This is a genomic window from Bartonella sp. TT119HLJHH (assembly GCF_042193385.1).
Taxonomy (GTDB): domain Bacteria; phylum Pseudomonadota; class Alphaproteobacteria; order Rhizobiales; family Rhizobiaceae; genus Bartonella.
In genome coordinates, this window is the sequence record NZ_JBHILS010000005.1 from 16,901 (window position 1) to 60,302 (window position 43,402).

Consider the following 43,402-nt stretch of genomic DNA (forward strand, 5'->3'; position numbering starts at 1 on the left):
GAAAACCTCAGAAAACCTCAGAAAACCTCAGAAAACCTCAGAAAACCTCAGAAAACCTCAGAAAACCTCAGAAAACCTCAGAAAACCATATGAAAAGCTTTTGAAAAAAAATTCCTCATCGAAAATTTTTACAAGGTATTTTTTTAGATTATACTCTGTTTTCCACCTAAAATGATGATTTTACCACCTAAAACCAAAGAGAAATGCATGTCACCTTGCATGCTGTGTCAGCTTTCCCAAAAGGACAAAGCCCACACCGGTCTTTAAATAATGGCAATCAATAAACAATGGTTTGTAAACAATCTGGCTTCTTATCTAACAGATTTGACTTGGCTTCCCCCTTCAAATGCATCCTTGTAATGTATCCCCTGTCCAGAGTTATTCTACAAAAAAATGCTGCGTTAGGAATACGCACAGATGAAAAACACCCCATGCATAAAATTTTAACCACATCTCAAACAATGGTATTTTACAACACAACGGGATAAACTATTGTCTTATAGATTTTCTCGTATCACTCTCATCCTGTTTCAAGAAGTTGCCTGATACGCACAAAATGCCATCTCAGAGGGTTCAATGCCTCACCATGTACTACAACGCATCGCCAACCTGCTGCTCTTGCCAACAGTGCACCCATTTTGAAAACAAAGAGTGGCTTTTTTCCTACACGCTTTGCCAAAAAAGGGAGCGCTCCATTTTGCTTTTTCTCGCTTTAAATAAACATATCCGTTGACCTCTTTCCGCCACCCTCAAAGGACAAAGGTTTTAGCCCTACATCGGTTTGTAAACAATCCAACTCTTCTGAAAGGATTCCGTCTGCTACTCACTTATATGGTTCACTTGCATGAAAACTCTACGAGCAAATCCTCCCCAGAACATTTGCTAATGTATTAAATACTTTAAGCTATCTTACTGATATCACCACCTTCAATAATAGTGTTTTAATGACGATGTTTTACAGTATAATAGGATAAAATTTACCCATGGGTTTTTTGTCATCGCACAGCAGCGGTTTAAACCCAGCACTTGAAATACTGTATCACGACACCACAAGAGAGAGGCATTTGGGATAAAATCTTTATTCCTCAGCAAAAAGCGCCATGAATAAAGAAAGGTTTTTTGTTCTCCCCCTACCTTCAATAATCACTGTCTTGATCCTCTAAAGAACAATAGGCAAACTTACCTTTAGACATCCAACAAAGGCAGCACAAAAAATAAAAGAATAAAGAGAATTGAGTTTTTTCTAAAGCGCCTCAAAACTTTCTACACAATATATTCTATAAGACTTTATATTCTATAAGACTTTTTCTCATAACAGATATTTTGCAAGCATTTTTATCTTTCTCTCACACAGCTTTCATTCTCAGGCTTTGACGGCATAAACCACCGCCATATTGACGGGGCGTGTTTCATCACCCCCTGTTTTTTGCAACAAGACCTTATGTTCATGCTCTCCCGCAGCCTTCGTTAACCGATCTTTATTGTAGACTTGAGCCAGATGTCTATAATATTCACCGTGATTCATATCCCAAACTACCTCTTCAATCATTGGATAACTATGCTGGTGGTTACCTGCTGAATCTGTTTTTCCCTCATGGGTATGGGATTGAAAAGACTCTTCTTGTCGGCTTCCCAAGCGACGTCCTTTATCAATTTCTTTTCCACTATCGAGCCCCCGTAAAAACATTCCACGCAAATCGGGAACATTGAATGTTGTTCTCCCGTCTCCTTTTCCCCATGTTTCTCCCAGAACAGCAAAGAGATTAGCATAGTTCCTTCGCGAATATTCTTTACCATCACACAGTAACCATCCAGAGGGTATTTTTTCTGTAGCAAAAGTCCCGATAAATCCAGAAGAAAAAGTTTCAGGCAAAGGAGGAAAGGGCGGAATTTCAGGAAGTTTTATAGTAGGATTGGTTAAAAACCAGCCATCAGCATTTTTTCCGGCAATATCACGCGTATAGACGATCTCATAAAGCCCCCCTTTTTGAATTTCCCCGCCCTTTAAAGGCATAATACCCTCTGGCGTTGCCATATAAGTTGGTCTTGGCGGCAATTGATTTAAAGAAATATTTGTTATTCCTCTGTTGACGCCTTGTGCTTTAAAGCGCACAACAATGCCATCCATATAAGTCTCAAAAAAAGACTTTGTTGCCAAACGAAGTGACGTTCTCTCATTTTTCACATCGACAGTAAACTGTGTTTCAATCACGCCCCCATTATCCAACAAATATTCTTTGATGCGTTGCATCATAGCGCGAGCACTATCATTGACTGTGCTTGGCGGTTGCCCTTCTGCCCAGTTTATATTCTCGTCGACATAAGCATTTTCTGATGCAACAATTGACCAATCATAAATTGAACTCATAGAAGATACTCTTTTTTCAAAAAGGGAAAACGAGCAAAAAATGAAGAAAAGAAAGCCGCAATTTTATTTTTAGATGCCGGCATTTTCTCCATTTTCATTTTTTCCATTTTCAGGCCTATTTTGTCATAATCAACATGCAATAACTTTGTTTTCGCATTGACATAAACAGCTTCAGGGTTCACACGCAACACGTCTTGCGCCATAACGCCCTGATAACGTTGTGGATTTCCCTTATAATTAAAGGTATAAAGTGGATATCCCTTTTTCTGCCCCACAGGGATAATATTTTCTTTTGCTCTCACATCACAAAGCCCTAAAATTCCTCCGACCAATCCAAGCACTTGCTGCGCATCACGCAATGGATCTTTTGTCACAGAAGGCATTGTCGTGGATTTTCCTGAAGTCGTTCCGTAATTTCCAGCAGCCTGTGTTCCTACCTGTAACAAACTTTGCAATCGGTTCCAATCTTGATTATCTTTTTCTGACCATTTTTGGCGTTCAGCATCTAAGACATTTTGGCGGTTTATATCTTGAATCATGCCCCCTTTCAAAGCATTGCTTTGCACGTTACTCTGTCCTTGATAATAGCTATTTGCCGCATTAACTTGATCATTCTGAGAGCGATCAATCATCTGGTTTGCATTCATCATATTGTTAATATCTTGATTATATTGCTGTGCTGCAGCATTTGTTGCCAAGGCGCCTAACTCATCGGCCAGCACACCAGTATGAGCCCCAGAGCCATAACGTCCTGCTCCCGACATCGATTGATTAATTGCATCGGACGTTTTATTCAGAGCATTTTGCAATGCAGTATTAAATTTACTATTGCTTCCAATCCAGCTTCCCTTAGCCATACCGGAAAGATTTGTAGCGCTGTTGGTTGGTGCACTCAACCATTGCGTTACCGTTGGATTGTTATAGAGCCCTGCTGCTTGTTGTAAACCGGTCAGCGCATTTTTTGTCATATTGCTAAGACCAGCGACTCTGTCTCCCTGATAAACGTTTCCGCCAATTCCTTTATTATAAAGTCCAAGTGCATCAGCACTGGCTTGTTTAAGAATATCAGCCGCCCAAGCAGGTGGAGCATTTGTTTGTGTTGTTGTCTGCACTTGAGGTGTGGTTTTTCTACTCATGGGTTCAGAACCTTTCTATATTGAATAAGATTACGAGAATATCCGTGATGAGCGAGCTTTTTCGCCCATCCAGTTCTTCCAAACATGTGCATTTCTTCAGCATTGATTGTTCGCGCCCATTTTTCGACTTCATCAATCAACTTGACCAATTTCAGCCCTCCCTCTCCCGCAAGATCAGCGAGAACGACGCATTTTTTTCCCGTATGGGTTATTTCAACTTTGGTAATTGCAAAAGCACTAAATTGGATTTTATTTTTTAAGACCAGCCACAATTGTGCTTGTCCTGTAGCGATTTCTTCAGCAATTTTTTCCAGACAAACATCATCCGGAAAGCGCTGAACATATTTTTTCAATGCAGCATTGAGTGCCTCTTGATAGGGAGCTATTTTTTCCCATGGCCACTGCTCTGTCAGATGAGCAGAATATAAATCTTGACTCTCTTGCATCATAATTTTAGCTCTTTTAGCTTCATCACTCATCTCCCCTCAAATTACATCCCCCTACGCATTTCACGCATTCCATGCCCCCCGCACAATAAAAGAAAAAAAGCCCCATCATCCCTTTGTCACAACAAAGAGGGAACTTTTTTCTTTATAAAAATAAACCATGGTGCAGCCTATTTTCCTTTATCGCAGAAAAGCATGAAACATAACGCACCACCTTGTTCTTCATATTATAAAGACACAGCTTATCGCATTGTGCCTTTGTTTATAAAGGTTTGGGAAGCCTATGGGGCATTTGTTCTTTAATAATAGAGGCTTGAGCCTATCGCATGGTATTACAAAAGGACATGCCTATCGCATGGTATTATAAAAGGGCATGCCTATCGCATGCCGGCCCGCGTCAATTCCACATCAAATCCAGTGACATGAGTCCAATTCACCCCTTCAGGAATACGCAATTTAAAGCGATAAAACCGTGCCCTTGCACGACAGTGAATTTGTCCAGTATTATAAGAGGGCTGTTTTTCTGGCAACCAAACAGTTTCCTCTTCAAGAGATTGTCGAAAGCGCATTCCCACAGACAAATAAAACTTTCCACTATTGACTTGAGGCATAATATTTTTCACCCGTGTTATCATGCCATTTGTCTGCCCCATTTCTTGTGATGTCACGACACAAGCCATAGGACACCCAGAAAACGAACCCAGTCTCCCCTGTTGATCAAATGCCCCCAGAATAGGCGATTCATTTTTCCAAGCTTTACTATCGAGAGAAAAGGACAAGTCATCAATATTCTTAGTCACAAAATCAAGACCTTCTAGGGTTGTTCCGGCTAAGAAAATAGGCAATATCATTTTGATATCGACGAGAGCTTTTGTCCATTTTTGCAATCCCCAATCATAAATGAGCAAGATACGTTTATGAAGGTTCTCATCAGAATCAACCATCCAATAAACACGATTATACACCCCATCGATAGCCGCAGACAGAGTGTACAGATTATCCTTCCTTGATTTTGCGGTCATCGTTCGATCGACTTTTTCGAACCCAATGGGTATAATCTGTCCCTCATTTGTTATTTGATAAAACCCGCCCTCATCGGCAAAGAATGCTAAATCGCCTCTACAAACAATTGATTCAGCATTTTTTGCGCCTCGTTTATCGTGGATTTTTTGGAAACTAAAAATAATCTTAGAGCCAGGGATAAAAGAACCAGCATAGATTGCAGAACGCATAAAGATAATTGGATTTGTTGTCTCGGTTGCCCCTTGGACGAATCCGCCATCAGGAAAATCTTGATAATCACAACTTTTTTTCCCCACGGTCCAAAATTCAGCATCATTTAATCCAGACCAATGAACCCGTCTTGGATACTCAGTTAATTTCATCAAACAAACGAAATCTCCCCAGATTCGAACAATCCCTGCCTGTGGTGGATTTCCTCCTAAATTTCTAAATGTTTTATCATGATTAATATCAATCACTTGTGGTTTATCATTGGCATTCACAGCAATGATAAAATCACCAAACAAAGCAAAAGACCACGGAGCATCAACATTAGCCAGATAAGGTTTTCCTTTTTGGCTAATATCTTTCCAGTTCATTGTTGTATTATCAAGTAAGAAGATTTTTTCTCTTGTCCCGACAATAATAGAAACTCCATTTTTTGTTTTAACCGCAAGAGTGCCTAAAATTGGCTCCGGACAAGGCTCTGATAAAGGCTCAAAACTTGGCATAGGGATATAGGAGCCATCAGCTGGGAGCACATTAACAAGTTCATCGGTAAAAATTCCATTGATATCCGCCACATCGGGTCGATAATCAGCGATTGGGAAAAAAGCCATCAAGACCCCCATAAAATCTTTGAAGAGCCCAGTGCCATTCAAAACACCAAGGCTTATTGATAAAAAACCACAAAAGCCCTTAAAACTCTAAAGGCATAAAATTCAACAAAATAAACAACCTTAGGTTGTTTAACGCACCAAAAAAAAACGATACCATCAATAATAGCCACCCCAACGCCACCCACCAGCGCCAAACCAAAATCAACTGCCCGCAAATCAACCCCCACAATGACGGGGGAAAGAGCCATCAAAAGCCCCCCATAAAATCTTTGAAAAGCTCAGTGCCATTCAAAACACCAAGGCTTATGGATAAAAAACCACAAAAGCCCTTAAAACTCTAAAGGCATAAAATTCAACAAAATAAACAACCTTAGGTTGTTTAACGCACCAAAAAAACGATACCATCAATAATAGCCACCCTAACGTCATCCACCAGCCCTTCACCATCAACACCCAACGGCGTATCCAGCCATAAGGGACAAACCAGCCACCAGTGCCAAACCAACCTTCAACGCCAACCATAAACGATTTGGAAACAAGTCTTTTAAAAACGCATTGGGCGAATCTTTGAAGAATCTTTTCGGCGCGATGTTTCAATACGCAAAGCTTGAAGCTGTTCTTGAAAATCTCTGAAAGAAACGGCGGCATATTCAGGATCTTTAAGGATATTTTTATAAAGTTCATATTTTGCTCGTGCTTTAATAAGATCAAAAGCATAAATCAACCAAGGGTTATCATCCTCTTTCAGCTGTTCATCGGCAAAATGAACAGGAGCATAAGAAAGCTGTACAGTTTCCACATGTTCTGGTGTTGGAAAGAGTCCTATTTTTTGATCAAGGTAGGTATAAAAGAATGGCGTTCCTAGCGCAGGATGCATACCATATTGTTGATGCAACACTTCCAAGGGCTTAAAGAACAACTTTGTTGGTGTTGCACTCTTTGTTACTAAAAAGACGCCCTCCAAACTCTTTTCTGCTTCAATAAAAACCCCCTCTTCTTGCCCATACCATGTTTTACCACTTTGTGTTTTAAACGTCCTTTCTCTTTTTTCATTAAAGAAAAAGGGTTCGCGTTCACACAAACGCAAAGCCGTAAAAATTGAATCTTGAATTTGCAGGGAATATTCCGCTGTTGTATCATCAATTTCATCTTGAATAAGCGCGACCATATAAGCAAAAGTTTTAGAATGGTCTGAATGTGTAAGGTTTAGATTTTGGGGATCAGTGGATAAAGTGGTCATAAGCCTGTCCTTGTTTCTGGAAGCATTTTAAATTTTTCCCCCAACAGATCCCTCTTGTTGGGGGAAGAGAGCAAGCGTTCGCTTTAAGCTGGCGCTCCATAAGTTGGAATGACAATAGTGCCAAAATCCTGAGCCCCTTGCGTACTTCCTGGCAAGGTAAAGCAAGTTTTTTTCATACCGATAATGGTTTTTGCCGCAACCCCGAATTCTCTTTCATAGTCGAAGAGTTCTTCCACCAATTTATAGCGTGTCGCCCCTCGATCTTTACCAAAAGCAATCACAGCACTCTGTGCACCAAGCAGAACAGCCCGCCGCACATTTGGTACAGCTTTGTTAGCGGTTCCAGCTTCGACCCCTTCGGTAATATGTTCAGCTTCGCGCAAAACCACACCATTATACATGCCCAAAGACCCATCATAGAGCGGATTTTTGATACGACTTCCACTATAGATTGCCTTAGTAATGTCGAGCCATTGCCCCGCATCAGTATTGGTTCGCAATTGTGTCACTTGGGTTGGATGTAGATAAAGCACATAGACATTTTCGCCATCAATCCGCACAGGTCTAATTTTAGGATTTGCCAATTTAGCCCGTTCAACTGCTTTATCAATCAAGCTGAGATCAAAAACATCGTCTTCTTTTAAGTCCTCATCTTTTGCTTTATCATTAGGACGTACCACACGTTTATTGGTTGGTGCCGTTGGCGCATTAAACCCATAATGAACTGGTTTAAGGGTAATCGTGCGTCCTTCAAAGTTAATTGTTTTTGCGGTATACCCGCAAACTTGAATGAAGAACATCATACTCAGACGATCTGCATACCAATCAACCAAACCATTTTTTGCCTCGGTGCGCAAATCATGGAGAATTCGTTGTTGATCAATCGTTCCCTCATTTTTGACACGCACAGCATGAACGAGTTCATTAATTGCCAAGCGATCATTGAGAAACTGTAAAGCTTCTTCATTGCCTTCCAATGTCTGCCCTTCGCTCACCCCATCGCCTAGCAACTGCACACGCAAATTAAAGCTAATAGCATCCCCACTTGCTTTCGTGGTTTCATCTTTTAATTGTACGATACTGTTTGAATCATTTCCAATCAACGGTGCAATTGGAAGTGCTTTTGAGACTTCTTGGTTTAGTAATTTAGACCATGTGCGCACTGCCATTGGATCATTAAGTCCGATATAAGTTACAGTCATTTTGTCCTCTAAAAGTTTTATTGACATAAAAAACCCGGCAAAGCGCCGGTTGTTAAAACACCACATTTCATTTCAAATGGTGAATAGGTTGTTTGTGAGTTTTATCTAATTTCTGTTAGCGTCTGCCTCCCCCTTATAAGAGCTCTCCTCTCCACATCCGTGTTTAAGAAATCCCCCCGCATTCTCCTGCGCCAAAAGCCTCTTAACATTCCCGCAAAAAACACTCCCCCGCATTCTCCTGCGCTAAAAGCCTCTTAACGTTCCCGCAAAAAACACTCCCGCATTCTCCTGCGCTAAAAGCCTCTTAACGTTCCCGCAAAAAACACCCCCCGCATTCTCCTGCACCAAAAGCCTCTTAACATTCCCCGCAAAAAACACTCCCGCATTCTTCTGCGCCAAAAGCCTCTTAACATTCCCGCAAAAAACACCTGCCACATTCTTGTTTTTAAAATTCTCTTCCCCCCATTAAACGATTAAAAGCGGCTTTATTTTTAGGATCAGCAACCCAAGCGCTAAACTCTGCTTCTGACATTTTATCAAGCATATCCAAAGAAATCGGCCCATTTGGCGTCAAGCCGTTATAAGCAGCAAGAGTACGTGCAGAATTGTGTCTTTCCTGTAAATTTTCACCCATGTTATTGGGAACATTTGTGTAGCCAATTTTTTGTGCAATAGAGTAAATCACTTCAGCCGGATTTTGATTTTTTTGCGCACAATCGCGCAAGATCTGCTTCAACTCATCACCAATTATCGCATCAATATTTTGGGGATCTGCCATCTCAGGATAGAGCGAAGCACAAGCTGCCAACTGTTTAGCCCGCGTTTCATAAATAAAATCAGCTGCTTGATCAAAATCATGATGCTTTTGTTTAACACTGGCAACAGACTGCTGAAAAAATGCATGCAACTGTTCTGCTTCGCGAGCAAGAGAAGGCTGTTGTTTTTCATGTACAAGCCCTTGTTTTTGGAGTGTTTTTCCCAACCATTGCATATAGCCCATAAAGTCTTTTTGCGGATCTGGTGGAACATCTTCTCCCCCTTGAACCTCTTTTCCAGCCTTTTGCGAAGAGTCCTGTTGTTGATGCACTTGCCCTTGAAAATTATCTTCAAGAGTTTTTTCTTCTCTTGCAATTTCACCATCTTCTCCCTCTTGTGTTGAGACCAGAAAATCTTGTTTCAATTGGTTTTGTTCTGCCGGCGTTAAGTGTTCTTGATCCATGACATTAGCCTTCTCTTTTTTTAAACAATAAAATCAAATTTTTCAGATAAAACAGCCCATAAGCACTTATCCCCTCAATGTTCTCCCATCATTTGAGCACCAGTATTCCCCCCAATGCTCTCCACCCCACATGACGGCAAAACTCCCCTCTCCACCCTACTTTTCCCAACAACACTGCCCTACAAAACAGTTCTTTTAAGAAAAGGGAGCCCATTGCACTACAAAAATCGATAAGCCCATTCTGCGCCCACCATTCCCACCATGTTCACCCCACATGACGGGCAAGACTCCCTCTCCACCCTACTTTTCCCAACAGTCCTGCCCTACAAAACAGTTCTTTTAAGAAAAGGGAGCCCATGCACTACGAAAATCGATAAGCAATTTATGATATATGGCGTTTATCAGAAGTCACGCATGACAAAGCACCCTATTGTTGAGCCTTTGCTGTCTGCAACATCTGCATTATCTGCTCTGTCCCCACATTATCCCCCATCTGCGCTGAGGCATTTTGCTCTTCTTGAAAAGAGTTTTGCGCCTTTATCGCAATTTTATGAATAAGTGAAGCCGGTAAAGGCGAATAGCGTAAGAGATCGAGCATAATCTCAGGCGTTGTAAAATTTTGCATCAAAGGCAGCAATTGCATGATCAGTGCAAAAGTACGCTCTTTTTCATTAAGACTTGTTGGTGCATCATCCACGACAATATCATATTCCAAACTTGTCACCATTTCGCGTGTCAGCGGCACATACTGGGCATTTTCATCACCAGCAATACGCACCAACCGCCCATCGGACAGATAATTTTGAATAAGATAGAGAATAATTTTTCCCTGTCGTTGCCGATATCGACGCAACCCATCAAAAAAGGAAGCCAAAAGATTAAGTGACGATTGTCGTCGTTGTTGTTCAAGAATACCAGGCTGATTGACAGCTCGCGTCCCAATAAATTCAGAAGACAACCCCGTCACCTGTTCGAGTGCGCTCTTTGCTTCATTAAACAATTGAAAAAAACCTTGCGGAAATTGCGCCACGGGTTTAGGTTGGATTCTTCCGCCAGACACAGCCCCACTTTTCAACCAAGTAATGCTATCGGCTCTAGCCCAACTCTCGACGGCTTGTCGATCATCATCAAAAGCATCGCGTTCTGCCATAACTCCGCCTTTTGATTGGCTATTAAGCAAATGCATCACTTGACTAAAATATTTATTTGCCCACCGTTGCGGATCTTTTGTTGGCTTGACCAGTCCATAAAATTGTCGGCTTAACTTATCAAAAGTACCGGTAATACACTCCCATCCCAATTGATTGGGTGGCCCCAAGGGCTTATCAGGCGCCTCGAGCAGCTTTCTACCTAAAAATGCCCGTTTGACAATTTTTCTGTTCAACCTTGTTGCCTGGACATGAGGAAAGGTTTTGCTTAAATTTTGGAAATCCTGCTCTGAATAATCGACAAACTTTCCACTTTGAGGCTCAAGGACTTTATAAACCACCTCGCGTTCAAACCAGCGACATTCCGCCAATGTCACCATTTTAGGACGTTGATAACAGCTTGCCTCTTCTCCCTCTAGCAGATCCCCTCCCTCTGCTTGATAACTTTGTGTCATTCCATTGCTGGTTGGGTGTAAAAAGCTCTGATATTTAACCCAATCAGCATGAAGATCGCTCCAATGAACATTGGGAAACATTTCCTGCGCCACAGCAAGCGGTTTTTCATCAATATACCATAAGCGTTGAGCATCAATGAGATTAGACTTAACAGCACTAGCATCCCACACCATTTTCATAGGGTCCAGCCGCGCAATGACTGGTTTTCCTTGCGGATCTTGTTCATAATCAAGGCGTGTATCTGTCCAGCCCATTCCGCAAATAATTGCATCTTGAAAGGCATCGGAATCTTCGTATTCCCCGTCAGCTTCATCACGAAACCATTCGGCTGCTCCTGTCAGAATCTGGTTTGCAAAGGCAGCGCCTTCTTGTCGTGGAATAAATTGCACTTGCCTTTTATTATTGCGCTCAGCCCCGATGACAGCATTAATTAAAGGTGCAATACGATTAAAAGTCATCACGGGTCTGTTTTGTTCGTGCAAGACAGCCAAGTCTTGCTCATTCCATTGCCGTCCATTATAAAAATCGTAATCTTCTTGGGCATTTTTTCGCCATTTTTCGACATGATCAATATCATCCTGATACCAACCCACGAGTTTTTTAAAGAGAGCTTGATTTTCAAGCGTTTCGATTTGATTAAAAGAAGAATTTATAGAACTATTCATTAAAAAGCCATCCATGAAGTTTGAGAATGGTGAGAAGAGCGATAAGGTTTTTTTTGCGCTCTAGCATTTGGTTGTTCATAAGCCACACACATCAGTCCAAAGGCATCGGCGCCATGGCTTGCCCAATCATGTTCAGCGCCTAGTCCGATATTGCGCTGTTCATCACGCTTTTCATGATACCAGGCGAGCGCTTTTCTCCCGGCAGATGTCGTTTCACGATTAAACCATAGAGCAGGAAACAACCGCCTTACGGCTTCGATACGCATTTTAACAGCGCCTGTTCCTTGGTTAGGAATTATTTTGGTTTGAAAACCGGCTTGTTGAAGGGCACTTTCAAAACTCACATTATAGACACGATCTTTTGTTGCGCCATCATGAGGCAAAACCATAAGAGCCTTTTCATATCCCCTTTGAAAGACCCAGCCCACATGTTCTGAGAGAGGTTGACCTTGGGCTTCATAATAATCGAGCACTCGGATTTCCCGTCCAACAAATTGCGCGACCCACAATGCGGTAGCATCAGCCTTTGCGCCTGTTCCCCCGATATCCCAAAAGATTCTCACCTGCATCAAAGGATCCCGTGGAACAGTGGTAATCCGCCCTTCCATTTCGGCTTCCAGCAGGCATTTCTGATAATAAGCCCCTTGGACAGCTTGGAGATATTCGCCTTCCCAAATATGGTTATACTGCTCTGGTCTTTGCTGCAAATCGTCCATTCGATCACGATTGAGTTTTTCAGGAAATTGCGGATTATCACGCCAATTGATTTCCACCCCTTTGATATGAGGATTATCGACATTTCGGAAACGTTTTTCCACGGGTGCATTTTCATGGCACGGGTTCCATGTGACCCATAATTCTGCATTCCAATCTTTTCCTTCTTCGCGCAAAGTTGGAATAAGTGTTTGCCAAGCAGTTTCTGTCACGGGCTCGGCTTCATCGACCCAACAAAGGAAAACGCGTCCCATTGATTTAATACTTGCGATATTGCGATCAAGCCCAGCAAACACATAGACGATCCGTCCATCTTTTGACTTAATATATTTATCGCCGATTTCATAATAGTCTTGTAAAAAAGGATAAGCTTCGATAGCGCGTTTAATTTCTTCCAAAGAACTTTCATTAAGAGAATTTTGAAATTGCCGTGCACAAAGAATAATCCCGCGTTCTCCAGCCATTCCATGGCGATATCCCACCACGGCCGACATCAAAGCAAAAGAACGTGTTTTTCCAGAACCGCGTCCTCCCCAAGCAGCTCGCACATCGGCATTTCCAGTAAAAACAGGAATAAGCTTTGGAATAACAGCCACTTGAGCCGTATTCTGCTCCATTTTTTGAGAAATTTTCTGAACAGTTGTCATTATAAATTTTCATACTTGAGCAATAATTGCCTTTAGCAATAATTGCGCTACACCCTTTTATCCCAAGTTTACTTATCCCAGAGCAATTGAATGAAAAGCACCCTTCTCCAAAGCAGCACTTTGTCTTTTCTTCATCCCACATGTTATCCCATGTTCGTTATCGCACATGTTCAATGAATGTCACTTTTTTGTATGGGGCTCCCCTCACCCCACATACACATGATATGCGCCCCTAAGCATGCCTCTCCATCACGCCCCTCAAACACCGCGCCTCTGTCCCCCACAAAGCACGATATCCGCCCCAAGTTCCTCTTCTAAAGCCCCCCAAAGCACACCCTCATAAAAGTCCGCAAAAGCATCACACTTTTTAAATTTCACATCCTCACGCATCCCTTATCAAAGCGGATTTTTCACGTACCACACTCAAAGACCATGCATCCCCCCAGACAGCCATGTGCCCCAAAAACACCATATGCACCGAAGTCTCCTCCAGTCCACATCCTCACACATCCCCCACCAAAGCCCAACAACTTCACGGCTCACACGCCTAAAGCACACGGCCCTTCACCACAACTTCAATTATAAGCTCTCAAACAGGCATAAAGCACCCCCGTTCAAGAGACGATATCCCTCAACCCTCAACAAGCCTCAGCGCAACATTTTCCAATATCACAAGCCTCAGTAGCCGAAGGATCACGCTTCTCTGGTTCGGTATTTTTAGGCTTCACTGGTACAATCTCGATACGTGAAACTGTTTTGACATCTCCCCCTGCTTCTCCCGTCACCTGAAGAGGCAAGACTTTTGCCAGCAGCGAAAAAAACGGTACGGGATTATTCAGCGCATGATATTGCAGATAAGACACCAACCCATCTTCACCATAGTGATATCCAGCCTGCTCAGCAGCTGTCAAAAGAGCTTCATTAAATCGCTTTGTTGTTTTATTCAAAGCCCCTTTTTTCCGCCCTCTTCGACGTAAGGGAAGACAATGTTCATCTACCATCATCATGTTCCTTCCAACTAAAGAGAAACCAAAATCTCAAACACAAAAAATGACATGAAAATCAGCAAAAAAACTTAACAAGCAATCAACAATTAAAAATGAGACCACCCCCTAAAAGACAAAAGCCCACATAAAGCCCAAATCCTCCGCATCATTTTACAGATACACGTTTTTACGCTTTTACGTCTTTAAAGAAATCAGCCAAACGAAACGCTCAAATCACTACCCCGCACCGCTCTGTCAACACGGGTCTATCAACAACCCAGCTACTCACTCTAACGGCTTCTCCTACTAATTTCAGATCACCACACCTTAAAGAGCAAAAATTCTTACAAGTACGGGTCGACAATTCCACTTCAAAAAACATATTTCCTCACTGGATCAAGCGTCCATCCTGCACCGGTTTGTAAACTATAATCCAGCCTCTTACTCAACAAATCCCTCTTATTGACTTCAGATCTCCGTTCCATTCACAAATGCGCGCGCTCTAGTCCTCTGACCACATTCCATGCCATAACAAAAGCATAAATTCTCCACATCATTTTACGAATTCACGTTTTTATGCTTTTCCATCTTTACAGAAATCAGCCAAACGAAACTTCCAAACTAACCCACCACTCGATAAACAAGAGTCTGTAAACAATTCAACTTTTATCACGTATATTGCACTTGGAAAACACCCCTCACCACGCCTCAAAGGATACTGTTTTACCAGAAACGGACATAACCCCTACCCTCCAAATATCCAGACACTCTCACAAAAAGCACCGTATAAATTGATATGCTTGAAGGTCCCTCGACGGCATATCCTTGCCTCTAATGCCCCCATCTCAGCCTACCTCAAATGACAATATTTTACAGCATAAGGCATAAGAAGATAACGAGACAATTTTTAAGATACAAAAAATGCTCTCATTTTCCAAATCTTTTAATTGTTCTTGCCAATCTTCTGAAACTACTTTACTGATAGGCTTATGTTTTTGATCGTCCACGCAACGGTCAAATAGGGAGTTGAAAACCCGAACGCTCGGTACATAAATTTATCCCGCTTTGCGGATATCCCGGAATTCCGGGAGTTTTTGCTATGTCCAAGTGCTTCTCAGCACTAAAAGCAAAAAGCTGATCCGAGTGTCAGTATTTTCAACCTCCCGGAATACTCATGCGAAGGCGCTCGCAACCGGAGGGGAGCTTGAAGTGCAAACTAAAAATCCAGATTTCGCACTTTTTTAAAAAGTACCCAATCTTATAGTCTTTGAAATTATTTTGATTTTTCTTGCCAATCTTCTGAAATTGCCTTATGAATTGATCTGTGTTTTTGATCGTCCACGCAACGGTCAAATAGGGATTTGAAAGCCCGAACGCTCAGTACATAAATTTATCCCGCTTTGCGGGTATCCCGGAATTCCGGGAGCTTTTGCTATGTCCAAGTGCTTGTCAGCACTAAAAGCAAAAGGCTGGCTGAGCTCAGTGCTTTCAAACTCCCGGAATACTCATGCGAGGGCGCTCGCAACCGGAGGGGAGCTTGAAGTGCAAACTAAAAATTCACATTTTAATGACATTTCAATAGGTAAAAGAATCCGTCACAGACGCATTTCAATGGGACTTTCTCAAAAAGAGTTAGGAAGCCATTTAGGTGTCAGTTTCCAACAAATCCAGAAATACGAAAAAGGCTCCAATCGTGTAAGCGCGGGATGTTTGCTCGAAATTGCTAAAAAACTAGCAGTTCCTATGAACTTTTTTTATGCGGACCTTTTAACAGCAGATATTCCCACAAAAGAACATGCCTTACACCACGATCAAGACACATACAGCGAAAAAGAACACGCACTTTTGAAAAACTTTAGAGAGCTCCAGCCGAAAAAACAAAAAGCAATTTTGTGGTTAATTTCTGATTAGACAAAAGAGCATCAATCGACATCCTTTGCCAATATCCCCCTCTGCCTAAAGCCTTGCCGCCTGATACCACCACATCTCAAAAAACGGTTTAGGCACCGGTTTACAACATCATAGGATAACAAACTTCAAAATAGGATAACAAACACCAAAATCTTGGAAAGACATCCCCACCCCTCTCACAGAATTTTATCAAGAGATCTCTTCTGATTTAAACGCACAATTCCGATTGTATCATTATGATACCTTTTTACATTTACCTTGTCAAGTTTTTATATTTTTCTTTTGATACTTTTGTGTTTTTCTTTAAGGGAGCCACATCCCTCAAAACACCTTTCCTGCAAAATGCCCCTCATACAAAACACAATGTCTAAAACAACAAGAGCTAAAATAGGATTTTTCCTAAATAGGTATCCCTCTAAATGGGCTTCCGCCTAAATAGAATTCCCTCTCTAAATAGGATTTCCCCTCTAAATAGGATTTCCCCTCTAAATAGGATTTCCCCTCTAAATAGGCTTCCCCTCTAAATAGGCTTTCCCCTCTAAATAGGATTTCCCCTCTAAATAGGATTTCATTGTATTGCTCATTCCACCCGCTTACTAAAAAAACACCTCTCAATGCTTCTCACACCCATTTCACGGATATCCCCCATACAAATATAGATGCAACTATAATTGTTAAGTTCCGCATAGAAAATAAACGCCCACCACGATTTTTCTCTCTTCACATCTCTTTACACATCAGCTCTGCAATCTGTTCACAGCCATTCCCCACACACTCTTCTCCAGAAAACGCACTTCAACAGCACTCTTCATCCCAACTTTCTCCTCCATTCACGAAGACACTTTCCCCCAATCCTTCTCACCACTCCATACAATAACAATATATTGATTTATAATGATAATTTAGCATTATTGATACTGATTAAGAGTTCCAAACATCGTAAGATTCTCTCATTTCAAATCCCTCCCATGTTGAATCAATCAAAATCACTCGCTTGCACGTCAAAAGCAGGGGAGAGCCCGTATGGATAAAAAACGATTAAGAAAGGAATAAAATGGCTCTTATGAACCGTCTCAAGTGCCAAGGGCTGTATGCCAAGGGCTGTAGCCAACACCCACGAGCTAGCACAAATATAATGATAGTGTGCCGGCTTGCTCTTTTATGAAGCGTAAAGATAGGGGTGCTCAATGGATTTATCATTATACCATGACAAAAAAATGCACAATACACAAAGCACAAATCCTCCGCATCATTTTACAGATCACCGTTTTTACGCTTTTACATCTTTACAGAACGTAAGCCAAATAAAATTTCCACATCACCACTCCGCACCGCTCTGCAAACACTGGTCTGCAACAATCTGATTTCTCGTCTATCAAATTCCCCTGCTGATTATTTCATATGGTTATCACGACACCTCAAAGAATACCGTGTCATCAGACAAGACTGATTAAGCCCTGCCCTCAAATATTCCCCACACACTCTTCTCCAGAAAACGCACTTAACACCCCTCTTCATCCCAGCTTTCCCCGCTCCATTCACAAACGCGTCCCCTAGTTCTCTGACCACATTCCATGCCATAATAAAAGCTCTCACAAAGCACAAATCCTCCGCTTCATTTTACAGATTCACATTTTTACGCTTTTACATCTTTACAGAACACAGCCAAAGGAAACTCCCAAACCACCACGCGACAATTTGATAAAAACAAAACACCTTTCCAACAATCTCAAACAACAGATTTCTGTAAAGAGTTCATATGAATTTGATTGTTTAGATCTGACTATTAGATTGGCATACAGAGCCGTAGAACAGAAAGTAATTTTCTATAAGACAGAAACGATAAAAGCGCTATATAACTGAGACAGAACATGAAGAATTGCAAACAGATAAAACGACATCTTTCTTCGTTACAACACTGAAATTGTAACCGAAACGACGAATAATTGTCATCTGAACATGTAATTTTCACATCTGCAAATTTTTATTGATTAATTCAATCCCAACACTTCCCCTGAAACACATTTCTTCATTATCTACTTCTTTGAGACAAACCGGTAAAGGGGTTTCATCGATTATAAGTGCGGATATAATAACGCGTTACTCCAACCTCATCATAAGAAACCATAGACAAGATACCTGTCTTTATTGGCGTTATTTGATAAGTCAAGATTACACCATTTTGCTGTTTGTTTGGTTGATCTGTATAGATCACGTTATATCCATTCCGTCGCAAGAGATTAATAAATACAGGAGTAAAGTTGTCTTCTGTTTTATTTTTTTTCACAATAAGTGTTGTTGTAGCGGGCGGTAAAGGTTTTTTAAGATTACGGACAAAATCGTTAGCAATTAATTTTATATCATCTTGCGTAATATTTGGACTGACATAACTTGATGAATAATTACTGATAGATGCACAACCAGCCACCAATACAAGCGGTAACGGAAATAAATATTTTGACATCTTAACTCCCCTATTAATTGCATTCTCTTCTGAGAAGCTCCTACACCAGAAATAAGAGCCTCCTTTCAAAGAATAGCCTTAACAACATATTTCTTTACTATCAAGCATTAGTTAATCACTTTCTCGCTTGTTTAAAAAAACGACCACCATCTCTCATAGTACTCAAAGCTTATGTTTAAGACACAAAATATATATGTTAAAAGTACGAAAAAACACATGTAAAGCATGTAGTATACATATAGTATATGTATACTTACTTTCATAGAGTGTTGCATTACATAAACCAACGCACAGCACCCTTCATTTCCCCTCCATTCACGAAGCCACTTCCCCCCAATCCTCGCACCACATTCCACGCCCCCAAAAGCTCAAAGTAACCAAAAACACGCACAATATATAAATCCATAAATCCTTCGCTTCACTTTTACAGATTCACATTTTTACGCTTTTACATCTTTACAGAACAAAGCCAACGAAAGGTTCACCACCCCGTACCACTCTATAAACAACGGTCTGTAAAGAATTCAAATGCTTGCCTAGCAAGTTTCCACCAATGACCACTCATTCGTTTCAGATCACCCCCTTCAAAGAGCGGTGTTTTTACCTCATGAATAAGATAATGAGCGAATCGTCTTTAGAAAAAAGAAACGGCATGGAGATATAAAATATATCAATGGTCGTCATCGACTGTCGTGTTAAGAGGTGTTAACTCTTTATTTTTCTTAATTTTTACAACGCCAATAATTCCCGTGGAAATAATTAATGCGGACATCGCTAAAAAAGAGCTTAACAATCCCACGAGAGCCAAAAGTCCAGCAATAAAGCCAGACATTGCTTCCGCAGAGTTTGCTAAAGTTGAAAAGGTTCCAAAGCTCTTACCAAAATCTTCACGACGAGAATATAATTGAATAGCTGAGACTAAACCAATATCCACAAAGGCACCAATAAATCCTAGAACAAATGCTAACACGAGAAGGAATTTTAAATAAATTTCTGCAGCTAAGGGCATAACAAACAGAATAACCCCATAAAGAAGCCAAAATATCATGAGCTTCAACGATGTAATATTTAATATAATTTTACTATATAACAAACCACCAACAATAGTTCCAACAGCCATGAGAGAAAAAATATAACTCACAAAGCTTTCCTCTCCCCCCACAAAAAGAACAAAAGCTGGAATTAAAAATCTTAAAATAGCACCCGTAAAGAGAATAGCAAACGACGATCCAACGAGCGTAATAAATAAATTATTATTTTCTGTAGAAATATATTTAAGATATGAAGCTGTTTCTCGATAAATTTTTATAAAATTGAATGATTTATTCTCGCTTGAATTTAAATTCATGAGATTAAATAACACGATAATAGATATAAAATAGGTAAAAAAATCAAAAATGAGTACTGCCGATTTATTTGCTAAAAAAAGCAGTATGGAACAAACCAAAGGGCCAATGACAGCTGCCGTTTCCATGATAATTTGAGCAATGCTATTGGCCTTTGTAAGATCTTTTATTGAAAACATTCTGGGAATAGCAGCTTGAAAACTTGGTTGGAAAATACTTCTTCCTATCGTTGTACATATTGCTGCAAAAATAAGAACAATGATATGTGCCGTACCTGTTATATAAGTTATAAAAACAAACAATGAAGCTAATAATCTCACAACTTCACTTAAGATCATATTTTTCTTCAAAGAAAAATTATCCGCTAACCAACCTCCTATAGGGCCAAAAAAGAGAAAAGGGATAAATCGAAAAAAATACACAAGACCTGTAAAAAAGGTGTTATCTGTTAATTCTAAGACCAGTAAAATAAAAACAACTTCATAAGCATAATCACCAACTTTGGAAATAAAGAGAGAGCAAAAAAGAGCTAATGGACTCTTTTTTAAAAATAAATTCATACCAACCATCCGATATTAAACTTTTCTACAGTTAAAGTTACACTTCCTTCGATACAATTGGTGATATGAACTTCAGAAGAGTCTTTTATTCTAATAAATCGCTTAATAAATTAAGTGAAAATTTTTAAAGAAATACTCCTCTTGATATAAGCATTTACTCTAATATCAAGTAATATATTAATTTTTCTTGCTTATTTGCTTTAAAAAAAGAAAGAATGTAAAAATTATGAGATCACAATCTTCCATATTATTACATTGACCTCCACCCCACGTCTCAAAAAATGAAAATTCCCAACCAGCACTAGTCTACAATCCCACGTCAAAAAGCAACTTTCCCCACAAAATAAAGCTTACACCCACCCACGCCTCAAACGACAGCACGTCATCAGGCTCAACAAATCAAGCTCTATCTTCTGATAGCCGCCATCCATCACACATCTCTTTGCAACACCCGCCTTACCCACACTCTCCTCTTATCCATGCGCACTCTCTTCATCCTCCATTCCTCCTTTTTCTCTCCCGTCACACACTTAACAACTTAACAGCACTCTTCCTCTAAACTTCCATTCACGAAGACACTTCCCCCCAATCCTCGCACCACATTCCACGCCCCCAAAAGCCCAAAGTGACCAAAAACACGCACAATATATAAACCACAAATCCCCCACTTCACTTTACAGATTCACATTTTTACGTTTTTACATCATTACAGAACAAAGCCAACGAAAAGTTCACCACCCCGCACCGCTCTATAAACAATAGTCTATAAACGAACCCAGCTTTTTGCCTAGTACCCTTACAATCTTCAGACACCCCCCCTCAAACGACAACACTTCATCAGGCTCAACAAATCAAGCCCTGCCCTCAAATATTCTAGCTCTTCACTCCCCCTAAAAGAGCAGTGTTTTACGGCATAATAGAATAGAAAATTCTTGATTGTTCTTGCCAATCTTCTGAAATTACTTTATCACTTAAAGTGTAATTTTGGTCGTCTACGCAACGATCAATAGGGATTAAAAACCCGAAGACTTGACACATAAATTTATCCCGCTTTGCGGGTATCCCGGGATTCTGGGAGATTTTGCTATGTCCAGGTGCGATGAGCACTAAAAGCAAAATGCTGATTCGAGGTCAGTGCTTTCAGGCTCCCGGAATACCAATGCGAGGGCGCTCGCCCCCAGCGGGGGGCTTGAAGTGCCAACCAAAAATCCATATTTTGCACTTTTTTAAAAAGTACCCAATCTTATAGTCTTTGATATTATTTTAATTTTTCTTGCCAATTTTCTGAAATTGCCTTATGAATTGACCTGTGTTTTTGATCGTATACGCAGCGGTCAAATAGGGAGCTAAAAGCCCGAAAACTCGTACATGAATTTGTCCCGCTTTGCGGATATCCCGGAATTCCGGGAGTTTTTGCTATGTCCAGGTGCTTCCCAGCACTAAAAGCAAAAAAACTGATTCGAGTTCAGTACTTTTAGACTCCCGGAATACCAATGCGAGGGCGCTCGCAACCGGAGGGGGACTTGAAGTGCCAACTAAAAATCCACATTTTATCGACATTTTAATAGGTAAAAGAATCCGTCACAGACGCATTTCAATAGGACTTTCCCAAAAAGAATTAGGAAGCCATTTAGGTGTCAGTTTCCAACAAATCCAAAAATATGAAAAAGGCTCAAACCGTGTAAGTGCCAAATGTTTACTGGAAATCGCCCAAAAACTAGAAGTTCCCGTAAACTTTTTTTATGCCGATATTGCCACAAAAAAAGATCTTTCAACAAAAGAAAATGCCTCACACCACGATCAAGAAACATACAGCGAAAAAGAACACACCCTTTTAAAAAACTTTAGAGAGCTCAAAGCGAAAAAACAAAAAGCAATCTTGTGGCTAATTTCTGATTAAGCAACAGCGCAACGATCAACGTTATTCCATTCATATTCCCCTAAGTCAAATTCAAACCAGCTTCCCCTCAAACGACAGCACTTCATCAGGCTCAATAACTCAAACCCTGCCCTCAAATATTCTAGCACACCACACCCCTTCAAAGAGCAATGTTTTACGGCAGATAGGATAATCAGCTGCATTTTTGTTGTCACTTATAATTTTCCAATGACTTTTGAATGCCTCTATTAATCTTTTTATAGCACTTTTACTCTTTTTAAAGCTTCTTTCTCTGCTTCTTCTTTTAACTTCATGCCATTGGCGCTTTCGTACCTTTTTATTGTTTTTTCAATCTGATCATCAGTCCCTGCTTTAAAGACAATCATTGTTTCAAACGGACGAAATAATGACGATTGCGAAATATGAAACAAGATATTCGTACGCAAATTGCTTGGATCAAAATCGCTATACCCTTTTCTTTTTAAGTCATGGATAGATATCGCTTTTTTTGACATAGCAAGACCAATAACATCGCTATTTTTCTCACCAAAATCTAGTACTTTTAAAAGGTTATTTTTAGCGTCACAAACTGTCGACATATTCATGACTTCGTTAAGAACTTGATCATTTATGTCAAATTGAGCATCTATGCCAAAAATGAATATAAGATCACGCAAAGAACAAGCTTTTTGAAAATAACAAGCATTGTACAAACGTGAGGGAATCCCAAGACAGTTGACTGCTCCTCGAATGATTTTTATAGCGAGCTCATATGATTTTTCATCTAAACAAAAATCACGAATGTCTGGAATGTAGATTTCTTGTGTTTCTTGTAACGGTGCAACTTCACTGTTTAATGCACGATCAATAAGCTTTTCTAACCAATTGTAGCTCTCACTATTATCCTGCTCTCGGACAGACGATCTGATCTCTTCTAAAAGATTGTACAGCCCATGCTCGTCTCTAAAAGCACGCTCTCTTCGATCACACGTCATTAGAAATGTATAGTAATCTTCTCGTTTGTCCGGTATAGATGATGCGTCAATTTCTGGATCATTCACTTTAAATGGATCAACGCTTTCTCCACTTTTAACAGATATCGAATGCTCACCTCTAATAGTATCAAAAACTCTCGCCCCTTGCTCCTCCCTAAAAGAAATGCCTTGTTCAAGAAACATCTTTAATGGATTGGAATCATCCGGTGTTAACGATATACGCTGTATTAAAGAGTCCAAAATTTCCTGTTGAAGCTTATCATCACTTATTAACGAATCTTTCCTATCCTCGTAGAAATCCTTTAAGCCTTCTGGAATACGCCGATTGTAACTCTTAACTTCCTTTGCAAACCAGCTGTTAATTAATTCCTTGTTTGTGGCTAAGTTTGTAGCTAATTTCATGAGATTATACCCCCCATTTAAATTTCAAATGATCCTTTTTATCAATAAACTCCAATACAGTTCTTATTAAAGTTCTTGAAAAAAGTTCATTATCTGTTTCTTTTACTTAATATTTACCATATTATAGTTTATTGGTAAATAAGTAAAGTAAACTAAATTAAGATATAGATGATATTTTTAATATACACCTCCACTTAAACTTGTCTTTGTAATAGGAATAGCGAAAATTTTAACCAAAACAGGTTAGGGAGCTTTTTTTAAGTCTTTATCTTGATTTAAAAACTGCAAAGGAGCAAACTTGATTGTGCAGATAATCATGCTTCATTATCTACGAGCCACTAACAAGAGTGCAATCAATCAAACAGTTAAAAAAAACTTTTAGCAAAATTTTAAAGCAAAAAAACGCACATCACCGAAAAAATGAGAGAGCCTTGCATTTTACGCATCCCCCACCTTTTTCTTAAACAGCAAAAGAACTCCCAATCTATCATCAAAATATCTTTGTCTAAAATTCCCTACCCCCCTTCAAAGAGCAATATTTTACGGCGGATAAACGGCATTTCTCTTTAACGCTTTTACGCACAAAGCAATAAAGCAATAAAGCAATCCCGCTTGTGACTTCACTTATAACATTGCAAGAAAATAGTTTTCACGACAAACAGAAGTAAAAGAATCCTACGATATTCGAAAACGCTGATTTAACATGCAAAAACACCGACCACTCCCTTTGCTTTGCGATAAAACACCGCTGTTTCATCGTGAATTTTTCTAAATCAGCACGCCTCAAAGAGCGGTGTTTATCACATAATAGGATTATCACCGCCCTTTATAGCGTGAATTTTTCCACACTTAATCTTCAGGCAAAAATTCCAACCGATCTCCTTGTTTTGTAATTTTCACCGTTGTCTCATCGTGAATTTTTCCAAATAAGATATTTTCCGCCAGTGGGTCTTGAATTTCTTTTTGGATAATCCGTTTAAGCGGACGCGCACCATAGAGCGGATCATAGCCTTTATCGGCAAGAAATTTTCTCACCTCTGGCTCGATTTGCAAAGTTATTTTGCGTTCATTGAGCAAATTTTGCAAATGTTCTATCTGAATATCGACGATCGCTTCCATATCGTGACGTTGCAGCCTTTGAAAGAGAATAATCTCATCAATACGGTTTAAAAACTCCGGACGGAAAGCCGCTTTCACAACATTCATAACATCATTTTTTGCCTGCTCAACGGTTTGCCCTTCAGGCAAAGCAGTTAAAAATTCAGCACCAAGATTAGAAGTCATAATCAGCAAGGTATTGCGAAAATCGACGGTACGTCCTTGACTATCGGTCAAGCGCCCTTCATCGAGCACTTGTAGCAAGAGATTAAAAATATCAGGGTGTGCTTTTTCAATTTCGTCAAACAGAATAACCTGATAAGGTCTTCTACGTACAGCTTCGGTCAGCACCCCACCCTCTTCATATCCAACATATCCAGGAGGTGCCCCAATCAGCCGCGCCCCAGCATGCTTTTCCATATATTCCGACATATCGATGCGCAACATGGCATTGGAGTCTTGGAAAAGAAAAGCGGCAAGAGCTTTGGTTAATTCGGTTTTCCCCACACCAGTAGGACCCAAAAACATGAAAGAGCCAAGGGGACGATTGGGATCTTGCAACCCTGCACGCGCGCGGCGTACAGCACGAGAAACAGCTTGAACAGCCTCTCCCTGACCAATCACACGTTTGCTAATTTCATCTTCCATCCGCAACAGCGCCTCCCGTTCTGCCTCCAGCATTCGATCAACAGGAATACCGGTCCAGCGTGAAACAATCCGCGCCACATGTTCAGCAGTAACCGTCTCTTCAACGAGATGATTTTGTTGGTCATCATTTTCCGCAATACTCAATTGTTTTTCGAGTTCAGGGATAACGCTATAAGCGAGCTCTCCAGCGCGTTGGAATTGTCCATCACGTTGTGCAATAGCCAAAGCATTACGAGCTTCTTCGAGTTGTTTTTTCAAATCAGCAGCATGCCCTAATTTTTGTTTCTCAGCCTGCCAAGCACTTGTCATCTCAGCGGACTGTTGTTCCAATGTTTTGAGTTCCTCCTGCACATTTTCCAAACGTTCTTTTGCTGTTGGCTCGACATCTGTTTTCAAAGCTTCCCGTTCGATCTTCAACTGTAAAATACGCCGATCAACAGCATCGAGTTCTTCCGGCTTTGAATCGACCTGCATCCGCAACCGCGCCGCCGCTTCATCGATAAGATCAATAGCTTTATCCGGCAAGAAACGATCTGTAATATAGCGGTTAGACAAACGCGCCGCCGCAATCAAAGCACTATCAGCCAAGCGCACTTTGTGATGTTGTTCATATTTTTCCTTAATACCGCGCAAGATAGAAATAGTATCCTCTAAAGAGGGTTCCGGTACAAAGACAGGTTGAAAGCGGCGTGCAAGAGCAGCATCTTTTTCGACATATTTTCGATATTCATCGAGCGTAGTAGCCCCCACACAATGGAGCTCTCCGCGTGCAAGAGCAGGCTTTAACAAGTTAGAAGCATCCATAGGCCCATCGGATTTTCCAGCCCCAACGAGATTATGCAATTCATCGATAAACAAAATGATCTGCCCATTTTCAGCTTGCACCTCTGCCAACACCGCTTTGAGGCGCTCTTCAAATTCCCCACGATACTTTGCACCAGCGATAAGCGCTCCCATATCCAACGCATGAAGCTGTTTATCCCGCAAAGTTTCAGGCACATCGCCATTAACAATGCGCAATGCCAACCCTTCCACAATAGCTGTTTTCCCCACCCCTGGTTCACCAATAAGTACAGGATTATTTTTGGTCCGCCGTGAAAGCACCTGAATAGTGCGGCGGATTTCCTCTTCCCGCCCAATCACAGGGTCAAGTTTTCCTTCACGGGCATCTTTTGTGAGATCACGGGCATATTTTTGCAAAGCATCATATTGGCTTTCGGCATGGGGGCTTGTTGCTGTTTTTCCCTTCCGCAAATCATTAATAGCCTCATTAAGCGCTAGCGCTGTCAACCCTCCGTTTGTAAGAATATCAGCGGTTTTTGCGGTCTTTTCCATGATCAGCGCTTGCAACACACGCTCAATGGTCACAAATTGATCACCGGCTTTTTTCGCCAAATCTTCCGCCATGTTAAAGACTTTTGCCAACGGCTGAGAGAGATAGAGCTGTCCATTCCCCCCTTGCACTTTAGGCAAAGCATCAAGTGCTTCGTTAAGCGCCTTTCGAATAAGAGTAAGATCACCACCCGCTTTTTGGATCAGTGATGCTGCCAATCCTTGAGAATCGTCTAACAACACTTTCAACAGATGCTCCGGCAAAAACTGCTGATGATCAGAAGCAAGGGCACCACTTTGTGCTGATTGTAAAAAACCCTGCACGCGTTCGCTATATTTTTCCAAATTCATTTTTTTTCCTTAAATCTCAAGCCACCACAGCACTTTAAATTCCCCCAACATTCCACAAAAGAGACATCTTCAAAGGACAGCTCACCCCCCACAAAACACCGCAAATGATGCCGCATGAAGAAGAACCGTAGTGCTAAAAAGAATATGGGTTTTTACACGCCTCATAGCAAGAGGGAGAAAAAAATACGCTATCAATTTAAACAAAAACCGCAACTCCCCTATACGCCCCACCATCACCAACCCCACCAGCCCAGCCTCCCCACCAGCCCAACCCCAACCGACCTAGCCCCACTATTATAGTCTCTTCACCCCCAATGCTCCCATCGATGTCAGACAAAAGCCCAACATGACAAAAACACGCACAAAACATAGCCCCCCACCTTTCTCACAAACACATTTTTACGCTTTTACATCTTTACAGAACGAAGCCAACGAAAGGCTTACCACCCCACACCGCTTTGTAAACACTGTTCTGTAAAAGAACCCAGCTTTTTGCCTAGTACCCCCCTTACAGTCTTCAGCCTCCCCTCCTCAAACGACAGCACTTCATCAGGCTCAACAAATCAAGCTCTATCTCCTTAAATCACCATCCCTTCACGCATCTCTTTGCACCACCGCCTTACCAACACTCTCCTCCTATCCATGCGCACTCTCTCCATTCTCCCTTCCCGTTTTGCTCTCCCGTCACACACTCACAACTTAACAGCACTCTTCCTCCCAACTTCCCTCCTCGATTCACAAGCTCGTTTTCCCCAATCCTCTCACCCCATCCATGCCAGACAAAAGCTCAACGTGACCCCAAAACACGCACAATGCATAAATCCATAAGTCCTCCAGTTCACTTTTACAGATTCACATTTTTACGCTTTTACATCTTTACAGAACGAAGCCAACGAAAGACTTACCACCCCACACCGCTTTGTAAACACTGTTCTGTAAATAATTCAAATACTTGTCTAGCAAGTTTCCACCACTGACCACTCATTCGTTTCAGATCACCTTCCATTCCTCCCACACTCTTCTCCAACCAACGCACTCAACAACACTCTCCATTTCTCTTCCAGTCTGGCACCTCCTCCAATCCTCTCACCACATTCTATGTCAGACAAAAGCCCAACGTAACCAAAACACGCACAATATATAAATCCACAAATCCTCCGCTTCACTTTTACGGATATACATTTTTACGCTTTTACATCTTTACAGAAGGCGACCAAAGTAAAGGTTCACCACCCCGCGCATCACTTTGTAAACACTGTTCTGTAAACAATCCAACTTCTTATCTCAAAGGCCCCCTACTGATCACTTTGTATAGTTATCACCCACCCCACAAACGAGACTGTTTCATTAGACTAGACAGATAAGTCCAGCCTAAAACATTTATCACACACTCTAAAAAACGCCTAAATGTGGATATTGATATGCTGATATCACACCCCTCCAAATAGCGCCGTTTTATGGCATAACAGAATAGAAAATTTTTGATTGTTCTTGCCAATCTTCTGAAATTACTTTATCACTTAAAGTGTCATTTTGATCGTCTACGCAGCGATCAACAGGGAAAACAGGCCCTAAACCCTAGCGTACAATTGAGCCTACTCTTGTGGGTTTCCCGGAATTCCGGGAGTTTTTTGCTATGTCCAGGTGCGCTCTAGCACTAAAAGCAAAAAGCTGACTAGGGTTCAGTACTTGTTACTCCCGGAATACCAATGCGAGGGCGCTCGCAACCGGAGGGGAGGCTTGAAGTGCCAACCAAAAATCCAAATTTTATCGACATTTCTGATTAAGCAAAAGACGCGATTTATAATCCATATTTCGCACTTTTTTAAAAAGTACCCAATTTTGTAGTCTTTGAGATTATTTTCATTTCTCTTGCCAATCTTCTGAAATTACTTTACAAATTAAAAAATGTTTTTTGATCGTCCACGCAACGATCAATAGGGAACTAAAAGCCCTAAATCCGAGCGTACAATTGAGCCTACTTTTGTGGGTATCCCGGAATTCCGGGAGTTTTTGCTATGTCCAGGTGCTTTAAGCACTAAAAGCAAAAAAACTGACTCGGATTCAGTACTTTTAGACTCCCGGAATACCAATGCGAGGGCGCTCGCAACCGGAGGGGGGCTTGAAGTGCCAACTAAAAATCCACATTTTATCGACATTTTGATAGGCAAAAGAATCCGCCACAGACGCATTTCAATGAGCCTTTCCCCAAAGGAATTAGGAAGCCATTTAGGTGTCAGTTTTCAACAAATCCAAAAATACGAAAAAGGCTTCAATCGTGTAAGCGCAGGATGTTTACTCAAAATCGCCCAAAAACTGGAAGTTCCTATAAGCTTTTTTTATGCAGACATTGCCACAAAAGAAGATACCTCAACAAAAGAAAATACCCCACACCACAATCAAGAAACCTATAGCGAAAAAGAACACACCCTTTTAAAAAACTTTAGAGACCTCCAGCCAAAAAAACAAAAAGCAATCTTGTGGTTGATTTCTGATTAGGAAAAAGAGCAACAATTAACATACCCCCGCCTAAAGTTTCCCATACCTGATATCACCATACCTCCAAGAGTGATGTTTTATGGCATATAAGATAATTCACACTATAGCTTGTTTTCTGTTTCCATTATTGCTTCAAGCCAAGCTGATTGAGGATTAGCAGCTGAGTTTTTAAGTTTGACTATTCGTAGCAAAGCGGAGTTAAACAAAAATGACATTATCGCTCAAAGCCATGCCCCCCCTATTGAGTTTACGAGACAGTGGAACCGTGTCAAGAAAGCAAAGCCCCGAAAAAAAACAAAAATATGAGCGGTTAAGTAAAAATCAAAAATTGAATCTATAACGTTGAAAAAGCTTCCCGATGCTGGATTATCCCCACACCCTCTAAATCTCAGAAAAATGATTTAAAATACATGTTTCGTTGATGAGCCAATCATTGAGAACGAATAATAGACAAAGAACGGTTCAGCAATATCCTGATAGCCAATAAACAGAATAATCCACTCAATCCAGAAAGAAGGAACAATTTTCCAGCCGAAGTATGACCTAAAACAAACGCTCCAACAAAGGGCGCCACCAACATCGCTAAATTTTGTATAGACTGCACCCATCCGGAAGCCACCCCAATCTGTTCATTGAAATTGCTTACCAGATAAACATTAGAAGATATGGAAAAGTAAGCACTAACCATTCCAATAAGAAAAAAACAAAGCAACAAAGTCTCAATACGGAGTAAATCAAAGTAAAAAAAGCACACTGAGATCAAGACAAAACCAATCATTGTTGACATTGCCGGCATTAACAACTCCGATATTTTGCCTGTAAGGGGTTTATGCTTTGATTGTTTCACACGCCAAAACCCATAGAGAAAATTACCAATCGCTGAAGCAGATACCAGCATTCCAAGAGTCTGTTTATTCATTTTCATTGTGCTGAGAATAACGGGCAACTGATTATTCACCATAAAGACCATAGCAAAATAAATGAATATTACCCCCACATAGGCATACCAAGTTGTCCCATAAAGCCTCTGCTGTGCTTGCGTGGTATTCGCTTTTTTTATTCTTAGCGACGAGACAGGTTGTGCACCAATAAAACAAAACACGATAAAGCCTAGCAATGTCAAAAAACCAGAAAATAATAAAGTATAGGTATCTGATAAAAGTACAGACAGAGCACTCCCCAAAGCAGGTCCTATCATCTTCGCTGCGCTATTGATCATGTTAAGCACAGAATAATAACGAGTCCGTTCGTGTTCAGGCACAGAATTTGCACTAAGAACGGAAATTGCAGGCATGGCTAGACTGTTGAATGTCGCTCGAATAACTGCCAGTATAATAAATCCTTGCAGACTCGTCGCCAGCAATAAACCGACAGTACAGAGTGCCCGTAACAACAACGACGCCCGCAACCAATGGATCATAGAACGGTGACTTACCAACATTCCAATTGGCTTAGACAGAACGATACTAGGGAATAATGTTGCCGCTCCAATAAAAGCGACATCATATTGATTAGCTTTCCAAGTGAACACAGATACGGTCAAAATCACGATATAATCAATCCAGCCCCCAAATGACACCATACCATTACCCAGCAAAAGCACCAACAAGCGATTTTTTATTGCCCCACCTCTTTGCACCAAAACACGCGCCCTTCTTTTTCGTTAGCAATACTGATTGAACTATCAATTTTTCCTCACACCCTAAAAGCATCAACAACTTTCACGCAACAAAGCACCAACAAGCGATTTTTTATTGCCCCATCTCTTTGCACCAAAACACGCCCCCTTCTTTTTCGTTAGAAATACTAATTAGATGATCAATTCTTTCCTCACACCCTAAAAGCACCAACAACTTTCACGCAACAAAGCACCAACAAGCGATTTTTTATTGCCCCACCTCTTTGCACCAAAACACGCGCCCTTCTTTTTCGTTAGCAATACTGATTGAACTATCAATTTTTCCTCACACCCTAAAGGCACCAACAACTTTCACGCAACAAAGCACTATCGACCTTCCTGTAACAAGGCAATTTATAATTATCCATGGAAACCACTGGGGATAAGTCTTAGATATGTATTAACACTTCCACCATTGATTGAACTTAATCTGCGTCTTTGCGAATGACGACAATAACCAAGCCGTTAATCCAGCTCTTGAATCCATTGATATAGGATAATCCGCGCGCCTCCCCTTCAGTTCCCACACAAAAAAAACGCTCTGAGCGTCCTCTTCTCAAGAGGAAGACCCCTTTTATTCTTCTTCATCACTTTTCTGTGGAGGAGGTGGTAAAATATAAGAGCCTGAAAGCCAACGATTAAGATCAATGGCTCGGCACCGTGTGGAACAAAAAGGATATGAAGATTTTTGTGACATTTGACCACAAATAGGACAAGGATGCGGAGGACGGGTCTCTTTTTGCAAATTTAGCTCTTTTTGTTCTTGGCGCACCTTTGTCTTCTGCTCGTTCATTAACTTTTCTTCTGTTGCTTTTTTTTCATTTTTGTTTTTCTCTTTTTGTTGCTTTTCACCTTGCATTGATCTTGCCTTACAGTTTTTCTAATGCGTTTCTTCAGCCCAGTGCGTAAAAAGTGGATAGTGATAAGCGGTCAAGAGATCGGCTGTTTCAGCCAAAGGCAATCCCACAACATTAGAATAAGACCCCGTGATATGGACAACAAAAGCCCCTGCTTTTCCTTGGATAGCATAGCCACCCGCTTTCCCTTGCCATTCTCCTGAAGCAAGGTAAGCCTTCATCATGGCAGAGGTTAAGCGTCTAAAACGAACACGACTTTCAACCAATTTTACGGTTATTTTTCCATGTTCATTGAGCGCACAAATAGCGCCATAGACCTTATGCGAACGCCCAGAAAGGTATCGTAAACATTCATAAGCCTCATCCTCGCTTTCTGGTTTAGGGAGAATTGTTCGCCCAACAGCCACCACCGTATCAGCCGCCAAGATAATCATTTTCTGTCTAGGTAATTTTTCTTGACCATTCTGCAACTCATCTTGACCATTCTGACTGTACCAACGCAAAATCTCTTGGGCTTTCAGCGCTTTTTCTTTTGCCAAACGTTTGGCAAGGTTTGCAGGGTGTTCTTTTAATTTTGGTGTTTCATCAATATCGCTTGCATAAACCTGCTGCGGATCAATTCCTATTTGTGCCAAGAGCGCTAAACGCCTTGGCGAAGCGGAGGCAAGCACCAAATGAATTTCTTCTGTAAGAGTATCTGCCAAACGTTTTTCCCCCCACTCTCTTATATGTTTCATTTCCACCCCTTCACAATCGACTTCTCTCTCACCCCTGCACCCCCCTTTTAAGCGCCCCCTTTTTAAGCGCTATTGATCTCCTTATCCTTTTTCCGCAACGATTTTACAGTCTTTCAAGGCGCTTCAAACACTCCTCTGTTTTCACTTATGAAAAGCAAACTAAAAAACTGTTAAAAAATAATAGAAATAATATGATAGCTTTTAGAAAAAAGTGCAAGCCACCCACGAGGCTACTTATAGCGATATGTAATACGCCCTTTTGTCAAATCATAAGGTGTCATTTCCACCATGATTTTATCACCGGCCAACACCCGTATACGATTTTTCCGCATTCTACCAGCGGTATGGGCAATAATTTCATGATCATTTTCCAGTTTCACACGAAACATCGCGTTAGGTAAGAGTTCAGTAACGATACCAGAAAATTCTAAAACTTCTTCTTTTGACATAAACAAACATTTCCTTTACAGTGCACATATTTTGTTAAGCTGCGCGTTATTTCCAGCGTTCATACCCTATTTTCTTAAGTTTGTGAATAAAAATTCCACAAAAAGGGAAAGGTTTTTCAAGTTTACTCTCCCATGCTTTCAAAAAGCGCCACCCCACACCTTAAGGATCCAAACTTTTTCTCCACCAATTTTACGCACTAATTTCCTTCAATTTTTATGATAATCTTGGTTTTAGTATGACAAGAAATTACGCTAATTTTTTCCCCTAAAGCATTTTCCCAACACCTCTGCCTAATCCCTCCACAACTTACGAACAATCCTCCTCCCTCCAACTTTTCCTCACCTTCCACACCTTCCACACCTTAAACATGCACCCTTCAGATAAACACCACTCCCTCACGCCAGAAGCCCCTCCTTTTCTCAAAAACCTTCTCCATTCTTCACACACCATTCACAACATGCTTCACCGCCCCCCTCCACACTCTATGTATTCCCGTACACCCTTGCCCCATTTTCCCTCTCTTCACACATTTCCTCTAAGCCACTCCTTTCATTTATGTTGCTCTCCCTACCTTCGAAAACACGATCGCTATACATTGCGTATCATTAACCACAACGCCCCTAACAACATAAAGCCTTTCCTTTTTCACGAATATACGTTTTCACGCTTTTACAGATTCACAGAATAAAGCCAAATGAAACTTCCACCCCTCGCCGCTCTATAAACAATAGTATTAACCCAGCTTCTTGCCTAGCCAATCTCCCCAAGCACTTCAGATCACCCACCCTCAAACGAGATTATTTCATCAAACGCGACAAAAAAATCCAGCCTAAAATATTCATCATACACTCTAAAAAACACGTTGATAAATTGATATGCCTGATATCACCACCCCTATAAGCTCCCCTTCTAATCATGATTTCGGAGCCGCGTGAGAGGGACAAAACAAGCCGTTAAGTTCTTGGGTCAAGGACGCCGTTAGGCGCCATGTAATGGTCTCCTTGACCTTAAGAACCTAGGATTGTTAGTCCCCTCATTAAACGCGGGTCTGATCTCATGATTTTGGTGAGCATTCCGGAGAGTTTGAGAGGCGGAAAGCCTCTCATTAAAAAATAAAGTTTATAAATAAAAACTATTTTTATTTGCCAATCTTCTGAAATTACTTTATCACTTAAAGTGTAAGTTTGGTCGTATACGCAACGACCAATAGGGAACTGAAAACCCGAAGACTTGACACATGAATTTATCCCGCATTGCGGGTATCCCGGAATTCCGGGAGATTTTGCTATGTCCAGGTGCGTTTCCGCACTAAAAGCAAAAAGCTGAGTCAAGTCAGTGTTTTCAGACTCCCGGAATACCAATGCGAGGGCGCTCGCAACCGGAGGGGGGTGTAAAGTGCAAACCAAAAATCCAAATTTTATCGATATTCTGATAGGCAAAAGAATTCGTCAAAGAAGAATTGCCATGGGACTTTCCCAAAAAGAATTAGGAAACTATTTAGGCGTCAGTTTCCAACAAATCCAAAAATATGAAAAAGGCTTCAATCGTGTAAGCGCAGGGTGTTTACTCAAAATCGCCCAAAAACTACAAGTTCCCATAAGCTTTTTTTATGCAGATATTGCCACAAAAGAAAATCTTTCAACACATGCCTCACACTATGATCAAGAAACATACAGCGAAAAAGAACATTCACTTTTGAAAAATTTTAGAGAGCTCCAGCCGAAAAAACAAAAAGCAATCTTGTGGCTGATTTCTGATTAAGCAAAAGAGTAACAATTAATATTATTCCATTCATATACCCCCTTAAGTCAAATTCAAACCAGCACTCCACACCCCTCCAAATCACGCCATTTTATGGGATATTGATTTTTCTTGCCAATCTTCTGAAATTACTTTATTGATAAGCACGTGTTTTTGATCGTCCACGCAACGATCAAATAGGGAGCTAAAAGCCCGAAAGCTTAATACATAAATTTATCCCGCATTGCGGGTATCCCGGAATTCCGGGAGATTTTGCTATGTCCAGGTGCTTTAAGCACTAAAAGCAAAAAGCTGATTAAGCTCAGTACTTTTAGACTCCCGGAATACCAATGCGAGGGCGCTCGCAACCGGAGGGGGGTGCAAAGTGCAAACCAAAAATCCAAATTTTATCGATATTCTGATAGGCAAAAGAATTCGTCATAGACGCATTTCCATGGGACTTTCCCAAAAAGAATTAGGAAGCTATTTAGGTGTCAGTTTCCAACAAATCCAAAAATATGAAAAAGGCTTCAATCGTGTAAGCGCAGGGTGTTTACTCAAAATCGCCCAAAAACTGGATGTTCCCATAAGCTTTTTTTATGCAGATATTGCCACAAAAAAAAATCTTTCAACACATGCCTCACACTATGATCAAGAAACATACAGCGAAAAAGAACATTCCCTTTTGAAAAATTTTAGAGAGCTCCAGCCAAAAAAACAAAAAGCAATCTTATGGTTGATTTCTGATTAAGCAAAAGCGCACACAAAGCATAAATCCTCCGCATCATTTTACGGATCAACGTTTTGATGCTTCTCCACATTTACAGAAAGCAGCCAAATGAAACTTTCAAATTCCTCTCACACCGCTTTGTAAACATAGGTTTTTCAACAATACAGCTTCTTACTCTAGCCAATTCCCCTGCTGATTTCAGATCACGACACCACAAAGGATAATGTTGCATCAAACGCGACAGATACGTCCTATTTTAAAATATTCTTGCCCCTTCACCACCCTAAAGTAAGATCACGCAAAGCACCGGTCAATCTCACTTCAAAAGCAACTTTCCCCACCCCCAACACCCTCTCTCCTCAACACACCCGCCTCTTCATCCCAACTCCCTCCCTTCATAAGACTCTTCATCCCCTCTCTCGTCAACACCCCCACCTCTTCTCTCCACATTCCATGCCATGATAAAATCATACACCACGCATAAAGTCCCAGCTTCCTTTTTTGCACATTTCCGTTTTCACGCTTTTACATATTTACAGAAAGCAGAAAATCTGTAAAAAATGCATTACACAATAACGTTTTCAACAATTGTCATTAAAATCTCGCCTCCCTTTTCATCTAACTCCCCCTATTTTCACTTAAATCATAGATATAAACCGCCCTATTATTGTATTGAGCAGCATAAAATTTTTCGACAAATTCTAGCGATCAAAAGGGTGCATAAGAAGCATTTTACGACTGTTAAAAGAATTTTTATTTACACCCAATGCTTTTTTGTAACGTAGAAGAGTACATTTAATTAATTGACTATAAGAAAGTCTGAAATGAGGGAATCTTTTCGTTTTTCTCATTCAACATCCGCAACAATAATTTATCCTTATAAGTCAATATTTTTTCGTAATACAAAACGCGCCAAAAGGAATATACTTGCGTTGCATATTCATACGCTTGTTTTAGAGAAAGATCTCTCAACGCTCGTCTCCCCCATTTCGCAAAACGCCGCCCATAAAGGAATAGTAAAGCCCCCATAAAATTGTATAAAATCCATTCAGTCCCCTATCTTTACGCTTATGGAGCAACAAGTTTACGCTTATGGAAGAACAAAACCGGCCCCATCACAAAACTCTACCAGCTCGCAATGGTACGACATAGCTTGACACTTTAGATGATTCATTAAAGGCATGCCTTTCTTGTACAGTTTTTCCCCACATGCCCCCCCCGCTTATGATGTACAAGCAAGTAATTTTAATTGATTTAATATAAGAGAACTGATGATGAGAAATTTTATTATATTCAGCGAAGTGCTTCACGTTAAAAATGGTTATTTATCATTATAAATCAATATATTAATAAAAAAGAGTCATCATCAAGACTCTTACCTTTTTCTAAAAAAAGGCTTCTCACTGAAAGAAAACATCTAAGAGTTAGATAAAAAAAAAGGTTTGCCTTTAATAAACAAACCTCTGCAGAAAGTTATTCACATAACTTTCAAAATTTTAAATTAATCCCTCTAGAAGCAATAAAAATGCTTTAGAAGCACCAAAATGAATACAATTACTTATCTAACACAATATTAAGAAAAATCAAGAACAAAATTTTTTATAGTTAATACCCCTAAAAAACGAGGCTTCCTACCCCACGCAGCTCAACAATCTGTTTTTTTCTACAAACGCCTCCGACCAATCAATTCCTTCATCTCTCTCAAAAGACAGCATAAAAGGTGCACAGTACAAGTCTTCGCTAAAAAAAACATCAATCGCCAGCGCTGATAAAAACCAGCATTGTTATAAAAGATCAGATTATCGAACATCTTTCTGAAATGTCTTCGCAATAAATAAAAAAGAAGCGGATTTTTAAATATTCCGCCTCTTTAACCATAAAAATTACGATGAGGGATTATTAAACAAATTCGAAACTATGAAGGGAACCAACTTGATAACAACTCATACCTTACAGGATCATCGGCACACTGTCCACCACCACATTCCAGTATGGTAGAAATCAAATTTGCTGCAATCAAAAACACAAATAAGAAACTTGCCGCTTTACTCAAGACTGGAAAAGGAGAAAATTCTTTGAACTTATGTGCCAATTCGCCTAAAATCATGACAAATGAGACAGCAAAGATACAAAGGACAGAAATAATGAAAGCCCAAGTATAAAAATGTAATCCAAAGAACGTTGAACCATATCCTAAGTCATCGGGAGTAATATGCAAAAACACTTGGCGTGCTGCCACAGCACTGGTTACCATACAACCGATAATAACCATACCATAATGGGTATTTTTCACCTTATGGTGAATATTAAGCAAGAACCCACAACCAGCCAGCATCAATCCAACGCGCTGTAGCAAACAAAGGGGACAAGGTAACTCAAACTTTACCAATTGATAATAAAAAGCCACCACCAAGACAACGGATAACCCAAAGAGTCCTAGCGTATTCATAAAGATGACGAAGTGAGGATTTTTTTGTTCAACATGTTCCATGGCTATTCTCTCAAAAAGATAAATTTAAAGTAGAAGTTGCGTGATGATTGAAAGTGAGAAGAATGACAACGAATAAAATTGCCCACAAAGCATAACTTATATTTTTTTTACCACACATAGTCGTTACTGCAGTACCTAAAGCGATTAAAAATGGAAGAAACATAGCTTTTACATCTCCTTATACATCCGTTGTTTAACTTTTATTTATTTCAGCGTTCACCATATTACAAAATTGGGCAAAAAAGAGACCATAGATTTATTATTCACAATTCGTCATTCAGGATTGATATTGCATTATATTTAAGTAAAAAACGAAGAACGATATAATCGCTAAGAAACAGATCTCAACAAAAGCGTTAAAAGCACAAAAGCGTTGATTATAGGCTTCCCCTTATATCAGCCATTGTTAAAGATATATCGACAATTATAAAGATTATATCCCCTATAAAGATTATATCCCCCCACTCACAAAAGAATCACTTGAACAACAAAATAAATAGGCTTTGAAAGCGAGATATATATCTCTTTATTTCTCAAAAGAATATCCTCACTTTTCAGCGCATTTTTGACATAAAAATCTCTTTCTCTCCTAAGCAATGTTTCAAATTGCAACAGATTTTATATCATATGGTGATCTTATTTAGATTAGCAAATAAAAAGTAAGATATTTAAAAAAAACTTATAATCAATGGCTTTTCCCCAATGTATTTTTCCCTCTTATCTTATAATAAACGACAATACCGCAGCTCAACAGCCTCATGGGTCCCACACCACCCCTTAACACCTCTCCTCAAAATTCATCCCCCTCCCCCTGACAAGAAGTGTTTCATGCCTTCAACACTTTAGTTTTTCATCTTTTGGTCTCCCCCTTTAAATTTTTAGCTTTCCATCTTATTTGCAAAATAACTGTTTCTCTGTCATCAATTGGCTTTGCAAAAAGAATATAAAACTTTAAAAAAATAATGATAAAGAATCGCATTGCACCTTTGAAAAGGATAGAGAATGATGAAAAAATCATGTGATGTCGCGATTTTAATGGGGAGCCAATCAGATTGGCAAACGATGTGCCATAGTGCAGATATTTTGACGAATCTTGGTATTTCTCATAGTTCGCATATTGTCTCAGCACACCGAACTCCTGAACGCCTTTATCAATTTGCCAAAGAAGCCAAAGAAGCAGGGTTTAAAGTTTTAATTGCCGGTGCGGGGGGTGCTGCGCATCTTCCAGGTATGTTAGCAGCCCTTACTCCTCTTCCTGTTTTTGGCGTTCCAGTGCATTCTCATTCTCTTTCTGGTCAAGATTCTTTGCTTTCAATTGTGCAAATGCCAGCAGGGATACCCGTCGGCACATTAGCAATTGGCAAAGCAGGCGCAATTAATGCAGCGCTTTTAGCCGCAGCCGTTATGGCCGTTTATGACCATGATCTCGCCCAACGATTAGAAGATTGGCGTCAACAACAAACAGCCAATGTCGCCCAAACGCCTGTAACGGAGGTTTAAAATGGCACCGTTTTCCAACACCCCCTCATCGAGCGCCACTCCCTCCAACGCCACTCTCTCCTCCAACGCCACTCCATCCTCCAACACCACCCCCTCCAACGCTACTCCATCCAACACCGCCCCATACAACACCATCCCATCCAACACCATCCCCTCCAACACCATCCCATCCAACGCCACTCCCTCCACCATGTTACCTCCAGGAAGCGTCATTGGTTTAATCGGGGGCGGACAATTAGCACGGATGCTCGCCATAGCGGCCGCAGAATTAGGATTTCGAACCGTTATTTTTTGCCCTGAAGCCGATTGCCCAGCCGCTCAAACAGCAAACAACCATATTGTTTCCTCCTATGACGATACATCAGCTTTAGATCATTTTATTTCTCAATGTGATGTTGTCAGCTATGAATTTGAAAATCTTTCGCTTCAAACGGTTCAATATGTAGAAAAGAGTAAGCCTGTTTATCCTTCTTCCAAAGCATTAGAGATCACGCAAGATCGACTTTTTGAGAAGCAATTTTTGCGTGATCAAGGGATTGGCACCGCGTCATGGCACGCGATTGACAATTCTTCTTCTCTTCTTTCCGCTCTTGATGCCTTAGGCGGACGTGGTCTTTTAAAGACGCGTCGTTTTGGTTATGACGGCAAAAACCAGATCAAGCTAGACCACCCCAATGAAAAAACCCTTGACGAAGCCTTTAGGACATTTCAGGAACAGCCTTGTATTTTGGAAGAAATAGTTCCTTTTTTATCGGAAATTTCGGTTCTCTCGGCCCGCACAAAACAAGGGGAACATATTTTTTATGATTGCCCTGAAAACCAACACAAAAATGGAATTCTTCATAAATCCTTTGTTCCATCACATATTCCACCTGACGTGCAAAAAGCAGCTCAAGAAATCAGCGTAACAGTCATGAATGCCCTCGATTATGTTGGTGTTCTTTGTATTGAACTTTTTGTCTTAACGAATGGTCACCTTTTAGTGAATGAATTAGCACCGCGTGTCCATAATTCTGGTCATTGGACACAAAAGGCATGCATAACTTCACAATTTGAACAGCATATCCGTGCTATTTGCGGACTTCCCTTAGGCAGTCCCTATCGCCATAGCGATTGCCAAATGACCAATCTTCTTGGTAACAATTTTAGCACGTTAAAATATTTTCTAAAGCAAGAGCACACCTCGATCCATTTATATGGCAAAAGCACTATTCACCCCCACCGCAAAATGGGGCACGTCATCCAATTACTGGGACCATCGAACAAATCTTAAGCCCACATATATACAAATGCTTTTTCACACTTTTCCCCCAATGAACTGAAAAAACAACTTCTCCCTTTTCACTTTCCAAACCACTTAACTTACATAAACATCTCATCTCCCTTCAAAAACAACCTCCCCCACACACCCCGATATTCATGCAGCACAACAAGCACTCCCAACCCTTCAACTCCCCCTATCAAAGCTCTTTCCCCTCCTTTTCTCAAAAACATCCCCCCACGGACTAAAAGCAATTCATCAGCCTCCAACAACTTCCCCTCAACGGCTTCAAAGCGCGCGCGCCCCTAACCTTTTAATTCGCCCCTGAAAAGGCTTCACGCCCTCCTACAAGCCTTGCTCTTTTAAGAACATCACCTCTTCCCCCTCCAAACCGCTTAACCTACATAAACATCTCATCTCCCTTCAAGAACAAAGCTTCACCCCACCCCGATATTCATGCATCACAACAAACACTCCCAACCCTTCAACTCCACCCCCTAGCTCTTTTCCCCCCTTTTTCTCAAAAACATCCCCCCCACGGACTAAAAGCAATTCACCAGCCCCCCAAACAACTTCCCCTCAATGGAGACCTTCCACAGCATAAATATTCCCCATACTATAAGGTCGTCCTCTTCACTTTCCTTTTAGTTCCAACCTCTAGGCCTTTTAGTTCCAACCTTTAGAGGATAGACTTATCTCTTGCGCCTATAGAGAGTACTCTAACAATGTGTTCTCATTGCCCCTAGTCTCCCTTCTTGTGTTCATTCTTTCACAAAAGTGTCAAGCGCGCGCTTGGCACCACCCCTTGAGTTCCATATCAAAGATATCATTACAGTACTAAGCTTATCCATCACAGAAACCTCCTCTCACAAGGCGATATTACCTGTCTCGTAGTTTTCTAAGGCTTGAAGCGTCTCTCCTTATTTCATTTCGCAATAAGGCTTAAAAGAGCAGATGTACATACACTCCACACTGAAAGAAAACCGTAAATTTAGCTTACACGCTAAAACACCAGCCGCTTAAAATATCACTCACTTTAACATTTGTAATATTTGTGACCTTCGTTCTGTCTATCGCCTTCGTTCTTTCCCCTATAAAGTTACGTTATTCAAATTTGAGTGCCTAACAGCACTCAAGGACGAAGATTTCTGTGCCGATCAATCAACAATCAAGCTTTTCTTAAGTAAATTCAACCGGCATAAACACTTCAATATTAAATGCCTCTTCGCCTATAGTTTAGTGATAAAATATAATTGTACTCACAAAACGAATCTTTTATACAGCGGCACGAAAAATTGTACATGCCTCATAATAATAAAGGGAAGATGCGCTACAGACGTAGCAAGTCATTCGTATTATCATTTTAACAAGTACAGAAATCTTTTTTCATTTCATAAAAATAGCCTGAGAAACTGAGTTATTCGCTTTATCAAAAGACAAAACCTTCAAGAAACAAACGAATATCCACATGACAAAACCAAACCTATCAAATGCATCACCAAAAGAACAAAATGATACATCTTCTCAATGGGACTTAGTCCTCGATATCCAAAAAGAAGTTAAGGAAATATTAAAGGCTGGTGTTGTTTCCCTGAGAGAGTTTATATTCATAATTTTTATAAGCGTCTGTTTATACATTTTCCTCTCAATATTAGGCAGTGCGGATAAACCTCAGATGAATGTAGTAACTGCAATCGGGCTGATATGCGCATTAATTCTGTACGGTTCGATACCAATCTTTTTGGTGCTACGGATCATAGTAAAGAAGAAACTGAAAAAAGTAATGAAACAACTAGACGAAGCGGTTGCTAATCAAAATACAATAAGGAGAGAAAAATGACTGGAGCTATAATATTAGGGCGCATTCTAGGGATCATTGTCGGTTGTGCAATAATAACATTATCCGTTTGGCTTGTTTATTCTACCATTAAATATCGAAAATTGTACCGTAAAGCGCTTACAGGACTAAACTTAGCAAATCAAAAATGTAATCAAGAAATTAATAAATAAAAAAATCGTGACAAACGTGGTATTAAAAATACTATAATCCTTATTTTTATATTTCTAAACGTATTTAATGTGATTACCAGTTATTGAGGGCCCATATTGATGGTATGATATTTTTCATAAGGGAACGTTTGAAACTATAGGCATGATATTATGTGCGTATAGCAAATACAAGAAACACTTCCAACGGCTCCCCCCACTTCAAGCATTTCAGCCGGCGCACGCACCTGACAGGGCTTCACAAGCCCCGCAACAAACAAGCCTCTTGCGTTTTAAGAAGCCCCCCTTGCCCTTAACGACAAAAACCCACACCACTTCAACAATCCAACGGCGCCCCCTCTTCCCCCCACTTTAAGCATTTCAGCCGGCGCACGCACCTGACAGGGCTTCACAAGCCC

Annotated in this window: 38 protein-coding genes; 9 read left to right on the forward strand and 29 right to left on the reverse strand. The window is 40.6% G+C overall.

What is annotated here, in order from left to right; translation table 11 throughout:
- Nucleotides 1-520: 520 nt before the first annotated feature.
- The 13 genes from ACFIJL_RS03870 to ACFIJL_RS03930 form a co-directional block, all read right to left on the reverse strand.
- On the reverse strand, nt 521-679 hold the full coding sequence (locus ACFIJL_RS03870) for a hypothetical protein (RefSeq protein ID WP_375622708.1): 159 nt from the start codon (nt 677-679) through the stop codon (nt 521-523).
- Between the two features lie 684 nt (nt 680-1,363).
- A complete protein-coding gene (locus ACFIJL_RS03875; protein ID WP_375622710.1) occupies nt 1,364-2,368 on the reverse strand; it encodes a phage tail protein in 1,005 nt (334 codons plus the stop codon).
- Complete coding sequence (locus tag ACFIJL_RS03880) at nt 2,365-3,504, reverse strand: tail fiber domain-containing protein (protein ID WP_375613652.1); 1,140 nt, start codon at nt 3,502-3,504, stop codon at nt 2,365-2,367. The genes ACFIJL_RS03875 and ACFIJL_RS03880 overlap by 4 nt, the downstream gene beginning before the upstream one ends.
- Nucleotides 3,501-3,983 carry a hypothetical protein gene (locus ACFIJL_RS03885; protein ID WP_375622712.1) on the reverse strand — a complete coding sequence of 161 codons (483 nt, stop codon included), beginning with the start codon at nt 3,981-3,983 and terminating at the stop codon, nt 3,501-3,503. Before ACFIJL_RS03885 ends, ACFIJL_RS03880 begins: the two co-directional genes overlap by 4 nt.
- A 344-nt stretch (nt 3,984-4,327) precedes the next feature.
- Nucleotides 4,328-5,791: a hypothetical protein gene (locus ACFIJL_RS03890; protein ID WP_375622714.1), complete on the reverse strand. Its 1,464-nt coding sequence runs from the start codon at nt 5,789-5,791 to the stop codon at nt 4,328-4,330.
- A 53-nt stretch (nt 5,792-5,844) separates the two neighbouring features.
- Nucleotides 5,845-6,039 carry a hypothetical protein gene (locus ACFIJL_RS03895; protein WP_375622716.1) on the reverse strand — a complete coding sequence of 65 codons (195 nt, stop codon included), beginning with the start codon at nt 6,037-6,039 and terminating at the stop codon, nt 5,845-5,847.
- 55 nt (nt 6,040-6,094) lie between these two features.
- The gene (locus ACFIJL_RS03900) at nt 6,095-6,313 is read right to left on the reverse strand and encodes a hypothetical protein (RefSeq protein WP_375622718.1); all 219 of its coding nucleotides are present in this window, start codon (nt 6,311-6,313) and stop codon (nt 6,095-6,097) included.
- 22 nt (nt 6,314-6,335) lie between these two features.
- Nucleotides 6,336-7,031 carry a hypothetical protein gene (locus tag ACFIJL_RS03905; protein WP_375622720.1) on the reverse strand — a complete coding sequence of 232 codons (696 nt, stop codon included), beginning with the start codon at nt 7,029-7,031 and terminating at the stop codon, nt 6,336-6,338.
- Nucleotides 7,032-7,114: 83 nt separating this feature from the next.
- On the reverse strand, nt 7,115-8,233 hold the full coding sequence (locus ACFIJL_RS03910) for a N4-gp56 family major capsid protein (protein ID WP_273791303.1): 1,119 nt from the start codon (nt 8,231-8,233) through the stop codon (nt 7,115-7,117).
- A 445-nt stretch (nt 8,234-8,678) separates the two neighbouring features.
- Entirely contained in the window at nt 8,679-9,452 is a 774-nt protein-coding gene (locus ACFIJL_RS03915) for a hypothetical protein (protein WP_375622722.1), read from the reverse strand.
- Nucleotides 9,453-9,879: 427 nt separating this feature from the next.
- Nucleotides 9,880-11,721, reverse strand: a complete 1,842-nt coding sequence (locus ACFIJL_RS03920; RefSeq protein ID WP_375622724.1) for a portal protein — start codon at nt 11,719-11,721, stop codon at nt 9,880-9,882.
- Nucleotides 11,721-13,082, reverse strand: a complete 1,362-nt coding sequence (locus tag ACFIJL_RS03925) for a PBSX family phage terminase large subunit (RefSeq protein WP_375622726.1) — start codon at nt 13,080-13,082, stop codon at nt 11,721-11,723. The genes ACFIJL_RS03920 and ACFIJL_RS03925 overlap by 1 nt, the downstream gene beginning before the upstream one ends.
- A 638-nt stretch (nt 13,083-13,720) precedes the next feature.
- Complete coding sequence (locus ACFIJL_RS03930; protein WP_375622907.1) at nt 13,721-14,083, reverse strand: hypothetical protein; 363 nt, start codon at nt 14,081-14,083, stop codon at nt 13,721-13,723.
- 1,527 nt (nt 14,084-15,610) lie between these two features.
- Here ACFIJL_RS03930 and ACFIJL_RS03935 point away from each other — a divergent pair.
- Nucleotides 15,611-15,979, forward strand: coding sequence for a helix-turn-helix domain-containing protein (locus tag ACFIJL_RS03935; RefSeq protein WP_375622909.1), 369 nt, complete (start codon nt 15,611-15,613; stop codon nt 15,977-15,979).
- A 2,068-nt stretch (nt 15,980-18,047) separates the two neighbouring features.
- On the opposite strand, the gene ACFIJL_RS03940 is transcribed toward ACFIJL_RS03935, so the two are convergent.
- The 3 genes from ACFIJL_RS03940 to ACFIJL_RS03950 form a co-directional block, all read right to left on the reverse strand.
- A complete protein-coding gene (locus ACFIJL_RS03940) occupies nt 18,048-18,443 on the reverse strand; it encodes a hypothetical protein (protein WP_375622728.1) in 396 nt (131 codons plus the stop codon).
- Between the two features lie 274 nt (nt 18,444-18,717).
- Nucleotides 18,718-18,849: a hypothetical protein gene (locus tag ACFIJL_RS03945; RefSeq protein WP_375622730.1), complete on the reverse strand. Its 132-nt coding sequence runs from the start codon at nt 18,847-18,849 to the stop codon at nt 18,718-18,720.
- 264 nt (nt 18,850-19,113) lie between these two features.
- Nucleotides 19,114-20,349, reverse strand: a complete 1,236-nt coding sequence (locus ACFIJL_RS03950) for an MFS transporter (protein WP_375622732.1) — start codon at nt 20,347-20,349, stop codon at nt 19,114-19,116.
- Between the two features lie 1,528 nt (nt 20,350-21,877).
- On the opposite strand from ACFIJL_RS03950, the gene ACFIJL_RS03955 reads away from it, so the two are divergent.
- Nucleotides 21,878-22,249 carry a helix-turn-helix domain-containing protein gene (locus ACFIJL_RS03955; protein ID WP_375622734.1) on the forward strand — a complete coding sequence of 124 codons (372 nt, stop codon included), beginning with the start codon at nt 21,878-21,880 and terminating at the stop codon, nt 22,247-22,249.
- 236 nt (nt 22,250-22,485) lie between these two features.
- Here the strand turns inward: ACFIJL_RS03955 and ACFIJL_RS03960 are convergent, their stop codons facing one another.
- From ACFIJL_RS03960 to ACFIJL_RS03975, 4 genes are all read right to left on the reverse strand, one after another.
- Nucleotides 22,486-23,625 carry a hypothetical protein gene (locus tag ACFIJL_RS03960; RefSeq protein WP_375622736.1) on the reverse strand — a complete coding sequence of 380 codons (1,140 nt, stop codon included), beginning with the start codon at nt 23,623-23,625 and terminating at the stop codon, nt 22,486-22,488.
- 849 nt (nt 23,626-24,474) lie between these two features.
- Nucleotides 24,475-27,054 carry an ATP-dependent chaperone ClpB gene (gene clpB / locus ACFIJL_RS03965; protein WP_375622738.1) on the reverse strand — a complete coding sequence of 860 codons (2,580 nt, stop codon included), beginning with the start codon at nt 27,052-27,054 and terminating at the stop codon, nt 24,475-24,477.
- Nucleotides 27,055-27,250: 196 nt separating this feature from the next.
- On the reverse strand, nt 27,251-27,424 hold the full coding sequence (locus ACFIJL_RS03970) for a hypothetical protein (RefSeq protein WP_375622740.1): 174 nt from the start codon (nt 27,422-27,424) through the stop codon (nt 27,251-27,253).
- A gap of 531 nt (nt 27,425-27,955) precedes the next feature.
- Complete coding sequence (locus tag ACFIJL_RS03975) at nt 27,956-28,090, reverse strand: hypothetical protein (protein WP_375622742.1); 135 nt, start codon at nt 28,088-28,090, stop codon at nt 27,956-27,958.
- A 1,091-nt stretch (nt 28,091-29,181) separates the two neighbouring features.
- Between ACFIJL_RS03975 and ACFIJL_RS03980 the strand changes: the two genes are divergently transcribed.
- Complete coding sequence (locus tag ACFIJL_RS03980) at nt 29,182-29,553, forward strand: helix-turn-helix domain-containing protein (RefSeq protein WP_375622911.1); 372 nt, start codon at nt 29,182-29,184, stop codon at nt 29,551-29,553.
- A 430-nt stretch (nt 29,554-29,983) separates the two neighbouring features.
- Here the strand turns inward: ACFIJL_RS03980 and ACFIJL_RS03985 are convergent, their stop codons facing one another.
- The 5 genes from ACFIJL_RS03985 to infA form a co-directional block, all read right to left on the reverse strand.
- Nucleotides 29,984-31,192, reverse strand: coding sequence for an MFS transporter (locus ACFIJL_RS03985; protein WP_375622913.1), 1,209 nt, complete (start codon nt 31,190-31,192; stop codon nt 29,984-29,986).
- Nucleotides 31,193-31,656: 464 nt separating this feature from the next.
- A complete protein-coding gene (locus tag ACFIJL_RS03990) occupies nt 31,657-31,791 on the reverse strand; it encodes a hypothetical protein (protein ID WP_375622744.1) in 135 nt (44 codons plus the stop codon).
- A 14-nt stretch (nt 31,792-31,805) separates the two neighbouring features.
- A complete protein-coding gene (gene yacG, locus ACFIJL_RS03995; RefSeq protein WP_375622746.1) occupies nt 31,806-32,090 on the reverse strand; it encodes a DNA gyrase inhibitor YacG in 285 nt (94 codons plus the stop codon).
- Nucleotides 32,091-32,111: 21 nt separating this feature from the next.
- Nucleotides 32,112-32,825: a Maf family nucleotide pyrophosphatase gene (locus ACFIJL_RS04000; protein ID WP_375622748.1), complete on the reverse strand. Its 714-nt coding sequence runs from the start codon at nt 32,823-32,825 to the stop codon at nt 32,112-32,114.
- A gap of 230 nt (nt 32,826-33,055) precedes the next feature.
- The gene (gene infA / locus ACFIJL_RS04005) at nt 33,056-33,274 is read right to left on the reverse strand and encodes a translation initiation factor IF-1 (RefSeq protein ID WP_004857577.1); all 219 of its coding nucleotides are present in this window, start codon (nt 33,272-33,274) and stop codon (nt 33,056-33,058) included.
- A 1,396-nt stretch (nt 33,275-34,670) separates the two neighbouring features.
- Here infA and ACFIJL_RS04010 point away from each other — a divergent pair.
- Together ACFIJL_RS04010 and ACFIJL_RS04015 are read left to right on the forward strand one after the other, a co-directional pair.
- Nucleotides 34,671-35,036: a helix-turn-helix domain-containing protein gene (locus ACFIJL_RS04010; protein ID WP_375622751.1), complete on the forward strand. Its 366-nt coding sequence runs from the start codon at nt 34,671-34,673 to the stop codon at nt 35,034-35,036.
- 364 nt (nt 35,037-35,400) lie between these two features.
- Nucleotides 35,401-35,766 (forward strand): helix-turn-helix domain-containing protein, encoded by a 366-nt coding sequence (locus tag ACFIJL_RS04015; RefSeq protein WP_375622753.1) that lies wholly within the window; start codon nt 35,401-35,403, stop codon nt 35,764-35,766.
- Nucleotides 35,767-37,660: 1,894 nt separating this feature from the next.
- Here the strand turns inward: ACFIJL_RS04015 and ACFIJL_RS04020 are convergent.
- Both ACFIJL_RS04020 and ACFIJL_RS04025 read right to left on the reverse strand, forming a co-directional pair.
- Nucleotides 37,661-38,236 (reverse strand): disulfide bond formation protein B, encoded by a 576-nt coding sequence (locus ACFIJL_RS04020; RefSeq protein WP_375622755.1) that lies wholly within the window; start codon nt 38,234-38,236, stop codon nt 37,661-37,663.
- Between the two features lie 10 nt (nt 38,237-38,246).
- Nucleotides 38,247-38,399, reverse strand: a complete 153-nt coding sequence (locus ACFIJL_RS04025) for a DUF5993 family protein (RefSeq protein ID WP_273790835.1) — start codon at nt 38,397-38,399, stop codon at nt 38,247-38,249.
- A gap of 839 nt (nt 38,400-39,238) precedes the next feature.
- Here ACFIJL_RS04025 and purE point away from each other — a divergent pair.
- Together purE and ACFIJL_RS04035 are read left to right on the forward strand one after the other, a co-directional pair.
- Nucleotides 39,239-39,736, forward strand: a complete 498-nt coding sequence (gene purE / locus ACFIJL_RS04030; protein ID WP_375610656.1) for a 5-(carboxyamino)imidazole ribonucleotide mutase — start codon at nt 39,239-39,241, stop codon at nt 39,734-39,736.
- A 1-nt stretch (nt 39,737) separates the two neighbouring features.
- Complete coding sequence (locus tag ACFIJL_RS04035) at nt 39,738-41,009, forward strand: 5-(carboxyamino)imidazole ribonucleotide synthase (RefSeq protein WP_375622758.1); 1,272 nt, start codon at nt 39,738-39,740, stop codon at nt 41,007-41,009.
- Nucleotides 41,010-41,098: 89 nt separating this feature from the next.
- Here the strand turns inward: ACFIJL_RS04035 and ACFIJL_RS04040 are convergent, their stop codons facing one another.
- Complete coding sequence (locus ACFIJL_RS04040) at nt 41,099-41,266, reverse strand: hypothetical protein (RefSeq protein WP_375622760.1); 168 nt, start codon at nt 41,264-41,266, stop codon at nt 41,099-41,101.
- 154 nt (nt 41,267-41,420) lie between these two features.
- The gene (locus ACFIJL_RS04045) at nt 41,421-41,549 is read right to left on the reverse strand and encodes a hypothetical protein (RefSeq protein WP_375622761.1); all 129 of its coding nucleotides are present in this window, start codon (nt 41,547-41,549) and stop codon (nt 41,421-41,423) included.
- Nucleotides 41,550-42,465: 916 nt separating this feature from the next.
- Between ACFIJL_RS04045 and ACFIJL_RS04050 the strand changes: the two genes are divergently transcribed.
- Both ACFIJL_RS04050 and ACFIJL_RS04055 read left to right on the forward strand, forming a co-directional pair.
- On the forward strand, nt 42,466-42,837 hold the full coding sequence (locus ACFIJL_RS04050) for a hypothetical protein (protein ID WP_375622763.1): 372 nt from the start codon (nt 42,466-42,468) through the stop codon (nt 42,835-42,837).
- A complete protein-coding gene (locus tag ACFIJL_RS04055) occupies nt 42,834-43,007 on the forward strand; it encodes a hypothetical protein (RefSeq protein WP_375622765.1) in 174 nt (57 codons plus the stop codon). Before ACFIJL_RS04050 ends, ACFIJL_RS04055 begins: the two co-directional genes overlap by 4 nt.
- The last annotated feature ends 395 nt before the right edge of the window (nt 43,008-43,402 follow it).

What these genes read in the sequence shown, in the direction of transcription:
- ACFIJL_RS03875 (WP_375622710.1), bottom strand. Translation starts at nt 2,368, where the DNA reads ATGAGTTCAATTTATGATTGGTCAATTGTTGCATCAGAAAATGCTTAT.
- ACFIJL_RS03880 (WP_375613652.1), bottom strand. Translation starts at nt 3,504, where the DNA reads ATGAGTAGAAAAACCACACCTCAAGTGCAGACAACAACACAAACAAAT.
- ACFIJL_RS03885 (WP_375622712.1), bottom strand. Translation starts at nt 3,983, where the DNA reads ATGAGTGATGAAGCTAAAAGAGCTAAAATTATGATGCAAGAGAGTCAA.
- ACFIJL_RS03890 (WP_375622714.1), bottom strand. Translation starts at nt 5,791, where the DNA reads ATGGCTTTTTTCCCAATCGCTGATTATCGACCCGATGTGGCGGATATC.
- ACFIJL_RS03895 (WP_375622716.1), bottom strand. Translation starts at nt 6,039, where the DNA reads ATGGCTCTTTCCCCCGTCATTGTGGGGGTTGATTTGCGGGCAGTTGAT.
- ACFIJL_RS03900 (WP_375622718.1), bottom strand. Translation starts at nt 6,313, where the DNA reads ATGGTTGGCGTTGAAGGTTGGTTTGGCACTGGTGGCTGGTTTGTCCCT.
- ACFIJL_RS03905 (WP_375622720.1), bottom strand. Translation starts at nt 7,031, where the DNA reads ATGACCACTTTATCCACTGATCCCCAAAATCTAAACCTTACACATTCA.
- ACFIJL_RS03910 (WP_273791303.1), bottom strand. Translation starts at nt 8,233, where the DNA reads ATGACTGTAACTTATATCGGACTTAATGATCCAATGGCAGTGCGCACA.
- ACFIJL_RS03915 (WP_375622722.1), bottom strand. Translation starts at nt 9,452, where the DNA reads ATGGATCAAGAACACTTAACGCCGGCAGAACAAAACCAATTGAAACAA.
- ACFIJL_RS03920 (WP_375622724.1), bottom strand. Translation starts at nt 11,721, where the DNA reads ATGAATAGTTCTATAAATTCTTCTTTTAATCAAATCGAAACGCTTGAA.
- ACFIJL_RS03925 (WP_375622726.1), bottom strand. Translation starts at nt 13,082, where the DNA reads ATGACAACTGTTCAGAAAATTTCTCAAAAAATGGAGCAGAATACGGCT.
- ACFIJL_RS03930 (WP_375622907.1), bottom strand. Translation starts at nt 14,083, where the DNA reads ATGGTAGATGAACATTGTCTTCCCTTACGTCGAAGAGGGCGGAAAAAA.
- ACFIJL_RS03940 (WP_375622728.1), bottom strand. Translation starts at nt 18,443, where the DNA reads ATGTCAAAATATTTATTTCCGTTACCGCTTGTATTGGTGGCTGGTTGT.
- ACFIJL_RS03945 (WP_375622730.1), bottom strand. Translation starts at nt 18,849, where the DNA reads ATGGATTTATATATTGTGCGTGTTTTTGGTTACTTTGAGCTTTTGGGG.
- ACFIJL_RS03950 (WP_375622732.1), bottom strand. Translation starts at nt 20,349, where the DNA reads ATGAATTTATTTTTAAAAAAGAGTCCATTAGCTCTTTTTTGCTCTCTC.
- ACFIJL_RS03960 (WP_375622736.1), bottom strand. Translation starts at nt 23,625, where the DNA reads ATGAAATTAGCTACAAACTTAGCCACAAACAAGGAATTAATTAACAGC.
- clpB (WP_375622738.1), bottom strand. Translation starts at nt 27,054, where the DNA reads ATGAATTTGGAAAAATATAGCGAACGCGTGCAGGGTTTTTTACAATCA.
- ACFIJL_RS03970 (WP_375622740.1), bottom strand. Translation starts at nt 27,424, where the DNA reads ATGTTTTGTGCGTGTTTTTGTCATGTTGGGCTTTTGTCTGACATCGAT.
- yacG (WP_375622746.1), bottom strand. Translation starts at nt 32,090, where the DNA reads ATGCAAGGTGAAAAGCAACAAAAAGAGAAAAACAAAAATGAAAAAAAA.
- ACFIJL_RS04000 (WP_375622748.1), bottom strand. Translation starts at nt 32,825, where the DNA reads ATGAAACATATAAGAGAGTGGGGGGAAAAACGTTTGGCAGATACTCTT.
- infA (WP_004857577.1), bottom strand. Translation starts at nt 33,274, where the DNA reads ATGTCAAAAGAAGAAGTTTTAGAATTTTCTGGTATCGTTACTGAACTC.
- ACFIJL_RS04020 (WP_375622755.1), bottom strand. Translation starts at nt 38,236, where the DNA reads ATGGAACATGTTGAACAAAAAAATCCTCACTTCGTCATCTTTATGAAT.
- ACFIJL_RS04025 (WP_273790835.1), bottom strand. Translation starts at nt 38,399, where the DNA reads ATGTTTCTTCCATTTTTAATCGCTTTAGGTACTGCAGTAACGACTATG.
- purE (WP_375610656.1), top strand. Translation starts at nt 39,239, where the DNA reads ATGATGAAAAAATCATGTGATGTCGCGATTTTAATGGGGAGCCAATCA.
- ACFIJL_RS04035 (WP_375622758.1), top strand. Translation starts at nt 39,738, where the DNA reads ATGGCACCGTTTTCCAACACCCCCTCATCGAGCGCCACTCCCTCCAAC.
- ACFIJL_RS04050 (WP_375622763.1), top strand. Translation starts at nt 42,466, where the DNA reads ATGACAAAACCAAACCTATCAAATGCATCACCAAAAGAACAAAATGAT.
- ACFIJL_RS04055 (WP_375622765.1), top strand. Translation starts at nt 42,834, where the DNA reads ATGACTGGAGCTATAATATTAGGGCGCATTCTAGGGATCATTGTCGGT.